This is a genomic window from Nostoc sp. PCC 7524, assembly GCF_000316645.1.
GTDB lineage: Bacteria > Cyanobacteriota > Cyanobacteriia > Cyanobacteriales > Nostocaceae > Trichormus.
Window position 1 is genome coordinate 2,425,858 of sequence record NC_019684.1, and the last position, 57,671, is coordinate 2,483,528.

General features: G+C 41.3%; 43 protein-coding genes and 4 pseudogenes (2 of these 47 only partly in view). 18 read left to right on the forward strand and 29 right to left on the reverse strand.

Features of this window, described 5'->3' with window-relative positions; genetic code table 11:
* Positions 1 to 136, forward strand: partial view of a TetR/AcrR family transcriptional regulator gene (locus tag NOS7524_RS30605; protein WP_015138285.1) — the end only. Its footprint begins 626 nt before the window's first position; 136 of the gene's 762 nt are visible here — the last part of the coding sequence; its start codon lies off the left edge, out of view; it ends in the stop codon at positions 134 to 136.
* A 1-nt stretch (position 137) separates the two neighbouring features.
* On the opposite strand, the gene NOS7524_RS09605 is transcribed toward NOS7524_RS30605, so the two are convergent.
* Both NOS7524_RS09605 and NOS7524_RS09610 read right to left on the reverse strand, forming a co-directional pair.
* The gene (locus NOS7524_RS09605; protein ID WP_015138286.1) at positions 138 to 350 is read right to left on the reverse strand and encodes a hypothetical protein; all 213 of its coding nucleotides are present in this window, start codon (positions 348 to 350) and stop codon (positions 138 to 140) included.
* 4 nt (positions 351 to 354) lie between these two features.
* Positions 355 to 1,056, reverse strand: coding sequence for a Coq4 family protein (locus NOS7524_RS09610; RefSeq protein WP_015138287.1), 702 nt, complete (start codon positions 1,054 to 1,056; stop codon positions 355 to 357).
* A gap of 93 nt (positions 1,057 to 1,149) precedes the next feature.
* Between NOS7524_RS09610 and NOS7524_RS09615 the strand changes: the two genes are divergently transcribed.
* A complete protein-coding gene (locus tag NOS7524_RS09615) occupies positions 1,150 to 1,797 on the forward strand; it encodes a TetR/AcrR family transcriptional regulator (RefSeq protein WP_015138288.1) in 648 nt (215 codons plus the stop codon).
* A 60-nt stretch (positions 1,798 to 1,857) separates the two neighbouring features.
* Here NOS7524_RS09615 and NOS7524_RS27780 read toward each other — a convergent pair whose 3' ends face one another.
* Complete coding sequence (locus NOS7524_RS27780) at positions 1,858 to 5,064, reverse strand: spondin domain-containing protein (RefSeq protein WP_015138289.1); 3,207 nt, start codon at positions 5,062 to 5,064, stop codon at positions 1,858 to 1,860.
* 472 nt (positions 5,065 to 5,536) lie between these two features.
* Here NOS7524_RS27780 and NOS7524_RS09640 point away from each other — a divergent pair, with 472 nt between their 5' ends.
* Complete coding sequence (locus NOS7524_RS09640) at positions 5,537 to 6,544, forward strand: hypothetical protein (protein WP_015138290.1); 1,008 nt, start codon at positions 5,537 to 5,539, stop codon at positions 6,542 to 6,544.
* Between the two features lie 252 nt (positions 6,545 to 6,796).
* Here NOS7524_RS09640 and bchH read toward each other — a convergent pair whose 3' ends face one another.
* Positions 6,797 to 10,516: a magnesium chelatase subunit H gene (gene bchH / locus NOS7524_RS09645; RefSeq protein ID WP_015138291.1), complete on the reverse strand. Its 3,720-nt coding sequence runs from the start codon at positions 10,514 to 10,516 to the stop codon at positions 6,797 to 6,799.
* Between the two features lie 1,244 nt (positions 10,517 to 11,760).
* On the opposite strand from bchH, the gene NOS7524_RS09650 reads away from it, so the two are divergent.
* From NOS7524_RS09650 to NOS7524_RS09660, 3 genes are all read left to right on the forward strand, one after another.
* Positions 11,761 to 12,471: a LabA-like NYN domain-containing protein gene (locus tag NOS7524_RS09650; protein WP_015138292.1), complete on the forward strand. Its 711-nt coding sequence runs from the start codon at positions 11,761 to 11,763 to the stop codon at positions 12,469 to 12,471.
* A gap of 235 nt (positions 12,472 to 12,706) precedes the next feature.
* Positions 12,707 to 13,417, forward strand: a complete 711-nt coding sequence (locus NOS7524_RS09655) for a response regulator transcription factor (protein ID WP_015138293.1) — start codon at positions 12,707 to 12,709, stop codon at positions 13,415 to 13,417.
* A 55-nt stretch (positions 13,418 to 13,472) separates the two neighbouring features.
* The gene (locus NOS7524_RS09660) at positions 13,473 to 14,588 is read left to right on the forward strand and encodes a sensor histidine kinase (RefSeq protein ID WP_015138294.1); all 1,116 of its coding nucleotides are present in this window, start codon (positions 13,473 to 13,475) and stop codon (positions 14,586 to 14,588) included.
* Positions 14,589 to 14,733: 145 nt separating this feature from the next.
* Here the strand turns inward: NOS7524_RS09660 and NOS7524_RS29930 are convergent, their stop codons facing one another.
* The 7 genes from NOS7524_RS29930 to NOS7524_RS09700 all read right to left on the reverse strand — a co-directional run bounded on the left by NOS7524_RS29930 (position 14,734) and on the right by NOS7524_RS09700 (position 23,825).
* Complete coding sequence (locus tag NOS7524_RS29930; protein WP_171815362.1) at positions 14,734 to 14,910, reverse strand: hypothetical protein; 177 nt, start codon at positions 14,908 to 14,910, stop codon at positions 14,734 to 14,736.
* A gap of 986 nt (positions 14,911 to 15,896) precedes the next feature.
* Entirely contained in the window at positions 15,897 to 16,358 is a 462-nt protein-coding gene (locus tag NOS7524_RS09670) for a hypothetical protein (RefSeq protein ID WP_015138296.1), read from the reverse strand.
* Positions 16,359 to 16,736: 378 nt separating this feature from the next.
* Positions 16,737 to 17,555, reverse strand: a complete 819-nt coding sequence (locus NOS7524_RS09680; RefSeq protein WP_015138297.1) for a DUF928 domain-containing protein — start codon at positions 17,553 to 17,555, stop codon at positions 16,737 to 16,739.
* Between the two features lie 27 nt (positions 17,556 to 17,582).
* Entirely contained in the window at positions 17,583 to 19,934 is a 2,352-nt protein-coding gene (locus NOS7524_RS09685) for a CHASE2 domain-containing protein (protein WP_041555661.1), read from the reverse strand.
* Positions 19,935 to 20,066: 132 nt separating this feature from the next.
* The gene (locus NOS7524_RS09690; RefSeq protein WP_015138299.1) at positions 20,067 to 22,265 is read right to left on the reverse strand and encodes a xanthine dehydrogenase family protein molybdopterin-binding subunit; all 2,199 of its coding nucleotides are present in this window, start codon (positions 22,263 to 22,265) and stop codon (positions 20,067 to 20,069) included.
* A 77-nt stretch (positions 22,266 to 22,342) separates the two neighbouring features.
* Positions 22,343 to 23,314 carry an FAD binding domain-containing protein gene (locus NOS7524_RS09695; RefSeq protein ID WP_015138300.1) on the reverse strand — a complete coding sequence of 324 codons (972 nt, stop codon included), beginning with the start codon at positions 23,312 to 23,314 and terminating at the stop codon, positions 22,343 to 22,345.
* On the reverse strand, positions 23,301 to 23,825 hold the full coding sequence (locus NOS7524_RS09700) for a (2Fe-2S)-binding protein (protein ID WP_015138301.1): 525 nt from the start codon (positions 23,823 to 23,825) through the stop codon (positions 23,301 to 23,303). Before NOS7524_RS09700 ends, NOS7524_RS09695 begins: the two co-directional genes overlap by 14 nt.
* Positions 23,826 to 23,952: 127 nt before the next feature.
* Between NOS7524_RS09700 and NOS7524_RS09705 the strand changes: the two genes are divergently transcribed.
* Complete coding sequence (locus NOS7524_RS09705) at positions 23,953 to 25,128, forward strand: FAD-dependent oxidoreductase (protein WP_015138302.1); 1,176 nt, start codon at positions 23,953 to 23,955, stop codon at positions 25,126 to 25,128.
* A 54-nt stretch (positions 25,129 to 25,182) separates the two neighbouring features.
* Here the strand turns inward: NOS7524_RS09705 and NOS7524_RS09710 are convergent, their stop codons facing one another.
* The 5 genes from NOS7524_RS09710 to NOS7524_RS09730 all read right to left on the reverse strand — a co-directional run bounded on the left by NOS7524_RS09710 (position 25,183) and on the right by NOS7524_RS09730 (position 28,936).
* Positions 25,183 to 25,617, reverse strand: coding sequence for a type II toxin-antitoxin system VapC family toxin (locus tag NOS7524_RS09710; RefSeq protein WP_015138303.1), 435 nt, complete (start codon positions 25,615 to 25,617; stop codon positions 25,183 to 25,185).
* Positions 25,601 to 25,855: a hypothetical protein gene (locus NOS7524_RS09715; RefSeq protein ID WP_015138304.1), complete on the reverse strand. Its 255-nt coding sequence runs from the start codon at positions 25,853 to 25,855 to the stop codon at positions 25,601 to 25,603. Before NOS7524_RS09715 ends, NOS7524_RS09710 begins: the two co-directional genes overlap by 17 nt.
* A gap of 83 nt (positions 25,856 to 25,938) precedes the next feature.
* The gene (leuD, locus tag NOS7524_RS09720; RefSeq protein ID WP_015138305.1) at positions 25,939 to 26,547 is read right to left on the reverse strand and encodes a 3-isopropylmalate dehydratase small subunit; all 609 of its coding nucleotides are present in this window, start codon (positions 26,545 to 26,547) and stop codon (positions 25,939 to 25,941) included.
* 229 nt (positions 26,548 to 26,776) lie between these two features.
* A complete protein-coding gene (gene leuC / locus NOS7524_RS09725) occupies positions 26,777 to 28,180 on the reverse strand; it encodes a 3-isopropylmalate dehydratase large subunit (RefSeq protein WP_015138306.1) in 1,404 nt (467 codons plus the stop codon).
* A 558-nt stretch (positions 28,181 to 28,738) separates the two neighbouring features.
* A complete protein-coding gene (locus NOS7524_RS09730) occupies positions 28,739 to 28,936 on the reverse strand; it encodes a DUF2795 domain-containing protein (RefSeq protein WP_015138307.1) in 198 nt (65 codons plus the stop codon).
* Positions 28,937 to 29,328: 392 nt separating this feature from the next.
* Between NOS7524_RS09730 and NOS7524_RS09735 the strand changes: the two genes are divergently transcribed.
* The 4 genes from NOS7524_RS09735 to NOS7524_RS27785 all read left to right on the forward strand — a co-directional run bounded on the left by NOS7524_RS09735 (position 29,329) and on the right by NOS7524_RS27785 (position 32,952).
* Positions 29,329 to 30,573 carry a GAF domain-containing protein gene (locus NOS7524_RS09735; RefSeq protein ID WP_015138308.1) on the forward strand — a complete coding sequence of 415 codons (1,245 nt, stop codon included), beginning with the start codon at positions 29,329 to 29,331 and terminating at the stop codon, positions 30,571 to 30,573.
* Positions 30,524 to 30,907 (forward strand): response regulator, encoded by a 384-nt coding sequence (locus NOS7524_RS09740; protein WP_015138309.1) that lies wholly within the window; start codon positions 30,524 to 30,526, stop codon positions 30,905 to 30,907. The genes NOS7524_RS09735 and NOS7524_RS09740 overlap by 50 nt, the downstream gene beginning before the upstream one ends.
* A gap of 116 nt (positions 30,908 to 31,023) precedes the next feature.
* A complete protein-coding gene (locus NOS7524_RS09745) occupies positions 31,024 to 31,281 on the forward strand; it encodes a hypothetical protein (RefSeq protein ID WP_015138310.1) in 258 nt (85 codons plus the stop codon).
* Between the two features lie 879 nt (positions 31,282 to 32,160).
* Positions 32,161 to 32,952: a PEP-CTERM sorting domain-containing protein gene (locus tag NOS7524_RS27785; RefSeq protein WP_015138311.1), complete on the forward strand. Its 792-nt coding sequence runs from the start codon at positions 32,161 to 32,163 to the stop codon at positions 32,950 to 32,952.
* 138 nt (positions 32,953 to 33,090) lie between these two features.
* On the opposite strand, the gene NOS7524_RS09755 is transcribed toward NOS7524_RS27785, so the two are convergent.
* The 3 genes from NOS7524_RS09755 to NOS7524_RS09765 all read right to left on the reverse strand — a co-directional run bounded on the left by NOS7524_RS09755 (position 33,091) and on the right by NOS7524_RS09765 (position 44,485).
* Positions 33,091 to 33,513 (reverse strand): type II toxin-antitoxin system VapC family toxin, encoded by a 423-nt coding sequence (locus NOS7524_RS09755; protein WP_015138312.1) that lies wholly within the window; start codon positions 33,511 to 33,513, stop codon positions 33,091 to 33,093.
* Positions 33,514 to 33,540: 27 nt separating this feature from the next.
* Positions 33,541 to 33,915, reverse strand: a complete 375-nt coding sequence (locus NOS7524_RS09760) for a hypothetical protein (RefSeq protein WP_015138313.1) — start codon at positions 33,913 to 33,915, stop codon at positions 33,541 to 33,543.
* 196 nt (positions 33,916 to 34,111) lie between these two features.
* On the reverse strand, positions 34,112 to 44,485 hold the full coding sequence (locus NOS7524_RS09765; protein ID WP_015138314.1) for an Ig-like domain-containing protein: 10,374 nt from the start codon (positions 44,483 to 44,485) through the stop codon (positions 34,112 to 34,114).
* A gap of 941 nt (positions 44,486 to 45,426) precedes the next feature.
* Between NOS7524_RS09765 and NOS7524_RS31180 the strand changes: the two are divergent.
* A pseudogene (locus tag NOS7524_RS31180) lies at positions 45,427 to 45,528 on the forward strand (transposase family protein); the annotation flags it as partial.
* Positions 45,518 to 45,610, forward strand: a pseudogene (locus NOS7524_RS29350) (transposase); the annotation flags it as partial. The pseudogenes NOS7524_RS31180 and NOS7524_RS29350, both read left to right, overlap by 11 nt.
* Positions 45,611 to 45,766: 156 nt before the next feature.
* Here NOS7524_RS29350 and NOS7524_RS09770 read toward each other — a convergent pair.
* From NOS7524_RS09770 to NOS7524_RS09780, 3 genes are all read right to left on the reverse strand, one after another.
* Positions 45,767 to 47,002 carry an IS110 family transposase gene (locus NOS7524_RS09770; protein WP_015136751.1) on the reverse strand — a complete coding sequence of 412 codons (1,236 nt, stop codon included), beginning with the start codon at positions 47,000 to 47,002 and terminating at the stop codon, positions 45,767 to 45,769.
* Positions 47,003 to 47,282: 280 nt separating this feature from the next.
* Positions 47,283 to 47,621, reverse strand: coding sequence for a hypothetical protein (locus NOS7524_RS09775; protein WP_015138316.1), 339 nt, complete (start codon positions 47,619 to 47,621; stop codon positions 47,283 to 47,285).
* A gap of 275 nt (positions 47,622 to 47,896) precedes the next feature.
* Positions 47,897 to 48,814 carry a LysR family transcriptional regulator gene (locus NOS7524_RS09780; protein ID WP_015138317.1) on the reverse strand — a complete coding sequence of 306 codons (918 nt, stop codon included), beginning with the start codon at positions 48,812 to 48,814 and terminating at the stop codon, positions 47,897 to 47,899.
* An 84-nt stretch (positions 48,815 to 48,898) separates the two neighbouring features.
* On the opposite strand from NOS7524_RS09780, the gene NOS7524_RS09785 reads away from it, so the two are divergent.
* Positions 48,899 to 49,498 (forward strand): SDR family NAD(P)-dependent oxidoreductase, encoded by a 600-nt coding sequence (locus NOS7524_RS09785; protein WP_235622414.1) that lies wholly within the window; start codon positions 48,899 to 48,901, stop codon positions 49,496 to 49,498.
* Here the strand turns inward: NOS7524_RS09785 and NOS7524_RS09790 are convergent.
* Positions 49,442 to 50,706, reverse strand: a pseudogene (locus tag NOS7524_RS09790) (IS701 family transposase). The gene NOS7524_RS09785 and the pseudogene NOS7524_RS09790 sit on opposite strands and share 57 nt — an antisense overlap.
* 75 nt (positions 50,707 to 50,781) lie before the next feature.
* Between NOS7524_RS09790 and NOS7524_RS29355 the strand changes: the two are divergent.
* The 3 genes and pseudogenes from NOS7524_RS29355 to NOS7524_RS09800 form a co-directional block, all read left to right on the forward strand.
* Positions 50,782 to 51,006 (forward strand): annotated as a pseudogene (locus NOS7524_RS29355) (short-chain dehydrogenase); the annotation flags it as partial.
* A gap of 6 nt (positions 51,007 to 51,012) precedes the next feature.
* On the forward strand, positions 51,013 to 51,930 hold the full coding sequence (locus NOS7524_RS09795; RefSeq protein WP_041555264.1) for an SMP-30/gluconolactonase/LRE family protein: 918 nt from the start codon (positions 51,013 to 51,015) through the stop codon (positions 51,928 to 51,930).
* 52 nt (positions 51,931 to 51,982) lie between these two features.
* The gene (locus NOS7524_RS09800) at positions 51,983 to 52,531 is read left to right on the forward strand and encodes a hypothetical protein (protein ID WP_015138319.1); all 549 of its coding nucleotides are present in this window, start codon (positions 51,983 to 51,985) and stop codon (positions 52,529 to 52,531) included.
* A 227-nt stretch (positions 52,532 to 52,758) separates the two neighbouring features.
* Here the strand turns inward: NOS7524_RS09800 and NOS7524_RS09805 are convergent, their stop codons facing one another.
* From NOS7524_RS09805 to NOS7524_RS09825, 5 genes are all read right to left on the reverse strand, one after another.
* Entirely contained in the window at positions 52,759 to 53,607 is an 849-nt protein-coding gene (locus NOS7524_RS09805; protein WP_015138320.1) for a DUF1206 domain-containing protein, read from the reverse strand.
* 71 nt (positions 53,608 to 53,678) lie between these two features.
* Positions 53,679 to 54,296: a DedA family protein gene (locus tag NOS7524_RS09810; RefSeq protein WP_015138321.1), complete on the reverse strand. Its 618-nt coding sequence runs from the start codon at positions 54,294 to 54,296 to the stop codon at positions 53,679 to 53,681.
* A gap of 442 nt (positions 54,297 to 54,738) precedes the next feature.
* On the reverse strand, positions 54,739 to 55,419 hold the full coding sequence (locus NOS7524_RS09815) for a cupin domain-containing protein (RefSeq protein WP_015138322.1): 681 nt from the start codon (positions 55,417 to 55,419) through the stop codon (positions 54,739 to 54,741).
* Positions 55,420 to 55,502: 83 nt separating this feature from the next.
* Positions 55,503 to 56,168: a pyridoxamine 5'-phosphate oxidase family protein gene (locus NOS7524_RS09820; RefSeq protein ID WP_235622415.1), complete on the reverse strand. Its 666-nt coding sequence runs from the start codon at positions 56,166 to 56,168 to the stop codon at positions 55,503 to 55,505.
* A gap of 6 nt (positions 56,169 to 56,174) precedes the next feature.
* Positions 56,175 to 56,792: a glutathione S-transferase family protein gene (locus NOS7524_RS09825; RefSeq protein ID WP_015138324.1), complete on the reverse strand. Its 618-nt coding sequence runs from the start codon at positions 56,790 to 56,792 to the stop codon at positions 56,175 to 56,177.
* Between the two features lie 248 nt (positions 56,793 to 57,040).
* Here NOS7524_RS09825 and NOS7524_RS09830 point away from each other — a divergent pair, with 248 nt between their 5' ends.
* A complete protein-coding gene (locus NOS7524_RS09830) occupies positions 57,041 to 57,589 on the forward strand; it encodes a TetR/AcrR family transcriptional regulator (protein WP_015138325.1) in 549 nt (182 codons plus the stop codon).
* A 25-nt stretch (positions 57,590 to 57,614) separates the two neighbouring features.
* On the opposite strand, the gene NOS7524_RS29935 is transcribed toward NOS7524_RS09830, so the two are convergent.
* A protein-coding gene (locus NOS7524_RS29935) for a hypothetical protein (RefSeq protein WP_171815363.1) crosses the window boundary here: on the reverse strand, positions 57,615 to 57,671 show its 3' end. The gene runs 99 nt beyond the window's last position; 57 of the gene's 156 nt are visible here — the last part of the coding sequence; the start codon falls outside the window, past its right edge; its stop codon occupies positions 57,615 to 57,617.

The window sequence follows — 57,671 nt, forward strand, 5'->3', positions numbered from 1 at the left end:
GGCGCATCAGGTAATGAAAGTAATGATATGTCCTTACTGTCATTCATCCCGATTATCTAAAAATGGGCATCGTCACGGGAAGCAACGCTATCTCTGCAAAGACTGCGGTAAACAGTTTTTAGAAAAATCTGGCTGAATTAAACCCAAAATTCTGGTTGAATTAAATCAATTGCGATCGCCAACAGATTAGCAAAGTCCAACTTGTAAAATAGCATCCAAAACTGAACTTGCTCCCGCATTCGCTCAACACCGCTAGCAAATATCACTCGTCTAGCCTGTATAACTAGAGATAACCAGGGGTAAGTCTTGCGAATCAGTCGAAACCATAGATAGCAAGATTTTTTCAACATAGAATTAGGCTTTAAACGGCTGAATATTCAATTCCGCTTGCCATTGGGATAAAGGTTTTTGCCAAGCTTCTTCCCACCTTTGAGCAAATAAGGGCTTGGCATTTAATCCCATCATCCAGCCTTGGGCAATAGTTTCGAGAAGTTGCGGTAAATCTTCGGGAGTCAGCAAAATCATACCTATCAAAGCATTAGCAATTAACATCCCCGCCAAAGGTAGACGAAACTGCGCTAAATAAAATGCCTGTAGTCCTATTTCCTCAATGCTGCTGGCACTAAACCCTGTAATCAGATGCCAAATATCATGAGTTTGTTGCCAACGATACTCAATGTAAGTTGTATCAGAATTGATGTCAATGTCTAAATCAATACGCTCAAAACCCAATTCTTTGAGTCTGGAAGCGTATAGATACCCCAAGGAATCAGGTGGAAGTTGCAATAGTTGCTCTAAATCATGGGCTGGGGGACTATACCGCTCTTGGATTAAACTTGCTACATCAGGATTAAGCTGCATATCTTCCGCAGCCAGTTCAAAAGCACGGCTATGAACTAAAATGCTACTCAGTTCATCAACTGCATCTAGACTGTCTTCTGTCGTGAGTAAGGTAAAAAAGCCTTTCATCGCTGTCAAAAACTGGAAATTCAACTGTCGTTGTACTTCCGAATCAAGTTTAAGGGGCTGAATAGTTGCAGGGTTGAGGGTTGGCATGACAAAAACTCCTGAAGAGGTCATAATTAATATGAACAACGTTCATGTTTATAGAATATGAACACTGTTCATGTTTTGTCAAGGGTGAGATGAATGACAGCGAAAAATCCTGCAAAAATGCGCCGTCAACCGCAGCAGATGCGGAGTCAGGAGCGAGTAGATAGTATTTTGAATGCAGCCGAAGAGTTATTTATTGAGGTGGGATATGAACAGACGACGACGCGAGCGATCGCCACTCGTGCTAAAGTTCCCGTAGGTTCGTTGTATCAGTTCTTTCCCGATAAAGAAGCGATTCTCAAAGCCTTAGCAACGCGATATTTTCAACGGGAGTATCAGTTGTTTGCTCAACTACACACACAACAAGCCGAGACTTTACCTGTAGATGTGTATGTTGATAAGGTGATTGATGCCTTTGATCATTTTATGAATAGCCATCCGGGATATCGTGCAGTTTATGAACAACTGCTGAACTTGATGACATATCCAGCAATTGCCGCAATAGATGACTACGAATACCGGATTATCGATGAACTCGCGGCTTTTTTTGGTAGACTAAACCCTAAGCTAGATACTGAAAAATCTCAGGCGATCGCTTTGGTAGTAGTGAAAGTAGTAGGCGATTTGCTCTGGCTAGCGACAAGTCAAAACCCTGAAATGCGTCAACAATTGTTAACAGAAACCAAAATATTAATGTTGGGTTATCTCAATAATTATCTGGGCAAAGATTCCCCACAAATATGAAAATGTAGGCAGAAATTATTTCCACCTACACCTATCTCTATCTTCTCTGGTAGTGAATATCTAAGCAAATAAAAATGCAGCTGTATTAGTAGCAGCAAGATTTGCACCGATATTATCTGCTGTAAACCCAGTTGTACCATTGAGTTCAACTAACAAATCACCAGCACCAAACCCAGAATTGCCTTGTATACCATCACTCAAACGAAACTCAGTAATATTACTAAAAGTTACCACATCAATAGCAACGATACCCTCAAAGCTGAGTACATCACCTCCTACACCTTGAGTAAATTGATACACAATATCCGTGCCATCACCACTGTTATAGACAACGGTATCAATATCACGGTCATTACCCAGGTAGAGTCTATCATCACCCCAGCCACCAACTAATGTATCTTCACCCCTACCGCCAAACAGAAAATCTTCACCTAAACCACCGCGTAGGATATCATCCCCACTCAAACCCCAGAGAGTATCATCACCACCTTGGCCATTAATTACGTCATCAGAGTTATTGAAACCGCGAACAACGTTATCAAACTCATTCAAGAATGTAACTGTATTGCGATTAAACACTCTATTGGGGTTAGCATTGGCATTGATGACATCAAAACTGTCTTGAATTTTGGTATCGCCATCAAACAAGATATTACCTAGGTCTACCCTAGCACCAGTGTTTCGTCGTAGATTATCTAAATCTTCCAGCGCCAAGTTTTGCAGAGTTACCTGAGTACCTGGGATACCTGCAAAGCTAACTTGTAAATTGTTACCATCTTGCAGCAGCAAGAGATTTTCAGCCGTTAAACCAGCACCCTCAAATTGTAAAGTATCAACTTCTGCAACAGTTTCATTTGCAGGATTCACCCCTCGACCAATACCACCAAAATCAGTGATAGTGACAGTATTACCAGGACGAATCACAAAGTTATTTTGACCACCCAAACCACTAGCAATTCCATCAATAATGGTGATTCCGGCGGAGATATTAGCTGGATTGAGGTTGTAATCTTCACCTGAGAGTAGATTCACAGATATTACTTCCTCTGGTTCTACCAAACCATCAGCAAAGGGAGTAACAACTAATCTGGCTTCTGTCGCACCTTCAGAAATAGTGACGCTAGAAACAAAACCAGGTATTGGTCTGATATTGAAGTCATCAATATTAGTTGTTCCTGCTCCGCCAATATTGACATCACGAGAATTGGGGTCTGGGTCATCATCACCAGCTTGGAAATTCACCACCAAACCACCTTCTGGTGCTGGCGCACTCAGTTTAAAGATGAAAGCACCTGGTTCTTGGTTGAGTTCAGAAATGGGACTGGCTGGTTCTGCAAAAACGCTGACTGTGGGTACGGCATAAATTCTTACTCGTGCTACCTGATAACCAGGAGTTGTAAAATCGGCATTAGCAAAAGCACCATTGCCTAAATCCAGGACACCACCGCTACCAGGGGGTAAAAATCCAGGGTGTGCAGTAATATTTCCATTTTCAGGAGTCCCTTGACCAACTTGAGCAGGTGAAAAGGGTAAACTTGGTAGAAGTTCATCATTCACTTCTGTACCTGCATCCCAAACTTGATCCCCAGTAATAATGAAGTCTGCACCGATGAAATTTCCTTCGCTGTCAAAAATTTCAATCGGGTCTTGGTCAGCAATGAAAGCATCGTTACTAGGAAAGTACATTGCTGCGTAACTAAAGAAGCGGTTACTAGCAGGGTTTTGGATGGTGAATGTCTGTGTACCTAATTCTCCTGGTGGAATACCCAAGGGGTTATCATCGGGGACGATGATACTTTGGAAACCATCGGAACTGTTAGCGAATAAACCTGCAATGGTTTGGGGAAGAATAGGAATATTGACTAAATCAAGATTCTCAAAGGAAGTACCTTCGTAGCTGGGATAGCCTGGGGTTAGTCCTTCCAAACCGATGAATCCTTCCTCAGCCACAATTTCTATTGCGGAAGAAGCTGGTTGACCAATATCGAAGGTGTTGAAGCTACCATCATGTAACCCAAACCAGAAAGGTGTGACAATACCGCCTTGTTGTGGCGCGAGATTCTCAACTACAACTCTAATTTGCAATGGCTCGCTGGGGGGAAGTTGTCCTGCTTGGAATTGTCCGCGAATTTCTCCACCAGGGAAGCGGTTAGTGTGAATATTCCAGTAAAGCCCGATATCTTCATTGGGTTGGGCGTTACGAATTTCACTCACAAAGTTACTCAAAGGAAGACTCGCGTTGTCGGTCTGTTCCCAAATACCGGAAAGGGTGACAGAACCATCGGCGTTTTTTACAATCTCTAAATCATCGGCATCTTGAGCGCCAGTTAAATTAAAAGCTAGGGGGCTGCTGTCTTCCCGTCCGCCATCGTGGATGTGAACCATTGTCACATCATCACCTGTATCTGGAGTTTGGGGGTCAGTACCTAATAAATTCCCAAAATCAAGACCAGAGATGGTGAGGCTATATTTGAGTGCATCACCAGTTTCGTTGAGGGTAAATTGGGATATACCGGTGGCTGTAGAACCTGTAAATAAAGGTCTTTCTTGTGTTCCCGTCAACAGAGATGATAAATACACAGGTTCAGCCACAGGAAAAACAGGATTTTCCGCAAAGACACGAATTCTGGCAACTTGATATCCAGGGGTAGTAAAATCTGCGTTGGTAAATCTAGAGTCACTTAAGATATTGCCACCAGGAATAAACCCTGATGCTAAAGTCACTACACCATTTTCTGGTGTGCCAGTGTCAGGGTTCTGCTGTCCAAAAAAGGCAGTATTTGCTGGAATTTCGTCATTAACTTCTGAGCCAGCATCGAGGACATTGTTACCCAAGACAATGAAATCTGTCCCAATGAAATTACCTTGGTCATCGAATATCTGGTGAGCGCGTTCATTCCCGTTAGCGATGAAGAAATCATTGCTGGGAATGATCATAGAAGCATAGTTAAAAAAGCGACTGGTGGGGTTTGTACCGTCCAGTTCCACGGTAAATGTTGCTGTTTCACCGGGGTCGATGGGGCCTGGTGTATCTTGTGAACCAGGTATTACCCCTTGTACTTTACCAAATCCAGATAGATCAAATTCCTGAGAAATTAAATTAACTAAACCATCTTCCGCTAATCTTTCCAACCCAGGAGAAACAGGTCTACCTCGGTCATAGGTATCAAAAGTACCATTATGAAAGCCAAACCAAAGAGGTGTCAGGAATGTGCCTTGCTCTGGGGCGAGGTTTTCAATCGATACAGTGACTCGATTAATTGCCATAAATCACCTACTATTTGATTAAATTAACTAATTTGTCTGATTTGAGTAGCATTGATAACTGGAAGACAAAAAAATAATTCAGCAGTTTTGCTGAATCTTAGTTAGCTATTGCAGTCTTGGATTACTTGGTTTATGTAGCTGACCAAAGTAATTTTGCGGCTATTAAGTATATAGGTCGATACATAAAAGTTAAGTATTTTGAGTTAAGTTGCAACACTTAACTTTTCAGTAACTCTCAAAGATATATTGCATCCGAAAGTTGTAATTTAAGACAACATAGCCACAATTCACTTCGATAATTTATCTTAATTATTCACGGATTCACAATTAATTATTTCCCTAACTTTACTTAGGTTATACCCATCGACACATTGAATTTTAACTAATAAATTAAATGTGTACTGAAAAACAAGTCAGTTCAAACCATTTATCTGAAACTCAAAAAACCTAGTCAATATAAAGGAGAATCAACATGGCATCTGTAATTATCGAAAGAAACAAGAATAACGTCCCTTCAGACCAAGATATCAAAACAGCAATGGCTCAAAGCGGAGGAACTGTTACTAATATTGAAGCAGATAAATCTACCAAAAAAGTAACTTTTGCTGGACAAGTCAATCACAATAAATTTCAAAATAATTTAGAAAAAGTTGCCAATGGCAGTAAACAGAGTTGGAACTTTTTTTGGGCAGATGCTGAATCCTCAATTGTTCAATTTCCTAAAATAACTCTAGAAACTGCTGTGGCTACCAATTACTCTGTCAGCATTAATATGGAGGATAAAACTGTTGAGGCACTGTCTAATAACGGCTACATTTTGTACGCCTTCAAAGCTGTAAAAACTACAGCAAAAGGTTCGCCAGTAGTTTGGTTTAAGACAACTAACTATGGCTTGAACACCCAAATATCGTGGTCGGAGGAATACGAGGCTTATACCTCCAAAACTGACATCAAGCCAAATGCCTTAATTATTGACAGTAACTCTTATCCTATTTCCCTCGACAATACCTTGAATATTACGAGTCCAACTGGAACTGGAAGTGTTGACACCAGTAAAGGTACACCCGGTGCTATTAACATTCACAATCAAACATCAACTCAATTTACCACTGGTATCTCACAAAAACTAGGAGACGGTACTGTTAATCCTCTATGCGCCTTTCCTCTGTTTGGCAATATGTTAGATATCATTGCTCCTCTTGAGAAAGTCGTGCTAATGTTCTCTACAACACCAGTAAATACAGGTAGCGTCATCGAGCAGTCTTTCAGTCCTGCCATCCTGATTGATTTAACAGGAGAAAATTCACGGACTGTATCTTTTGATATTAATAATGGTTGGTCTTGGGGTGGCGCGCCTTGGGGACGAAACATCCCAGCTAGTGGAGATCTCGTTCCGTTCCTGATTGAATCTGCTACCGCTAACTCTTCTATAGTCAATAATCACTTAATAGCACTTCACGAGCAAAGAAGATTGGCATAAGCCGAACAAAGATTAGAGTAAATCTCAAGTTTGAAGCCAAGACCACTCAACCGTCTTGGCTTCAGACTTGGAATAAATTAAGATAAGTTCCACAGCTTCCCGTAAACTTACTCTTGCTTCTGCCAAAGTTTTCTCTTAGACATTTGCTCCTGGTAATTCTTAGATATAGCCAATATACCAGTCGTCTATCTTCTCAAATACAGCAGTGAAAGAGTTTTCCATACTTGTTATTTCCACCTTGTAAATTATTTCCTAAACTGTCACTCCTTCTAATTGTTCATCTGTCAACTCATACAATTGACGCAACTTATCTAATTTATCTGTATCAGCTTGCCAAAAACCACGCCCGTGGGCTTCTAACATTCGGCTGACAATATTCCGAAAAGCTTCGGGGTTAGCTTGGCGTAATTTCTCCGCCATTTCGGGGTCTAAAGCATAGGTGTCTGCGGCTTGGTCGTATACCCAATCATCTTTAAAATCAGCCGTGCCACCCCAACCTATTAAAGCTGTCATACGTTGAGAAATTTCAAATGCACCGCCTGAACCTTGATTCGCCATCGCCTCGGCCCATTTGGGATTTAGCAGTTTGGTGCGGTATTCCATTCTGAGTAAATCATCTAGGTTGCGGGGTGTGGTGTCTTTGGAGAAACTTTCCACAAAGCTAGCAGTAACTTTCTTACCGCTTCGTTGTTCTGCGGCTTTTTTCAGTCCGCCTGTGTTGGCGTAATATTCCTGAATGTCGGTTAAACCATATTCTACCGAATCGATTTCTTGGACGATGCGATCGCTTGTCTGTAATAACTGGTTTAATACTTCTGGTCTAGCTTGGCCTTTATCTTGTCTTCCGTAGCTAAAGACGTTGCGACTTTGCCAAGTTTTACCTAATTCATCACCAGATTCCCAGTTACCATCAACCACTCTATCATTAACTAATGAACCAAAATCACCGGCTGGGTTAGAAAATAATCTGGCGGAGGTATTTTCTACACCTTGCGCCTTTAAAGCTAAGGCGTGTTTTTTAATAAAATTCTGGTCTTCAGGTTCGTCAGCTTCCGCCGCCCTTTGGAATAAATCATCTAACAATTCGATGATATTAACAAAACTATCTCGGAAGATTCCTGATAAATTACCTAACACATCAATGCGGGGATGTCCTACTTCAGATAAGGATTTCAATTCATAACGAACAATTCGCCCCGTCCCTTCTTTCACAGGTTCAGCACCTACTAATTCTAAAAGAATTCCTAACGATTCACCCTTGGTTTTAATGGCATCTAATCCCCACAATAAAACTGCGACTGTTTCGGGATATTTACCATGTTCTTGTAAATGCTGACTGATAATTTTTTGACCAATTTCTCGTCCCCGTTCATAGGCGGCGGGGGAAGGCATTCTATAGGGATCTAAAGCATGGATATTTCTGCCTGTGGGTAATACTCCTGCACCATCTCTTAATAAATCACCACCAGGTGCAGGGGGGATAAATTCACCGTTTAATCCTCGTAAAAGATTGGTAATTTCATCTGTGGTTTGCATCAACAAATCTTTGATTTGCTGTGCTTCTTCTGGATTTTTTGGTTGTTCTTGACCAAAATATGCTTCAAGATAAGATGCTAGTTCTTCTTCATTTGGAGGTTCACCTAATATATGTAACCCAGAAGAAAATAAGCGAGTTTCTAAAACTTGCAAATACTCATACAACTTCACCAGATAATCATCAAAGGCATGGGCGCTAAACATTTTGATATTTTCTGGAGTGAAGGGAATACCCAATTTTTTCGCGTCTTCAAATGGGCAATCGACATCTAAACCAGTATCGACAATCTTTTTACAAATGCCTTCCTTGAGGACATAATTCTTTTTCGGGTCTTCGCGATATTCTGAAATTAAATCGCGCAGGGCGACCAATTCTTTATACAAACCTGCCCGACCATAAGGCGGGACGTTGTGAGAAATTAACACCCCATAACCGCGCCGTTTAGCTAATATCGACTCGGACGGATTATTGGCAGCATATATATATAGGTTGGGTAAATCTCCTAATAAGATATCAGACCAAGAATAACCTGTATTTCCTAATGGTGAACCGGGCAACCATTCTACTGTTCCGTGCATTCCAAAGTGAATTACAGCATCGGCTTGCAGTTCATTTTGTAACCATTTATAAAAAGCGGCGTATTGGGGATGTGGTGTTAAGTCACGTTCAAACATTAACCGCATGGGGTCGCCTTGTATTCCCAAAGGTGGTTGTATACCTATCCAGACATTTCCTAACTGCACACCACCCACATGAAGTTCATCACCGTAAGTTTTAATTCCGCTTCCTGTTAAAGATTTCCATTGTTTTTCAATACGCGATGTGCGGAGATATCCCAACCATTTTTCTAATTTTCGAGCATTAACAGTAGTGGCTGAACTTGGGAAAGGTTTATTAATTTCCCATCTTTCCATTTCTTCGTCAATTTCTCTCACTTGGCGAATTAATTCTTCGCCGTCTTCGGGGATATCGCCGACGTTGTAACCCTGGTCTTTGAGGGCGTGAAGTAATTTAATTAAACTGCGGGGAACGTTTAATAATGCAGCCGTACCCACTGCACCATAACCAGGAGGAAAGCCATATAAAATAATGGCAATTTTGCGTTCTGCGGGGGGTGTTTGTCGCAGTTTCACCCAGTTTTTTACTCTCCCAATGAGACGCTGTACCCGTTCGGGAACTAAATATATGTCTTCACCCACTAAACCGCCGAGGGGAACGGTATCAATTGCGCCGTCTAATTCTGGTAAGGCGTACAATACCACACTTTGCAAACCACCCACGCCTTGACGTGTCCATGAGTGGATGTCTTGAATTAACAAAGGTGCGGCGACGATGTAAGGAACGTTTTTGGCGGTGAGGATGCGTTTGGCTACTTCTACTTGACGACCGGCTTCCATTGAACCGGCTGGGCCACCGACGAGGGGAAAGCCTATTGTAGAAACAATTGCATCTACTTTGACGGCTTCTTGGGAAAGTGAGGGGGTTTCTATTTTTCCTTGTTGGCGTTGTTGCAGTTCGTAGTCGGTTGTAATCCAATCTCGTACCGCTACGTGTCCTTCTACGCCGTTGATGAAGATGGGTAAGGGTATTAAACCGGCTTCCTCAAAGCGGCGAATGAGTTGGGGAATATATGGTTGTTTGGTGATGACGTGTTTACGGTAGAGGAGGATGGCGGTGATGGGAGGGCAGGGGGCAGGGGGCAGGGGGCAGGGGGTAGGAGGTAGAGGGCAGGGGGCAGGGGGCAGGGAGCAGGGGGAAGAACGCTTTTGATACCATTCTAGGTAGGCTTTGGGTGATGTGAAAAAGCCTTGATAGTCGGGGTGTAGTAAACCTATGTTGGGGGTTTCTATGGGTGGGGGGATTTCGCCGACTTTTAAGTCTAAATATTTTTCTGCTAGTGTCCAAAATAAGGCGGCGACGTTTTCTGTGCCGCCGGCGTTCCAGTAGCCGTAGATAATTAACCAGTTGCGTAAGTCTTGGACTTTCTGCACTGGGACAAATTTTAGGAGTTTAGGGCCAATTTTTAAGAAGCTAATATAACCGGCTAGTTTGTCTTCTTCGCGTCCGTTGCTGAATTTGTCGAGGATGAATTTAACGGGTTTGGGCATTCCTTTGGGTTTGTCGCCGATCGCAAATGCACCGATTTGAGTTAAACTCATCAGTTCTAAGGCTGACTCGAATACTAGGCGGATGGGAATTTGACTGATGCGATCGCGCAGCCACAAAACTTGGTCATAATCAAAGATGAGACTACCAAAAAACACATCCGCGCCTTGGAGTGCTGCTTCTACTTCTGGGCGAATGCTTGTAATATCGCGATCGCTAAATACTCTAATATCTAAGTCAGGACAGCGAGATTTGGCCACAATTGCGGCCTTTCTGTACAAGTCAGCGTTAAATGATTCAAACCCAGCAATCAAGACGATGCGTTTCATGCCTGTCAGTTAAGAAATATTTCTTTACTTTAAATTCTAAACTTGCTTGCGGGTTGATGGTTGAATATCTACCTAGGGAAGTGCTGAGTAAAAATCTCATTCCCCACTCCCCACTCTCCACTCCCCATTCTTAAGCTTTTGGCATTTTGGCACATTCTGTACTTTTCCGGTTGGTATTGTGAGATTCGCGAATGTCTTTGTGCGACAATACCGACTTGCAGAATCCCTCGGTTAACTACCGGGGGTCTTTTTTTCTTTTCCTGAGAATATATAGAAGTTTAGATAGTTTTTATTAGAAAAATTTACAAAAAATTACCTCCGGGTCGGACTCCTCAGAGGCAATTATCAAAGACATTGTAATTGTGAACTAATCTAAAACTAAATTTATCTTTTTAATCGCATTGATTCCCTCCATCTACAGAAACAATTAAGGTTAAGTTGGTTAGTATTAACCGTACAAATTATGAGTTATTACGGTTGTTTGGAACGTAATTTATATTTTTAATTTTCAGTAATTCTCACAGTTCACTAATAGCGATCGCTTCCATTACAAGAGTTGGCATTTTTATCAATCTCAGAATTTAGTAACTAATCTTTCAATCTACCTCAAGGCTATAGAATCGTAGTCCAAAAAATATTCTTAATGCCTATAAATACCTATTGATACTTATAGCAATCCATGAAAATAAAAATTAATATATATAAAAAAAATCTAAATATTATCTTTTGATGATTAAATCTTAACTCCTCGTTATTTTTTACTTGTCTTGTTAAGTCAAGATATAAATATTAGCTTAATGTCAGGCTTTTTCCAGTCAGAGGTACAATAAGAATAAGATGCCAATGGCTGTTGCCTAGGCTGACCATGACAGCAAGTTGTTTTCGCCCAATCGCTTGCCCCTTGGGTTAAGTTGATGTGCTGTAGTGGTAGAAAAAGGGCAGCATATCGGCAGAGGGGATATCTCGTAAAACTTGTTTTGACAAGAGTTACACCAATTTGAGATTTTGGGTTAACAGTGTTGATTAATTACCTGTGCCAGAAACTTCCCAAAATACTCACTATCTAATTTGGTGTGTTAATTACTCTGGGTCATTAAACTTTGGAATCTACGCAGTGAACACAATTTGAGTGTGTTTGTGTCAAGTAACTGCATATTATTTTTGGCCGTGCTGAACAATCAGTACGGATGATCTATTGTCAATTGTGCCAAAAGCCTTGCCCGATTTAAAATCCAGAGGAATCAATGACTAACACTGGTTTTACCAAAGTCAACAATACATATAGACCCCTTGCTGAAGAACCTCACCTACCAGGGAAAATTCAGATAAAAAATGGCAACAAACATGAACCCTCTAGACAGCGACAACCTAGAGTTGATGATTCTGTTGCTAATGACTTGAATCGTGGTCGAGTAGCTATTTTTATCGATGGTGCTAATCTATTTCATGCTGCTTTGCAACTTGGCATTGAAATTGACTATCTCAAATTACTCTGTCGTTTAACTTCAGGTTCACGGTTATTGCGTGCGTTTTTCTACACTGGTATTGATACATCTCGTCAGATTCCCACTCGTCCACGTACAAATGATAAGCAACAAGGCTTTTTATTTTGGATGCGTCGTAATGGCTATCGTGTAGTGACAAAAGACGTACAGCTAACAGATAGCACCAAAAAACCCAATTTGAATGTCGAAATTGCTGTAGATATGATCACCTTGGCTCCCTACTACGATACGGCTGTTTTAGTGAGTGGTGATGGAGATTTATCATATGCTGTCAATGCTGTCACCAGTACAGGTGTGCGAGTGGAAGTTGTGAGTCTGCGAACCATGACTAATGACTGTTTAATAGATGTTGCTGACTATTTTCTAGACCTCGATAGTATTAAACAGCAGATTCAAAAAGACTCCCATCTGGGGTATAGCTATCGAGCATTGTCTAATTCCAATCTGTAGTTCTTAAGGACTTACAGATCAAAAAATATCCAAAATGTAGGGTGCGTCAGTATGAATAATTTCTTGCTACAGCTAGTTTTTCTCGTACTGACGCACCCTACTAGCCATAAAACTTATTGCCAGAATATCGCCATTTGTCTCTCAATTGGGAATAAAGATACAATGCAAGCGAGGAAATACAGCTAACGCTTGCATTTTGCTGTCACTCTGCGTACCTTAGTCAATCCCGATCGCAATGGATATTTTAATTGTTGAGGATGAAACAGAAATTGCTCAATTAATCCAACATTCTTTAGAAAAAGAAGGATTTTCCTGTCGCATTAGCCGCGATGGTATTAATGCTTTACAAATGTTTCAAGAACAACCACCAGATTTAATCATCCTAGACTTGATGATTCCTGGGTTAGATGGTTTAGAAGTATGCGCGAGAATTCGGCAGAAACCAGGAACAAAAGACCCTTATATTCTCATGCTCACAGCTAAAGGGGAAGAAATAGATCGAGTGATAGGTTTATCTACTGGCGCTGATGATTACATGGTGAAACCCTTCAGCCCTAGAGAGTTGGTAGCGAGAGTGCGGGCGCTGTTGCGGCGGAGTTTGCGGCAAGGGGGACAAACTCAGGTGAATCGTACCCAACACTTTATAGTGAATGTAGATCAACGTACTGCTAGCCGCCAGATGAGTCCCCAAAATATAGAAACTTTAGACTTAACAACTCTAGAATTCAACTTATTAAGCACTTTTGTGAGCAATCCCGGTAGAGTTTGGAACCGTACCCAATTAATTGACAAACTTTGGGGAGATAACTTTTTTGGTGATGAGCGTGTAGTAGATACCCATGTGGCTCGATTACGGAAAAAAATTGAGCCTGATCCTGCTAATCCCACTTTTATTAAAACTGTGGTGGGGGTTGGTTATAAATTTGAAGACTCCTCTCTGATTTAAAAAATCAAAAATCAAAAGTAAAGATGAGTGCTATATTTCGTTTAAATTTTTCAATATGATTCCTATAGATTGGCGGTGGATGAAATCCTTACCTTTAGCATCGCGCCTGTTTTTCTCCCACTTGGTAGTGATGGTAGTGGGGTTAGTCAGTCTTGTGATTATTAGTAAAGTTTCTTCGCCGCGTTTTTTTGTGCTGCATTTGGAAAGATTAGAAAGTAGAGGATTAAATATCATTAATATCCGCACAGACTTAGTGCAAGGATTTGAAACTGCTTGGCGGCGCAGCACACTTTGGTCGGTGTTGGTGGGTACTACGGCGGCGGGAGGATTGAGTTACTGGGTGTCTCAACGCATCATGCAGCGAGTCACTGAGATGGAACAAGTTACCCAACAGTTTGCGGCTGGACATCTGGAGGCGCGATTACCTTTGTCTGATATTCCAGAACTAAATCGATTGGGTACAAGTTTTAACCGCATGGCAGATTGTTTAGAGGATGTAGAAACGCGGCGACGGGAATTAATTGGAGATATGACTCATGAACTACGGACACCGTTGACTGTGGTGCGTGGTTATTTGGAAGAATTAGCGGATGGTGCAGTTGCACCTTCATCGGAAGTTTATCGCTTGTTGGTAAAAGAAACTAGACGTTTAGAGCGTTTGGTTAATGATTTACAGGAACTATCTAAAGCAGAAGCGGGATATTTACCCATTAATATCAAGCCAGTAAATTTGTATCCTTTATTAGAATCGTTGGTAGAGAGATTTGCTGATCAGTTATTGGAAGATGGGCCAGTTCTGCATTTAGAGTTACCGATGCAATTACCACTGGTGTTAGCAGATATCGATCGCACAGAACAGGTGTTAGTTAATTTACTCGGTAATGCCGTGCGATATACTGTTACAGGCTCAATTACTCTTAGTGCTTGGACTGAAGCCTCTAAACTTTGGGTGGCAGTTATTGATACAGGAATTGGCATTGCTCCCCAGGATTTGCCTCATGTATTTGAGCGTTTTTGGCGAGCTGATCAATCACGCGATCGCCATTCTGGAGGAACGGGGATTGGTTTAACGATTACAAAGCGGTTGGTGGAGTTACAAGGTGGTGAAATCCAAGTAGAAAGCGAACTGGGAGTTGGGAGTACATTTCGCTTTTGTTTGGCTTTAGGGTAGACAAAAAATTGTCACAGCTTGGTTATGTGTGCGTCATAAGCAACTGCTAGCTTAAAAGCAGACAAGAGCTATTTGTTAGGGGCAAGAACTCAAGGAGTCTGCTGTTAAGATGTTTACCTTTGTTCTGGCTACATTTTTGGTAAGCTTACTCATTGTCACTGGTGGGGCGGCGATCGCCTACCTGTTTCCGCACAATCATTCCCAAGACTAAGAAATTTCCACATCCTCCCAAGCAAGCGTCATTTACAAACGCTTGCTTTTTTGCTGAAATCCATCCATTCCCGCCCACCGGAGGCGATCGCTTTCTTGCGTACCATGACAATTAGTTAACTGAATCGTCTGGAGATATAGCAGAAGGCAATAGGCAATAGGCAATAGGCAATAGTAAAATCCATGCCATGAATGAGTTTGAGCTTTTAGTCATGCCCTAATCGCCTTGTCTACAGCTATACATCCCCAGCAATAAATAATTTCATCTTTATAGAAAACACAAATATTTATCTTGAAATTTTACTGGTATAGATGATAAATTCTCTGAGACTCAAATCTTTTCTCAATTTACATAACAAGTCAACTATATTACATCAAATGTAGAAAACCATGACTATACTGACTCAGGTAAGTAAACCATGACACAAAAATCGCACTTTTTTAACGGTAATCTTGATAGCAAATTAAGTAAAATTACTGTTTGAAGGATTTGATAAATGCTCATAGGATTTACCTGATTGATCAATAGCATTTTTTATCAGTGTAAGTGTCTAGAAAAAACATCGAAATTGCTTTTAAATACTATCTGATTTTCTATTAATTACATTGTGTCATAAATTCATATTAGCTATTGTGGATCACATCAGAATGCTTCAGGAGTAATGGTAATGAATCAAATTCAATTAACTTTAATTATTAGTTATCTATTGATGAGTTGTTACTTTTTTAGTAACTGGCTGCGGTTTTCTATGCGTCACCCTAACTCTTCTCCAGAAGACAGGTTTTTAACTTTTATCATGTTTTTAATTACAACTATTTTCTGGCCGGTGATTGTTCCTATATCTTTGATAGAGGTATTCAAGACGCGAAAACTAGAAATAAACACTGTTATTCCAGTTCTCTTAGCAATATTTGCTTTTAGTATTTCTTACCTCATATCTGAATTTTCTGCATAGACATCACACTTCATTAGTAATCAAAAAATTTATTTTCATTAGACCCCCCTGTAGTCACCCTTGGCAAGGACGGCGCTAGCCAGGGGGTAAAATATATGACAGCTTCATCAAGAAATGGTATCGCTATTTCCTACCTTCATCATTACGCAGCGAACATTTGTTGCAAGTTTTCTGGATGTGTAGCTGCTAAATATTGATCTGCCATTTCTGGTGTTAGCAGTTCTATCATGATTCGGTTTTCTAACCAGAACTCAATGACATCAAAGAAGGAATCGCGGTTACAGCGTACAACTCTCCAACCTTCTCGGTATCCAATTTCTTCTATTTTATCCTGAGTAGTAGAGACAGAAATAGCTGCATGGGTAGCTGTATATCCAGAAACAGTAGGAGTCTCTACAAAAGTTACTTCGTTATCTCCTTCACCGGGTTTTAGCTCAGTGTTTAAGGGATAAACTTCAATACCTGTGCCATGTTCATCAAGGGGGAAAACCATATAACTACCTGGATGGGGGAAAAAGGGAACAGATTTGCCATCCAATACTTCCGCTAGCACTTGGGCAACGTGTTGGGGGTTTTCAGCAGCAATGGAAATGTGATGAATCATATATACCTCACCGCCCCATGTTTATGGGGTGAATCAATTTTTTATTTGGAGGATAAATACTCCAAAAGTGGTTTGAATACTTCTCATCAGTTGGGCGTGAATTTATGCAGACGAGGCTTAAAAAATTGATCAACAAGAAAGGCAGGAGGCAGAGGGCAGAAGGCTTTTATGTTTATCTTCTGTCTGATGCACAAGCCTTCTGGCGACCGGAAGGGAGCAAGGGTTTGAGTCCCCCACTGAAATCTTCTCTACGAGACGCTGCGCGAATGATTCAGTGGTACTTATTTGGTGGGGGTCTGAATCCCCCACCAAATTCTTTCCTTCTGCCTCCTGCCTCCTGCCTTCTGCCTTCTTTTCAAGGACTTCTAAATTCACAATTTAGTTAGTATTCTTCAAACGGGGTTGACAACAATTAATCAGTGGTTGATGAGCTATTTCCTCTAAGCCAACTGAATGGAGCAAAGTTGTCCACTTTGTTAGTAAAGTCTCATTTTTGGGATTGCTAAGGCGTAAGTCTGCCAAACTCATGAGCGCATCGTACCAAACACCATTTGCGGCGTACAGCGTCACCTTTTGTGGCAGTTCTGCTTGTTTGAGTTGTTGTGTTAATGTTGAATTTTGGTTAACCCTTTGTACCCAACCATCTGCATAATCCAGTTTCAGAGGTTGTTTTTGGTCACATTGCACCCGTACCTTCAAAAACCAGTGATACATTTTTCCTACCTGCAATGAGGCTTCATTCGGAGGTAAATGAACGCTAATAATTCCTGGTGATTCCGGTGGCGTTAGAGGAGTACGGTATAAAGTTTTACTTTTATTATTAGTTTGTTCTTGCAAAACAAACTCTATGTTGCTGATAGATGAGGCACTGTAGGGAACAAAAAAGAAAAAGTAAGGATGTTCAGCGTTTGTTAAACCCCAAACTTGAGTTATGGGAATAACCGCTTGCTTACCTTGGTTAAGAGTCTGCTGATAGGTTGGTACTAAAGCTGTTACGGTTTGATTCCCTGCGTTGCATCCACGGCTGGCAGCCCCACTTCTAGAACCTGCTGCACTTCGGTCTGGTGGTGGCGGTGGTGGGATAAATTTGACTGAGGCCAGATGATGATTAGCTGGTAGAGCCTGGAGTTGTAACGGGTAGGATATGTTACTAATGAATGCTACCCCCAAGGCTATGGTTAATTGCAGGATTTTCATAATTTGTCGTCAAGTAAAAATATATTTTTATGATTTTGGGATAGGCTTGATGACGGCTACTAAGGTGACAGCATTACCTCCTAAAGCGATCGCCGCAGGTATGAAGATAACCCAACAACTGTATAGTATTAATAATATCAGGCAGAAACCGTATAAACTCAGGAATGCTCCTCCAACTGCCAACCCTAAATAAGTGGGTTGTCGCAGATATACAGCAAGTAAACCCCCTGTGACAGCCCAACCCCAAACCCAAATCACTTCACCCCAGACATTCCAAGTCCATAATAAAGGTCGCCCATCCAAAGCCGCACTCAACAAATGACTCACCATCTGTGCTTGTAAACAAACTCCTGCGATTGCCTGTGATTTACCTTGAGAGGAAGCATAGGGAGTCAGTGAATAATCCCGAAAGCTTTCGGCTGTTGTGCCAATCAAAATTATTTTGTCTTTAACTGCATCGGCTGGTATTTTACCAGTTAATGCTTGTTGCAAGGTGATGCGGGGGGCGATCGCTTCTAAGTTAGGAAAGGAGCGATAATTGAGTAAAATTTGGTGTCCTAGAGCGTCAATACCTTGGTAGCCGCCAGTATGGGCTTCGATGGGTTGAAATTTTAGCTGACCTAGTTGCCATGCTCCATCAGGCGTAAATTGTAACTGAATACCTTCAGTATATAAATAACGTAGAGCCAACTGCACATTTAAAGCATAAGGTGCAGTACAGGGAGATGAGGGAGGGGGAGTTAAGGCCAAAAGATGACGGCGTACAACATGATCCGCATCAATGACAATATCACTAAAGCCGAGAGCATCAGGGGAAACTTCTGGCGGGGGTTTGATGCCTGGTTTGCCAGTTTGGGGGTTACTAACTTGACATACTGCCACAAAGCGATCGCTTTTTCTCATGCGTTCCGCCAACTTTGGATAAGCCGGCTGTACAGCATAATCTCGGTATATATCCAAACCTATCACCCGTGGCTGATACGCATCTAATTTTGCTAACAACTTATCCAAAGCCTCATCTGATAATGACCCCCGTCTATTGGGAGATTGGGCTTGTACATCTTCTTCCGTAATTTCAATTACCAGTATGCGAGAATCTGGTTTTTCTTGGGGACGCAGACGCAGCAGGTGGTCAAATGCCATTAACTCCCATGATTGTAGTAAACCAAAATACCGCACTCCCATTAACAATGCTGTTGTTACTATGCTAGTAAGCATGACCGCAGACAAAACTTGTCGGAGGTTGATACCTCCTCTATTTGGGGTTTTAGGTAAGGTTGTTATTTGCTGACTATTCTGGTTGACGTGTAATTCTCGCCATAATAAAGGCATTGTTGCTGGGTTTTGATAAATGACAGGCAACCAAGTAGCACAGGGAAATTGAGTTTCTAGTCCTTGCAAACGTTCCCGTGCTTCTCTAACTGCTATGTATAAAGATTCACCACTGGCAAAAGCTTCTAAAAAATATTTCAGAAATTCTTGTGCCACCCTATCAGGAACAGGTTCTCGCATGACGATGATTTGGGGTATATTTAAGTCTGCAAACTCCCTCGCCAAACCCAAACCATCACAGGAGTTAAAAATTGCCAAATGCAAACCCCGTTCTACTGCTTTCCGCAAGCCGTACTTTAATTGACTAATTGTCAAGCTTTCGGTTTGATTAATATAAATTTTCCCCGCATCACCGCTTCCATCAGTAGCACTATGTCCGGCGAAAAACAAAATCTGCCAGTCTTGTTCCCATAGCTGATCAGTCAGGTCTTTACCTGATGGCTCAACCAGGAAGGTAGTATTTGCATAAGGTAATTCTGCCAAAAGCTGACTGTCTGTTTGGATATCAATTCCCTGACTATTACCCAAAATTGCTAAAACTTTCACCTGCGATTGAGGTGGTGAGTTGCGGCTAACTTGTTCATAACTAGGCGCACTCAGAGCAATTTCGGCTTTGGGATAACGTTCTAATAAATCCCACAAATGCCAAGGGAGTTTTTGCAATCGCAGGTCATTTGTTTGTAGTAGTACGCGGATATGGTCTTCTGGTACAAGCTTTTCTAGCCATTTTTCGCGGATAGGGCGAAAAGTAGAGGATGATAGCCAGGTATTTAAGTGAAATATTAAAGTATCCGCCGCTTTTTCGCAATCTTGCAAGGAAGGGGTTTGTGTTAATTGCTTAGGAATACCGATAGGACGACCAGAAAATTTGAGTTGACAGTAAATAGACTGCCATTGATGGTAACAAAGGGGAATTTCTGTATCTGGTGGTAGTTCGCCAGTAATTTCTACAATTGGTCGGACATTTTCATCACCAATTTGCAGTGTAACAGGAAATCCCGCTTCAAAACTTCCTGTGCCTAACTTTAAAACTACTAACTTATCCAACGTCAGTACCCCAGATATGGCAATGTAACTTACTTTAGTACGAAAGGTTACACTACTATATGCAGTAAATGATTTGTCAAACACTGATGAAATCTAACAGTGCTTCACTCAAATCTTCGAGAACAGGCAAGCTTACAATAATTTGTCTGGTGTGATGGGCAGATGACGGATGCGCTTACCTGTGGCATGATAAACTGCATTAGCGATCGCAGCTGCTACGCCAACAATCGGTAATTCACCCAAGCTTTTAGTTCCCAGTGAATTTACATAAGGATCATGTTCCTCAATAAATTGCACTTCCATGCTGGGAATATCTGCATGAACGGGAATCAAGTAGTCGGAAAGGTTAGCACCAATGATTCTACCGCTATGATCATCGATGACTGTTTTCTCCATTAAAGCCATGCCAATTCCCCAGGTAATACCACCAATTACTTGACTGCGTGCTGTTTTCGTGTTAAGAATGCGTCCCGCACTGTAAACGCCTACGCAACGTCTAACTTTCACTTCGCCTAACAACTCGTCAACGGCTACTTCCACAAACACCGCACCAAAGGAATGTTTGGCATATTGTTTACTTTCTGGGTTGGGTGCGGTGGCTTCTGTCACTACTAAACTCTCTAACCCATGTCGCTGCAAAATCTCAGTGTAACTGTCTCGCCGGGATGGTTCTTGGTTTGAGAATATCTGTCCTGACTCAACGCTAATATCGGCTAATTGACACCCATAAAGCGGCGAGTTAGAGTCTGAGATTGCCATTTGTATCAGCCTTTCCCGTGCAGCAGTGGCGGCTTGATGCACAGCCGGGGAAACACTCGCTACAGTAATAGAGTTACCTGCAATGGGTGCTGTGGGAAGATTGCTATCACCTAAAGTAAAGTGTACTGGTTGGCTGGGTAAACCTAACGCCTCAGCCGCGACTTGAGTCATGACTGTGTAAGTACCTGTACCAATGTCTTGAGTCCCAGTTTCAACACTGACTTCTCCAGTGGCAAAAACTTCAACTTTGACGTTTGCAGACATGGAATTGGTGGGAAATGTCGCACTCGCCATCCCCCAACCAATTAGGAAGTTACCATCCTGCATGGCACGGGGTGTAGGGTGACGTTGTGACCAACCGAAAATCTCTGCCCCTTTTTGATAACATTGTTGGAGGGATTTACTTGACCAAGGTAAGCCTGTTTGGGGATCGATATCTGCATGATTGTGTAATCTGATGTCGATGGGATCAAGATTTAAAGCGTAGGCGAGTTCATCCATTGCTGATTCTAAGGCAAACATCCCCGGTGCTTCTCCCGGCGCACGCATAAAGGTGGGTGTACCTGTATTAGTTCGCCCTAGCCGATATTTTACTTCTAGGTTGGGACAGGCATACATCATGGTTGTAGCTGCACCTACAGGTTCTACAAAGTCCTCAAACATGGATGTTAAGGATGTACCAATGTGTTTAATGAGGGTGAGGTGTCCTTGTTTGGTTGCACCTAGAGTGAGTTCTTGGTAAGTTTGGGATCTATAACCGCAATTAGTATACATTTGCGATCGCGTTAGTACAAGTTTCACCGGACGCTGGACTTGACGCGAGGCGATCGCAGCTAGGATAGTATGAGAACGTAGTAAGGCTTTACAGCCAAAACCGCCACCTAAATATTTGGAGATGACGCGGACATTTTCTGGCGGCAGATTCAGCACCCTAGCAAGGCTTCTTTGTGTGCCGGAAATGCCTTGAGTGGTTTCATATACTGTTAAATTATCCCCATCCCAGATGGCAATGGTGGCAGATGTTTCTAAAGGATTGTGATGTTCCATTGGTGTGGTGTACACCTGTTCAATCAAGATATCTGCCTGTGCTTTGCCAGCATTAATATCGCCTCTGGTAATCTTGCCGGGCATAATGCCAAAAAAGATAGATTCTGGCTCAAATACCTCTGGTAATGCTTGCGCCATTGTCACTGTCGGCGGTGCTGCTTCGTAGGTGATGTTTACCAGGGATGCGGCGTATTCGGCTTGTTCTAAGGTTTCGGCGACTATAATTCCCAAGGGTTGGCCATTGTAGTAAATACTATCATCTTTTTCTGGTGTATTTGTTGGGGCGGAAAAGAAAGGGATGTTGATTAAGTTGGGGGTTTGATGATAGGTGATGATGTCTAATACACCAGGGGCGTTTAAGGCTGGAGTGGTGTCTATGCTGATAACTTTACCTTTGGCAATTGTGCTTTGCAATATTGCTCCATAGGTGATTTTTTTGATGGGTACATCGGCTGTGTATTGGGCTTTTCCTGTTACTTTTAAGTCGCCGTCTACGCGGTTTAGGGGTTTACCGATGATTTTCATGTTTTCGCTGGGTGATTAAGATAATTTTTTGTTTCGCGCAAAGGCGCAGAGCCGCAAAGGTTTAAAGAATGGTAAGTTTAATTGTTGTTGAGTGCGCGAAGTAAAATGCGTTTTACTAATTCAATTTTGAACTGATTGTGTTGTTGGGGTTTGGCTGTTTTGGTTGCTAGTTCTGCGGCGGTGGTGAATGTATTTTGATTTAGTGGTTTACTTTGCAAAAATTTTTCTACTTCCCACAACCGCCAGGGTTTTGTAGCTACTCCACCCAAGGCTATTTTTGCAGTTTTAATTGTGTTATCTTCTATATCTACAGCAATGGCTACAGATACTAAGGCAAATTCATATGCTGCTCTATCTCTGACTTTTAAATAATTTGATTTTCTAATACACTCCTCATTTGGTAGTTCTACAGCAACAATTAGTTCTCCAGGTTGTAATAGTGTTTCTTTATGGGGTGTGTCTCCTGGTAAAAGATAAAAGTCATGAATGGAAATGCGGCGTTCTTGTTCTATTCCTTGAATACAAATAACTGCATCTAATGCTGTTAAAGCCACTGCTAAATCGGAGGGATGAACGGCAATACAATGTTCGCTTGTACCCAAAATGGCGTGCATCCGGTTGTAACCATTAATGGCAGAACAACCTATACCTGGGGTGCGTTTATTGCAAGGAAAAGCCGCATCCCGATAATAGGGACAGCGCACTTTTTGCAGTAAGTTACCGCCAACTGTCGCCATGTTTCTGAGTTGGGGTGATGCGCTTTGGTTGATTGCTTGGCTAATGACTGGATAGTGTTTTTGAATATGTGGATGCAATGCTACATCAATCAGCCGACACACTGCACCAATCCTCACTCCTGTGGCAGAAATTTCAATATTATTTAAGGGTAAACTGTTAATATCAATTAATGTTTGGGCTGTCTGTACTTTATCCTTGATCAAGCCTAATAAATCTGTGCCACCAGCTATCAATGTTGCATTTTTATCTTGTGTTAATATAGTATTCACTTGTTCTTGTGTTCTCACTTTTGCATAACTAAATGACTGCATTTTTTGTATCCTTTACTACTTCTTGAATTGCAGCAACAATGTTAGGGTAAGCTCCACATCGGCAAAGATTACCACTCATCTTTTCGCGAATTTCTGCTTCTGATTGAGGTGTTTGTTCGGCTATCATCCCTACGGCTGAGACGATTTGACCAGATGTACAATAACCACATTGAAAGGCATCATGTTTAATAAAAGCTGTTTGCATGAGGTGGAGTTCAGCATCTTTAGCTAATCCCTCTATGGTAGTAATTTCGCTGTCTGTGTGCATGATTGCCAAGGTCATACAAGCGTTAATTCTACGTCCATTTAGCAACACAGTACAAGCGCCACATTCGCCGCGATCGCACGCTTTTTTAGTCCCCATTAAACCCAATTCTTCGCGCAGTGCATCTAGCAAAGTTACGCGAGGTTCTATTTTTAATAAGTAGGAGACATCATTAACTAGCAATGATATCTCTACTGCCTCTGGGCTGAATATTTTTAATTCTTCGTTGCTAGTTTTATTACTCATGATAGATGAATTTCCTTTGTTGAAAATTTATTAGATTACTAAATAATTATCTTCATTATCTCTCTTTTGAATCTGAATTTTTACGGTATTTTTAAATAAAGTTCCAAATATAGGATTTAGAAAAAAAATGCCAACAAAAGATATAAATCCCCACTTATTGATACAAAAAGTTGCAATTATCGGTGCTGGGCCTGGTGGTTTAGCGGCGGCGATCGCCCTTGCCAATCTGGGTTTAGATGTGCAAGTATACGAAAAAGCTCAAGACTTGCGTCCGGCTGGAACTGGTTTAGGACTAGCCCCCAATGGCTTGAATTGTTTAGAAGCCATATCACCAGGAATTATTGCCGCCCTCACAAAGTCTGGTTGTCTGGTTCATCAGACGGTTGTCAAAAGCATGACGGGAGAAACTATCAGAATTCACCCCACCACCTTCTTAGAGAAATACGGACAGCCATTATTAACTGTTTGGTGGTGGCGATTACAGCAAACCTTAGCATCAAGATTGCCATCAGAAATTATTCACCTCAATCATCGCTGTCTTGGCTTTGCACAAGATGAACAAGGTGTAGAAATCTATTTTGAAAATGGCAAAACAGTATACGCAGACTTATTAATTGGTGCTGATGGGGTACACTCCGCCGTCAGAGAAACTTTATTTGGCGAGGGTAAACCGAATTATGTCGGTAGTATGTGTTGGCGTTCCGTTCTGGAATATCACCATGAACTATTTAATGCCTATGACTTAGTATTTATCCAAGGCAATCAACAATTTATGTTTCTACTGAACGTGGGAGGAGGATACACCAGTTGGATTATGCGTAAATTCATGCCAGACTATACTCTTTCCCCAAGTCCAGAGGAAGTTAAGGTTCGCACTCTCCAGGAATTAACAGGCTGGGATGAATCCTTCCGCGCCGTGGTAGAAGCCACACCACCCACACAAATTTGGGAAGGGCCGATATGCGATCGCCCCCCTTTAACCCACTGGAGTCAAGGTAGAGTTACACTGTTAGGTGATGCCGCACACCCAATGGCCCCAGCAATGGCGCAGGGTGCAAATAGCACCTTTGAAGATGTCTGCGAACTACAAACCTGCTTATCCCAAGCCGCAAGTTTGACAGAGGCTATAACCAACTATGAACAAAGTCGCATCCAGCGTACCAGCCTGATTCAAACCCGTAGCGCCATAGGCGAGATGCGCTACTACGATATTGATGCTGTTAAACAAACACAAGAACAAGCAGCACCAAGTCAAGATAGTTTCCCAGATTGGCTTTATAGGTATAAGCCACCTGCAATATGATCAAGTTCAGTAAATTCCTTATCTAGTAGACGTTGTAACCATAAGCACAGATCCTTAAGAGGGTACTTGCACCCGTTGAGCTAAATCTGCCCCCAGTCGGGTAAAGTGGCTTGGATTCAGAGTAAGTAATATATCAACCTCGGCTTTGAGAGCAGCTTGGGCAATTAGTGCATCAAAAATTCCACCCCCTGGGAGATTAAGTGTAACCATAGAAGCGATCGCTTGTTGGTAATCATCAGCAGTGAGGGGAATTGCTGTAAAAAAATGCAGGTTCTCATTGATTAAGCGTTGGGCGATCGCTGGAGAGATTGGCGGTCTTACAGGTAGGCGAGTCAGAACAGAATAAAGTTCAGCAAAGGTGTGCGTTGAGAAACATCCGTCCATTTTCTTTTCTTGTGCCTGTTGCAACCACGGTAGACAAACATAATGCCGAGGATGACTAACTTCAAACGCTGCTACTAATACAGATGTGTCAAACAGGACTTTCATAATCTGCAATTAGGTCACTGAGTCTTTCTTGCCGCATTTGGTCAACAGAGGTTTCCAGGTTCCCAATTGGGGTAGATTGAATAACTAAGGCCGTTCCAACTCGATATAAATGGGGTTCAGTAGTTAGTAAATTTTCGATTGCGGCTTGCACAAAAGCTTGAGCCGTCATACCTTTCGCGGCGGCTTGAGCTATCAAACGAGCTTCTATTTCTGGAGTTAATTCAAGGGTGATTGCCATAGAATCATCCAATTTCGTTCATTATCTAAATTATAAAGGCTTTGTTGGGTTTTGCGGTTGCTCCACCCAACCTAATATTCGAGTTAACTTGCAGCTAATCTACCCCAGCTTACGTAAGGTAACTTAGCCGCCGTTGCCCGAATTTGCTCACTATTCGCCACTAACTGACCGCAAGCATCCCAAGCGCCGGAAACAAAGGCGGTTCTAGTTCCTTCACTCATGGTAACTGGGGCGGTAAAGTCACCAACTTGCACCTGCAAAGTTTCCAAATTCACTGTGACAGGAGCTTGGGGATTAGCTGCAACTAATTCTTGCAGTTGTTTCACTGTCACCGCGTCAGCTGTCAAACAAGGTACACCAATTGCTACACAATTGCCAAAGAAAATTTCTGCAAAGCTTTCACCAATCAGGGCTTGAATACCCCATTTAGATATTGCTTGAGGTGCGTGTTCCCGTGATGAACCACAGCCAAAGTTACGGTTAACGATTAATATATTTGAGCCTTGATATTGGGGTTGATCAAAGGGATGTTGACCATTTAAGGCAGTGCGATCGTCTATAAACGCCGCTTCACCCAAGCCATCAAAGGTAACAGCTTTCAAAAACCTCGCGGGAATGATGCGGTCTGTATCAATATCATTACCCACTAAAGGTATACCACGTCCAGAAACTTGTTTAACTTCACTTATCATCTGTTTAAGGGAGTAGGGAGTAGGGAGTAGGGAGTAGGGAGTAGGGATTGGGGATTGGGGATTGGGGACTGGGGATTGGGGATTGGGGATTGGGGATTGGGAAGACTCTCCCTTGTCTGCCTCATCTCCCACCCTACGGGTAGGCTTACGCCATCGTAAGAGAAGCAAGCTACATCTCCCTCATCTCCCTCATCCCCTCTGCTCCCCTGCTCCCCTACACCCCTTCCTCTTACAGCAATTCCCGCACGTCGGCGACTTCACCTTTAATCGCCGCAGTCGCTACCATTGCGGGACTCATCAGTAATGTCCGCCCGGAGGCTGAACCTTGTCTGCCTTTAAAGTTGCGGTTAGAGGAGGAGGCACTTATTTGTCTACCTTCCAACTTATCGGGGTTCATTGCCAAACACATGGAACAACCGGGTTCGCGCCACTCAAAGCCGGCTGCTTGGAAGATTTTGTCTAATCCTTCTGCCTCTGCTGCTTGTTTGACTCGTTCTGAACCGGGGACAACAAAAGCTTTAATTCCCTCCGCTACACGGCGACCTTTGGCGATTTTGGCGGCTTCTCTCAGGTCGCTAATTCTGCCGTTGGTGCAGCTACCAATGAAGCAGACATCAATTTTAGTTCCTTTAATTGGTTGACCGGGATATAAATCCATGTAGCGGTAAGCTTCTTCGGCTACAAAGCGGTCTTCTTCTGCTAATTCTTCTGGTTTGGGTATCAACTGATTTATACCAATACCTTGTCCGGGGGTAATTCCCCAAGTCACTGTGGGGGGAATATCCGCCGCGTTGAAGACTACAACATCATCATATTCGGCATCAGCATCACTCTTGATGGATTCCCACCAAGCCACAGCCTTATCCCAGTCTGCACCTTGGGGGGCAAAGTCTCTACTTTTAAGGTAATCATAGGTGACTTGATCAGGATTCACATAACCGCATCTGGCACCACCTTCAATGGCCATATTGCAGACTGTCATTCTCTCTTCCATGTTCATCTGCTCAAAGGTAGTACCTGCGTATTCGTAGGCGTAACCTACACCACCTTTCACACCGAGGGTACGAATGATATGTAAAATCACATCTTTGGCGTAAACACCAGGGTTAAGCTTGCCGTTAACTTCAATGCGGCGGACTTTGAGTTTAGATAATGACAGGGTTTGGGAAGCGAGAACATCCCGCACTTGGCTGGTTCCAATACCAAAAGCGATCGCACCAAATGCCCCATGACTAGAAGTGTGACTATCTCCACAGGCGATAGTCATTCCTGGCTGGGTGAGTCCCAATTCTGGGGCGATGACGTGGACTATCCCTTGGTTGCCAGAGCCAATATTATAGAAAGTGATGCCATTTTCCTGACAGTTGGTTTCCAGTGCCTGGATCATTTCTTCAGCCATGCGATCGCTAAAGGGACGCGCCTGATTATCCGTAGGTACAATGTGATCGACAGTGGCGACAGTCCGCCCTGGAAACAAAACCTTTAGACCTCTCTCCCGTAACATTGCAAAGGCCTGGGGACTGGTAACTTCATGAATTAGGTGTAGCCCAATAAATAGTTGTGTCAGCCCTGAAGGAAGTGTACCAACAGTATGTAAGTCCCAAACTTTATCAAACAGGGTTCCTTTGCTCATAGGTCAATCGTTAGGTAACGAGTCAGAGCTTTTATAGTATCAAAAAAAGTTCAGCTTTTTCTTTTTGGCATGGAGAGGTTGAGGAGGCGATCGCTATCAACTAATATAGGAATCCGGTTTGATTACTGTTCGTGTAACGTGGCGTAGCCAAATGATTTGCGTAGGTAGGCAATAGGCACTCTTGCAATAGGCAATAGGAAAGAAGGGAAGTAGGGGTGTACTGAGTTTTTATGCGCTAGCGCAGGCTACGCCAACAAAAATCAAATATGAGTCCCATAGCACAGGTACATTCTTAAAACTGTGCCTCTGTGGTAACAAATGATTAATTTAACCACAGAGACACAGAGAGAATGCGATCGCTTCCCTTGAGATAATTATTTGACACCACCCCAAGTGATGCAATTGTTACCGAAGAAGTGAGAACGGGAGATTGCAGGTAGAAAACGTCAGTTAGTCGGAAATTTAGCTCAAGGGGAGCCATTTGTGCATTAGCTGACAAGCTACCACAACAGTTATCTCTCTAGTGTTAGGATTTAAATTTTCCACCAGAGATATCATCTACTCTATCTCACCTATAGCTTTGTTGAGTTCGGTGGGAGTTTCATATTCCTCATCTTCTGGTAATTTCTCCAATAATGAAATTACGTTGCGATCTGCTCCCTGCTGTTGAGCGTGGTCAATCAACTCTTGTTTATTAGCAGGATAATCTACACCTTTTAAGTGTTTCTGGATTTGAACTGGGTTTGCTTTAGCCATTTTTGCCACCGCTAGAGGTTACTAATCATCTTCACTGGCTAATTTGTTATGTCCCTCTGTCAAAAAGGTGAATCACTGTTCATTTATCAGAATTTAAAAGTCACTCGCTTGGTTGATGAAATATTTTACTATCTGTTACTTTCGTTATTTAGCACTATTAAAATATTTTATTTATTATGATTTTTTAGATAAAATAAAAATAATTAGATTTATAGTGGTTTAAAAAATAACTTTTGCCTTCAAATAGCTTAGGCGTTTCTAGGTGATATATTACCTGATAAACTTGATTTTTAGTATTAGTAAAGGTTGGTGAGCTAGAACAATCAAATATTCAGTGAACATGATTACAAAAATAGTAAGATAAAATTGATCCAACCAAAAATCTGAAAGCCATGTCTCCTCTAGATATAGATGCACTAGAAGCAGGACGTGTGTATAAATCTACAGGTGCAATTCCTGTGAATATGCTGCGCTCAACAGTTTATCGTGCTTGGGAACGATCGCACCTGCAAGGAGCTAACCCCCGCGCTTTACAAGCAGAAATATTATCCAGCCTGGAGACAGAGCGTTTAGTAGAGCAACATAGTGATTTAATTGATGCAGTTCGTCCCTATTTCCGCATCCTCTCCCAAGCAGTAGGTAATCAGCGTCATGCAGTGATGTTAGGCGATCGCCAAGGTATTTTACTAGATGCGATCGGTGATGAGCAGACTATAAATGGCCCAGAACCTTTTCCTAAACCTGGTTCTTTGTTGTCGGAAGCTGTAGCCGGTGCTAATGGTATCGGTACAACCCTAGCAGAAGCAGATTATGTAGAAATTATCGCCGCAGAGCATTTTATCGAAGGGTTTCATCCTTTTACCTGTCAAGGAATTCCCATCCGCAATGAAAAACAAGAAATCGTTGGTGTGTTGAGTATATCGTCACGTCAACCAGATGCAGGAAAACGACTAAAAGAGATATTACTGTGCGCGTCTCGTGCCGTGGAAGCCGAATTTATCATTGCTAACTTAGAAAAAGATATACATCGTGTCCTCACATCCAATCCTGAAGATTATCAACGACTAGACGAACTACGTCAGGATCTCATCCAAGCCAATCAAGCCGGACGTTTAAAACTAGAGGTTAGCTCTCGAATGTTAGCCGCAAACCGCATAGAACACGCCAAAAAATTACTGCAACAAGCTGAACAATCAATTCAAATCTTTCGTCGTCGTGCTGATATTTGGCATACTTTGGCATCATTGGAAACAGGTACAGCCAAACCTCTGTCACTCACTGGTATTATCGAAGACATAGTTGATCTCCTATCGACGGAGGCTGCAATTCGTAAAATTGAGGTTATAACTGAGTGGCAAGAACCAATTACAGTCTTTACCGAACCTAGAAGTCTTTTACGCCATTTATTACGTTATTTTATACAATCTTTTGAAATTGCAGGTGAAGGGGGAATAGTAAAAGTAGCAGTGTATAGTATGCTGAATTCCGATCTGGTGCAAGTTAGTTTTACATCCATTCCGGGATTAAATACTTATCCATTAGCACCAAAACCATACATGATTTATTTAACAAAAACCAACATTAATAATGAGCAATCAAAATTTAACTATACGGAGAGTATTGATAGCAGACGATGACGATGATAGTCGAATTATGCTGTCTTTTTTACTAGAAGAAGAGGGTTGGCAGGTCGAGGAAGCGAGTAACGGCAAGGAAGCTCTAGAAAAAGTAATTGAGGAGCAACCAGATTTAGTAATTTTAGATAATCGAATGCCGGAATTAACAGGAGTAGAAGTTTATCAACAATTAAAATCTCAAGGTATTGAGATGCCAATTGTATTGACAACCGCACATGGTTATCTAGAGGAACTAGCTTTAAACTTTGGTATTCCTTATTTTGTCTCTAAACCATACGATATTCCCAAGTTACTGCAAACTATAGAGTCTGCCTATAGAGAATATCGACACTAACGGTTATCCAGTTGACTCAAATATGCGGCTCATGGCTCGGCTCGGTGGTGTTCTTGTTTAGCATCCCTAAACACCTTAAAATGATCAGGGTATGTTGAAATTTGTAATCAATATTTATGCCTCCTCGTTGGCCTCGCAAACCCGATCGCAATGATCCTGAATTCCGCAAGTTAGACGATCGCATGAACTTTGCTGTTCATGTTGCTGTTGCTGCTACGATTAACTCTGGCTTGTGGTTCTTCCATAATCTGACAGCAGCTAATTGGGAATGGTTGCCCCTAGTGACAGCTGGTTGGGTTTTAGTATTGTTGGTGCATCTCATTTATATTGCTGCGATCGCTAATTACTCATCTACACCCCCCAAATCCACCTGAAGATGGACTACAGAAGCTGGGGCAATTGTAACCTGTGGTTGTGATGCGTGCCTGATGAGAGTGGCTTATAGAGTAGCATATCAGTAGCCAAAAGCTATTGTCTATGGTTGCGGCTGGCTATGCGGTAACATCTGTTTCAATTCCGCCAAAAGTAATAATGCTTTATTTCATCTATTTCACCAAACTCATCCTCGATTGCGCGAACGGTAAGTAATTAGGTTATACCAATTCTTTATGAAGCTGCATATTATTCGATCCCCCCTAACCCCCCTTGAAAAACTATGCGTTACCCACATCTTTCTTTACAATCTTAAAACCCTTGCTCTATAAGCATCTTAAGGACTGAAACTTTAAGCATACTTGACAAATCATCATTTATTCTTCTCGCTAAAACAGTGTTTTTATTGAGAATGAAAAACGAACGAATCAGGGTTCTAGAGACGTGAGTTCATACTCTCGAAATGTTAAGAAAGATGTTTATAATGGATAGCTTGAAAAAGGGGGGAACTAGAATCAAAGTCCCCCTTTTTAAGGGGAGCCACTGCGTTGGGCGGGTTTCCCGACTTGTAGCAAGTGGCGTGGATTTAGGGGAATCTAAATATGTGCAACTTCACATGAAATTGGTATTAAATACATATTATAAATTTTAGTCCACGTAAAAAAGACAATATTAAAAATTCTCTGAATAAAGTTATTTATCTCGAATATATCAATACATATTCTTCATTAAAAATTTAGTTAAGTTTCTACGTAAATTTACTATTATCTAAGTAAATTACTTGAGTAATAGACTCTTGCTTTTCAGTTCATATTTATGAATGAAGCACTGGACTAAAGATACTTGAATCACAGTAATACATACAACGTAAAAAAGAAAAGATGAGAAACGCAATAAAGTTTATCGGTGTATTATCCTGGGGTGGCTTACTAATTTCTAGTCCAGCACAAGCAGCAGATTTGGATTTTAATAATGCTACTTCTCCTTGGAGTACATTTGGCGATGTATTCGTTGCTGACCCTAAAGAGGTACTTTTGTCAACTGATGCCATCCTAGATGATGATATCCAGTTGGGTGCAATCAGTGGACAATTTAATTTTTCTGGTCAGCCTGCTGGTGAGGTAGGGTTTGTTAGTCCAAACTTGGCTGAGTTTTTGGGAATAGATGTCGGTTTATTAGATATCAATGGGTTTGCTTATGAGGGTTCTGCTATCAAGCGAACCATTGATGTAAAAGCTGGAGATTCTTTGATTTTTCAAAGAAATTTTTTGACTAATGAAAATTCTGATTTAGTCAGTGGAACTTTACGCGGTTCATTGAATGATTATAGTTTTTTATTGGTAAATGACCAAATTAAAAAACTAGCAGATATTAATGATGCAACACAGTCCTTACCTAATTTTATAGTGGCGTTTGATAAGGAAACTGGAATTCAAACTGTCAAACACACTTTTAATAATGCTGGAACATATACAATAGCTTTTGGTGTACTTGATATAGATGATTACACTGTTTCATCTGCTCTTTCTATTCAGAATGTGACTTTAGAGAGTAGCCCAATTAGTGAAACTATACCTGAACCTACAACTATCTTGGGAGCTTTGGTGACTATGGGGTTTGGTGTTTTATCTAGAAAAAATCAGTGGATGAAAACAAATAAAAATCAAGTCTGATCACCTCTTGCTATCTTTGGCGATAGTTTCCGGACGACTGGAGGCTATCGCCTGATATTTTAAAATAAGTGAAGGGTGATGCCTGTGAAAAATAGCGATTTATATAATTATCTCACCAACCTAGTTAATTTACCAGCTTTAAGGAATTGACCAATCCACAATTTTTAAATTAGGAACTTTTTGAAAATCTTTAAAGTTGCGCGTCACAACTGTAGCATTTAAAGAAAGTGCAATGGCTGCAATTCTTAAATCTTGTGTACCAACACGAATTTTTTGTTTTAATAAATCGTTATACGTATCAAATGCTGCTTCATTAAAATCAAGAATATTAGCTTGACTTAACAGATTAAATGTTTCTTTTAATAAAGCATAAGCTGTAACTAATTCTTGTTTTGATTTGGTGCGGTTAATTACATCTAAACGACCATACATTTGCTCAACAATAGTTATTACTGTGACTGCAATTTCCGCAGGATTGACAGCACTTACTTTACTAACCACTACTGGATGACCTCGTTGTAGTAGTGAAACATGGTCAGTATCAAGTACCCATTTTGTCATCTGATTTTTACCTATGCAAGTATACTCTTACTCTTGCAGAAAAGTATCTTCTGTAGATTTATCTATTTCTTGTCGATAGTTTTCTATGGCTACAAGCATTTGCTCAAATTGTGGGTCATCTTTAAAAACTCCAGCCATTGCTAACCAGGGGTTTTTTTGTTCATGAGATGGCAATTTTACAGATAAAGAAACAATTTCTGCACCAGCTAGATGGCTTTCTAAGCGTTGCTGAATTTGAGTTAATGCTGTTGTGCGATCGCTTGCTTCTACTTGTAGTTCGGGTAATCCTGGTACAATAGCCACTGTTCTACCATCAGCTTCTTGTTTGACAATAACATTTACTAATACTTCGTTATTGTGTTGGCTTCTGTTTGGTGATGTTGCAGATGAAAAGGAATTCATAGCATTTTTTTCAGTTTATGCTCTTTCATTGTAAGTGAATCGGCAGAAGTACCGGGTTTAAAATGGCGATGCCTACGGCGGGGCATAGCCCAACGCTCTCATTCTCCATAAGCTGACCATGGCGTTAGCGGTAGCTTACCGTTAGGTATCGCCTACAGTAAGCTAACGCTAACACACCAGTAAAATCAAAACATGGTTATCTGCGTGGATTCAGTGACTCTAAATATATTCTTGCTTCTCGATAACCATCTTCAAAACCACCTCCTTTGAGGGGAATATCAATAGAAGTCGGGATACCAAGAGCAGCACCACCTCTTTCTAGCAAATCAATTTCACCAAAGAAAGGATCATCTTCAGACACAATTAAATCAGGAATTTTTAGTTGAATCTTAACCACATCTAGACCCGCACCGTCAACAAAACCAGATACCAATCCTTGTTTTATATCTACGGCGTTAAAACGGGATAGTTCATTTTGAATCTCTTCCATTTTTTCTATAGTTCTATCAATAGCAGTACCCCATTCAGCTATAACGTCACCTCCTGCATTAGCAATTTCTAGGATATTACCGATGAAAACAAGGTTTGTTGCACCAAATCCTTGTAGAAAACCAATCAATGCACCAATAAAAGAGCCTGGTTCTCCTAATACAAACAGATCAATAATTATCTTGTACTCAATAGCTGCGATTAATCCACTGGGATCTGTTGCATTAACAGGATTATTACCTACATAACGGTAAAGATTGACATCTTGTCCAGCAAATCCAATAGGATCTTGACTGATAAACCTGCCTAAATTCGCATCATAGTAACGAGCGCGGTAGTAGTACAGTGCTATTTCTTCGTCGTATTCTCGCCCTGTAAATGTAAATCTATCTCCAGCACTGGGATTAGTTTGAGCAAGAATCTGTCCAAAACTATTGTAGTCAATACTATTAATCAATTCACCAACAGTATTGGCTACATCTCGTACTGTACCAAGACGGTCAGTTAAATACCAACTTGTTCTTTCATTGGGACTATAACGAGCAATTAATTCATCTACCTTCGCACCGTGTAAGTAGCGATTAATCACTTCTCCAACTTCATTTAGTTCAGACCAGAGATTATTACCTTCATTGATGAAATAAGTTGTTTCACCATTGACTGTTTTAGAAATTCGACGACCAAAGCCATCATATTTAAACTCTACAAATTGAGTTGTATTGCCATCAGCATTTTTATTTACAACTTCTATTAACCGATTACGAAAATCATAAACATAGTTTGTTACATTACCTGTGGCAATATTAGTCTTAGTAACTAAACTACCTTCAGCATCATAACTGTAGTTAAATGTGCCATCGGATAATATTTGATTATTAGCACCAACAACAAAACCGTTGCCTATGGGGTTGCCATTTTCATCATAGTTATAATTTCCATCCGGCAGTATAGACCTGTCAGCATTAGTGAGTTGGTTTACACTATCATAAGTGTAATTTGTGGTTTGTCCTTTGTAGATTTCACTATTAATCAAACTAGCTGCATTATAGTTGTAGTTGTAACTTGCCAGAGTAGAACCAGCACCATCGAAGTGGGTTATCTCTGTTAAACGTTGCAGTGCATCATAGTTGAATGTGCTACTACCAATAAGTTGTGTTCCTGTTAAATCTGAGAAGCGTTGAATTTGAGTGCGATCGCCTCTGCTATTGTAAGCATAGTCAATACGTACGGGATCAATCCCTGTTCCCTGCCAAGTTTGGCTAGTTAATAAGTTACGGGGGTCATAAGTCGAGTTAACACTGACTCCCAAGTTATCACTAGCAGATATTCTGTTACCTGTGCGATCGTAAGTGTAGGTTAACACTACAGGTGATAATCCCGATATTTCTGTACTAGCTTGGATGACTCTATCTCGACTATCGTAGACAAATGTATTGGTAATATCGGGGTTTGTTACTGAAATTAAATTACCTACAGCGTCATAAGTGAAATTAATTATCTGAACTGGGGTATCGTCAACTAACCAGTTTTCCTGCAACAAACGATTAACTGCATCATAAGTAAAGGTGCGTTGACGGTTATTACGGTCAATGATTGCAATTAAATTATTCACCGCGTCGTAATTGTATGTAGTGACGTTACCCAAGGGATCAGTTTGCATAATTTGCCGTCCCAGAGCATCATAAGTAAATGCTGTCCGGTTTCCTAACGGGTCAATTACAGCAGTTTGATTCCCCGCTAAATCATATTCAAAATAAGTTGTGTTACCAGCAGCGTCAGTAATTGCTGTAATTAAACCATCACCCCGGTAAGTCGTGGTTGTTGTATTTCCTAATGGGTCGGTTTCACTAATGCGTCTTCCCAAAGCATCATAACTCAACTGTGTAACCCCATTGAATGGGTCTATGCGGCGAATTAACTGACCTGCATTATCGTATTCATAACTTTCAGCATTACCTAATGAGTCAGTGACGCTGGTGATTAGTTGAGCATCATAGGTGTAAGTGATTTCATTACCCAAGGGGTCACGTTGAGCTATTAACCTGCCGATGGAATCGGTGATATAAGTTGTTGCATGACCATTTTCATCAACAAGGCGAGTAATTTGACCAAATTGGTTATATTCTATTTGCTGGGTACTACCATCAGAGAAAGTTATTTGAGTTGGTTTACCTAATGTTGTATTGGCGTAACTAAAAGTTATTGCATTGCCATTTGCATCTATAAAGCTGTTGACTCTACCTAAATTGTCATAAGTAAAGCGGTTGCTCTGGTTTGTGGCATTAATTACTTGAACTAAATTACCATTGGCATCGTAAATAAATTGAGTTATATGTCCTAATGAATTAGTGTCTGTTATGACATTGTTGAACTGGTCGTAAGTAAAAGTACGACTATTTCCTAAAGCATTGGTAATACTAGTAAGATTTCCTCTGGTATCAAATGTCCGAGTTGTTGTGAAGCCTCTGGGGTCAGTGACAGTAATAGGATTATTGTTGGCATCGTAGGTAAATGTTGTGATTGCACCAACTTGGTCTCGAATCGAGATTACATTGCCTCGGTCATCCCATACGGTTGTTGTAGTGTTACCTAATGGGTCAATCTGCGTTTTGCTGGAACCAGTGGCATTGACATCATAAGAGTTGGAAATAATATTGCCTAATGCGTCCGTAACACCAATAACTCGCCCTTGAGGATCATACTCGGTTTTAATAACTATGTTGCCCCTTGGGTCTACGATTTGCTCTAAGTAATGAGGACGACTATCAGAGTAAGTATGAGTAGCAGATAATCCTGCTTGGTCAGTCACACTTACTAAGTTACCCTGAGCATCATAATTGTAGATAATCCCTTGACCAGCCGGATCGATAATCTCGGTTATCCGCCCTTGGGCATCTCGGTTAAAATTGACGGATTGACCAGTAGAACTGAAAATTCCCGCATCAGTGTAAGTTAGCTTATTACCGTTACGGTCAGTAATATCTAGTAGTCCTTTGTACTGGTCATAACGGTAGGTAGTTCCGTCCTTAGTGATGAGGCGATACTGTGAGGGGTTGTAGGTAAAGCCAAACAGATATAGTCCCACAGAACCATCACTACGAATACTCAAAGGTGTGTAGTCTACCTCCAACCTGTCATAAACACCAGCATCTGGTGTAAATGTGGGTTTGTAACGCACACCCAGCAATCCGGCTAAGTCAGGGACAGGATTAAAGGTAAAACCAACACGACGACCATCTGGTGTAGTTAAAGTAACGCGAGTACCAACTGTAAAGGAGTTACCGCCAAAGAAATTATCACGGCTTAAATCTACACCTGTAGGTGCAGCTTCCTGAATTTGAGCATCTTGTAAGCCTAAACTCCAACCGTAACCAAAGTCACCAGAGAATTTCGCATCCAGACTATCGTAACGACGTTGTATTTCAATGGGGATTCCTGTTAACGGAATAGATAAATCGGTAAATTCTAAGGCGAAACGTCCTGGTTTATTTTGGGAATTGATACCCAACACCACACCTTGAACGTTGGCATTACCGCTATAGTCTTGAGTATAAACCCTGATGTAATAGCTATCGTTACGATACAAATTGGGATCTATCTGAGCCAATACGCCATTATCAACATTAGCCCTTCCTTCCGCAATGGTGATGTAATCCGGGTCGTTAGCTGCGGGATTACTCAGGTTAATCAAGCTAACAGGTGCAAGTTCAACCCGGTAAAATTCCAAATCTGGATCATTAATTGTTCCCACAATATCAGTAAGTTCACTAATCACGGGATTGAGGGGGTCAAATCCACTCAAATCGAGTTCCGTGATTGGTGCTTGTGTATCATTGGGGTTAATTACTCGTATAGAGATAGTTTCTGTATCCGTATTACCCGAAAAATCAGTAGCTGTTGCTACTACTTCAAATACCCCAGTTTTGTTGAGGGTGATAGAAGCAGTATTAATTAAGCCATTAGTAACAGTATCAGGGGTAAGAACTAGGGAATTACCGTTAAAAGAAAGGTCTAAATCAGCCAAGCCAATGTTATCAAAACCCTGGATTTGTAAGTTTAGTGTTTCTCCCAGTTTTAATACCGTACTGTTGAAGCTGAGATTGACTTGAGGAGCTTCGGTGTCTTCAGCTAAGTCTCTAACTACTTCTATTCTATAAATCTGAGTATCAGCTCCACCTCTGCCATCACTGACTGCAATTTCTAACGTAAATTCCCCAATTTCTGTAGGAATCCAAGTAATTTTTCCAAATTCGTCAATTTCCATCCCATCAGGGAAATTGATTAAGCTGTAGGTAAGAGAGTCTGCATTAGGATCTGTTGCTTCTATCTGATATTCGTAAGTTTCTCCTAGCGCAATACTGATTGTTGGGGTAGAAGTAATAACAGGCGGTTGGTTATCGGAACTTTCAACAATACTTAAGGTATAGTTCTGGACTGCTTCACCACCTTTACCATCATTGACAAGGATTTCAACTGTTTCCTTATTCTCGGTTTCCAATACCAGTCGCTGAATTCCTGCATTACCGCTAAAGGCGAAAAGATATTCGGCTGCTTGTGTTGTGTTATTGGGGTTAGCACTCAAAAGAGCAAGTCCGATAGAGAAGAAATCACCACTAGCTGCATTAATAGCGGCGATCGCTGCTTCATTGAGTTCAAATTCTAGGATTTCGCTGGGATTTCCCCCTGTTGCCACATCAAAAGTACCATAGCTTGTACCAGTGCCTAAATCCTCGAAAATCTCTGGTGATACAAGACCGATTCTATTTGTATAAAGCTGATTGATCTCAGTAGTAACCTCAAATAATCCTAAAGTTTCAATCGGGTCTCCACTGGTACGATTCTTGAGCAATTGCAACTTAGCAGAAGTAACTTGGCTACTCAAAGAACTCAAATCGAAACTAACAGCACTGCGGAATACAGGTCCTACTGGTAGGTTAGTAAAAACATTAAATCCTTCACCTATAGCATAGTCACTGATTGCGTCTGTAAAGTTAAATTGACTGATATTAGTAAAAGTTGCTTGATTATCTGCACCAGGCCTAATTTGACTATCAGAGGTGTCAAAATTAGACGTAATAGCTGTTATTGTTGGTGTATAAGAAATGCGACCCGTTTGAGGATCAATAACCATTCCCTCTGGGGCTTGGTTAAGGCTAAAAGTAAGCGGATCTCCATCAGGATCGTTTGCCCGTACAAGATATTCATAAGGTTGACCCACAACTGCTTCTATGATGGGCGTTGAAGTAATAATTGGGTCTTGATTTATGGCAATTTGAACATTACCAAAGTCAATATTCTCAACAATTTCTCCTGCTTCTAGTTGAACAGTATAGAAATCAGGGCTAGCAATACTTCCCGGTAATACTTCTACACTAATCAAATCAAATCCCGGAGAAGTTCCTCTATTATCTAAACCTTGTACCCTAACAGCTATTACTGGTTTGGTAAAATTAATATTTGCTAAATCTAGAGAAACCAGTCCTCGTTGGTTGATTGTACCAAGAAGTTCAAAATCTATCCCATTACTACTAACAAAAACATCAGCAAATTCATTCGCTGAATCTATAGGATCGAAACTGCGAATGAAAATATCATCCCCTGGCCCGTCAATTATAACTTCATCCGTAAAACCAACAGTGACGTAAGAACCTAGCGGTAAAGCTAACCAGTCTACTTCGGGATTACGACCAATAATAGGGCTTGGTGGTGGCGCACCTAAAATCACCTCTGGGTTGACTGGTTCAACTGTGTATCTTCCATTACCATTAAAAGGAGAACCAGATGGTAAGCCGCCTGTAGAACCATAAGGTTCTATTAAAGGAGAAGGAGCATTACCGCCAGATACAAATTCTAAAATAATATCGGCATAACCATCACCAGGCCGAGTTACATTCCTCAGAGGAAATGTTTGTTCAAATCCATCTGGTATTATTTCACGAACAATGTAAGTTCCAGGTGCAAGGTTGTTAAATTCATACTGCCCTGTCTCATCAATATCAAGGGTGTTGGGGTCATCTTGTGCCGTGACTTGGACGGGTTCTCCAGAGTCAAGTATGCCATTATTATTAATATCTAAATAAATACTAACCCCTGCTAAACCAGGTTCTAAAACACTTCTACTGCCTTCCCCAATACCACCAAACGCATCTAATATGTCATCAATAGAAGTAAATTTTGTGCCATCAGGGTCAATCGTTTGAATCACACTCAAAGACGCATCATTACCTACCCCAAAGGCAGACAAATTAAATCCTTGTGCCTTTAGACGTTCTACCTCATCAACAATTGATCCACCCCGGTTCTGTTCTCCATCGGTTAAGAAGATTACGTTACCATTACCTGTCTGTGTTCCAATAGAAGCAAAAGTTTCTTCCACTTTGCGTAGTGCCACTTCTGGGTTAGTTCCAGTGTTGTTGCCCACACCAAATGCTCCAGAGCGAATGGAGCGTAATATTTCCTCTACATCGGTTGTCCCATCACTATTGCTGTCTGTGCCTAGTGTGGTGGTTAACTGTAAACCATTTGTGCCTAAGTTCATGTCTGCATGAGCTGCAAACCCACTATACACAACAATGGCCACCTGCGCCCTATCTCCCAGTCCTTGACTATTCAATTGTTGGTTAAGAGCAATAAAGGCAGCAATTTCTGCATCTAACCTCGTATTTTCTAAACCATCGCCATTAAAGTCACCAATGGGAGAACCGACAAAACCAAAATCTGCACTCCCTGATACATCTAAAACGTAGACAACATCAGGATTGGCTCCTTGTACCAGTTCATTATCTCTAACCCCATTCCCGTTTAAATCATTCCATTTAATACCTCTAATTGTTCCGAAATTAGCAAAAGCCGGAACTTCTACCGTAAAAGTTTGGATATCTGTTCCACCACGACCATCGTTGACTTCTACGGTAAATTCATAAAACGGCTTTAAATCTGCTGATGGGGTAAAGCTTAAAACTCGATTCTCATCAATCTCTGTTCCCAAAGGCGCATTCAGCAGCGTATAGGTCAGATCATCCCCATCAGGATCGGTGGCTGTAATTTGGTAAGTATAGGTTGATTGAGTTTGGGTATCAAAGATACTTTCAGGCGTGCTGGTAATTTCGGGTGCGCCGTTAATTCCTTCTCTGGTCAAAAACTGTTGCGATCGCCCTTGATTTCCGGCTGTATCTACTGCCACTATCGTAAAAGGTGCTTGGCCTGCTACTGGCATGGGAACATCAATAAAGCTAAAATTCCCTTGACTATCTGCCGTGAGCATTTGTTGGGTTTCTAGCAACGCCACTGTTAACCCTGGCTCGGTTTGTCCCTCCAGAGTAACGAAGCGATCGCTTGTAATTCCATCCCCTAATATTCCTGTATCACTTTCGGGAGCTAACCCAAATGTTAGGGGTGGAGGTGTCAGATCAAGGATGAAGCTTATCGTTACTATCTCAGATTCTTGCCCAGTGATATTTTTGGCTTTTAATTCCAGGGTATAATCTCCATCTGGCAAAGCACCATTACTTAAGACATCGTACTGTTCCAAAGAGATGGTAAAACTGCCGTCTTCATTCAACGCATCGCTAATATCAACAAAGCCGTTACCGTTAAGATTACCTTGTAAAGTGGTGGCATCTGTGATCTGTCCGTTAACAGTGGGATCTTGGGTGAGGCGATCGCTGTTACTTACTCCCGTATCATTAGCAAGAGCTGCGCTAATCGTTGGCAGTTGAACGTTTTCATTGACATCAGTGACATTTATAGTAAAGTTCTTGCTGTAGGTTAGGGAACTATCGCTGACATCAGTAGCTGTAAGGGTGAGGGGAACTGTGGTTTCAACTTCATAGTCTATGTTACGCTCATCCTTGAGCTTCAATTGGAGTGTACCATTATTGTTAACCACTTCAAAGCGGTCATCATTGACAGTAACGGTGTTGTTGAGGAAATCTGCTACCAGATCGGGGTCAGTTACTGAGATTGTCCCCACCACTGCTCCGACTGCATTCTCCTCTACCTTATCCCCGTCCAACAGAATATCGGTTGGTGCTTCGTTAACGTTAGTAATGCTGATATTAAAGACTTGTTCGTAACTCAATCCCCCAGCATCTGTGGTACGGACACGAATACTATAACTTGACTTAGTTTCAAAATTCGGTGAATCATTGATACGCAGTTCATTGCCAACAATGGTGAATGCTGTATTATCTGTATCACCCTCACCAGCAACTAGACTGTAAGTATGGGTATCGCCAACATCAGGGTCAGTTGTGGTGAATGTACCAATGGTGGTATTATCTGGCACATTCTCTGCACTACTAGCAGGAATCAGACTCAGATTTGTCGGTGCTGCGTTGACTGGTTGAACTAAGCGTTGGAATGTTTGACTAAACTCCCCTTGATTCCCTGCTAAGTCTTTTGCAACTACAGTAAACAGATTATTTCCTTGAGTGAGTGAGATATCTGCAAAGCTAAACTGTCCTAGATTATTGCTTGTATTGCTAACTCCTGTTTGTTGCAAGGACACAATTAAATTAGCTTCTGTTGTCCCTACTAAGTTGACTGTCTCAAAGTTAGTTTGCAAATCTCCCACTGGCGCAGAATCAAAGTCTGGGTCAAGTTGTAGGTTTAAATTTGGTGCGGTTGTGTCTAGAACAAAATTGAAGCTGTAGACACTGGAGATATTGCCTTTATTATCGATAGCTTGGAGTTTTAATGTGTACGCACCATCATTGAGACTACCACCGTTAATTTGTCTTAACCGTGCCGAAGTCAAACTAAAAGTGCCATCCGGCTGTAGTGTATCAAAAATATCTACCGTAACTGGTTGATTATTTAAACCAGCTTTGAGACTGACGAGATTGCTGGTTGCAGTTACTTTACCGTTAATTGTTGGGTCAAAGGTGAGGCGATCGCTGTCACTGACTCCTGTATCATTGACTAAGTTTGCTTCTATCTGTGGCGGTTCCCCAGGATTGGGTATAAAGTGACTAGAATAGCTACTTAAGTCATTTGGCGTAACGTTTTCTACATATATATAAGGTCTAGCTGACAGTGACCCTGTACCATCACTGTCTATGAGAATAATTGTGCCACCTGTATAAGTGCTGAATTTGATGTAACCATCCGCAATGGGATTGAGTCCTTGATAGCCAAAACTACTCAATACTTGGCTTACGTCAATCACATCCTGACGCAGTTCAAAGTCCTTGATGGTGTCGCCTGCATCCCTAATGCTTTGGTAAACAAATACATCAGCACCTAACCCACCTGTAATGATGTCTGCACCAGTACCTCCAATGATGCGATCGCTCAATGGTGTACCTGTTAAAACATCACGTCCACCTGTGCCAACAATTTCGTTAACTGATTGTTCTACCAGCAAAGTTTGACCATTGATTGTGACTATCTTGTGGTCATCTTCTACTTTGATGGCTTGCAGTTGTCCTGGTGTTAACTCAACCCCATCAACAATTGCAGCAAATAACTCTCCTTCATCTCCAGGAGTATCAACCGGATTTAATTGTGAATCTATATAATGTCCGAGTTCTTCAGTGAGAACTGTGGCGATCGCATTTGTAGGATTCTGTTGGACAAATTCTTGTGCCAGATAAATTGTATTTGTCTGCTGACTAAAAGCACCTTGGGCTTCGAGTTCCTGACCTGTAACAACTTCTATTGCTAGTAAGTTTTGACCCTGAGCTAAATCTTTAATCAGGGCTGTGGCTGTTTCTTGTTGCCATCCTGAGCCAAAGGCTACTTGTAAGCTGTCAATATAATTTGGTTTTTGCAGAAAATCCTCAAAGGATTGACCCACCTGTGAAAGTGCGAGGTTGATGGCTTCCCTATTAACTACTGGTGATGTTCCCACCAGAGGATCTACTAGCGAATGTAACCCAGAAAAATTAGAGTGAATAGCGAAATTCGGTGCTAGGGTTGTAGGCGTAAGTGACGGAATCTCTATATTGTCAACCCTCATCAGACCAGAAGGCCGTTCTCTCAATCGTTCAGGCGACGGAAATAAAGATTGATCCAAAAGTGGATACTGAAAATCGAGGGAGGAGTTACCTTGGTCAAAAACGTTAAATTCGTTATACATTTGGGATTTCCACCCTAGTATCTGGTTACGTCACTATGAGATCGCGTTTACACTTTTTTTGGGTACTGTTTGATTGATGGTGTAAATGCCCTCAATCCTGATTATTTGTCAATTTGTGGATGAACCAGAGACGTTGCTAGGATGCCACCTCACAAAGTTTTCTGTTTGATTACACATGACAAACAACCATGTAAATCCGAAAAATTGACGTAATCAGTTTTCCGTATTTATTTATAGGTGTACAAATAAAAATAAGTGCGATTTGGCGCGAAACAATAAAGATTATACTGAGTTAGTCACGAAGCCAATGCTAATTTTTCATAAAGAATACGTAAATAATTTGGTAAATATACTTAAGTTTTTTTGAAGAAAGTAATTATGGTAAGTGATTTGCTATACTATGCGAACTGTATCTAATGTATTGAATCAGCAAAATTACTAAACGCCTTGGTGAGACTTTAACTCTCAAAAATTAGAGTTTAATGGAATTTCAGTTTAAGGTTAAAAAGTATGGTTCTTCAGTACCTAATATGCTAAAAACACAATAAATAAAATTAAAAAGTGTAAAAATCCTTATAAAAATATTGCGGTGAGACCTATTCTACTTGAGAGGTTGTTTAAAAAGTTTTTGGCTGTGACTTTAAGTACATTCAGATCCCCCCTAACCCCCCTTAAAAAAGCTATCCATTATAAACATCTTTCTTAACATTTCGAGAGTATGAACTCACGTCTCTAGAACCCTGATTCGTTCGTTTTTCATTCTCAATAAAAACACTGTTTTAGCGAGAAGAATAAATGATGATTTGTCAAGTATGCTTAAAGTTTCAGTCCTTAAGATGCTTATAGAGCAAGGGTTTTAAGATTGTAAAGAAAGATGTGGGTAACGCATAGCTTTTGAAGGGGGGCTAGGGGGGATCAAAACCTTAACTGAACCGTATTGACATATAATCAAAGACTTGTCCTGGGGTGAACAACAAGTATTTTTAGAAATAAATAGACGGCAGTTTAAATGCGAAGTATGCAAGAAACCTTTTAGTGAAGATAGAAGAAGTCAGTATAGATTTATGGCAAGGCTATAAAAATTTAATTATAGAATTGATGCCAGAGGCACAAGTAGTGGCAGATGTATCAGAAGCGATCGCACTATCCACGTAGGAGCCTAAATTCATTTATGGGGATTCCTTCTGACTTGAAAATCAAACTTTGGTAAAAAACTAAAGAAAGTATGTGGCTATTGTCGTTGAATGGCGACACAGCCGAAACAAAATATTGATTACAGGTTTAAATTGCGACCGGAACAGGTTCAACACTAACTTGATAACCAAGTTTTTCTAGGCGTTTAATCAAACGTTTCTTGACACTTACATGTCGATGTTTGTCGAAATAATCAGCTCCTAAATCTTTATAAGGTTCTTGACGTGATATGAGATGGTAAGCGATCGTTAAAATAGAATGTGCAACAGCAACCGCAGCGCGTTTTTTTCCGCGTCGTGCCGACAGACGACGAAACTGTGCAGCAAGGTAAGTTTTAGTTCGAGCCAAAGCATGGGCAGCTTGAACCAAAATAGTTCGTAAAACTCGATTACCTTTGCGAGTGCCGTCACAAAGCTTCTTACCGCCACTTTCATAGTTTCCAGGGGCAACCCCAGCCCAAGCAGCCAAATGTTCGGCACTTGGGAAGCGACTCATATCCGTGCCAATTTCCGAGACAATGATCTCAGCAGTTCGACGAGCAACACCAGGTATGGTGTCAACTAACTCAACCGCTTGGTCGAAAGGGCGGCAATATTCCTCAATTTGTTGGTCAAAACATTTAATTGTTTCGTCTATGCTATCAATTTGACACAGTAGCTGTGCAAGAATGAATCGTTGATGAGGACGAACTCTACCCTCAAGTGCTTGAATCAGTAAATCGTGCTTTTTTCGCATGGTTCCTTTTGCCAAGTCCGCCATCAGTTCAGGACTAGCGCTACCTTCAACAATCGCAGCTAGCATTGCTCGTCCTGACACACCCATTACGTCACTGGCAACTGAGGCAAGTTTGATATTAGCAGCTTCCAGCACTTTTTGGACTCGATTCACTAAGTTAACTCTTTCGCGAATAAAATTGCTACGATGACGAGTTAAATCGCGCAAATCTCTTTGCTCCACAGGGGGAATAAAACTCGCACGTAACAACCCATGTTGTAGTAGTTCGGCAATCCACTGCGAATCTTTGATGTCTGTTTTGCGTCCTGGCACCGCTTTTATATGACGGGCATTAACTAACATAACTTCAAAGTTTCCTTCTAGGATATTAAATACAGGTCGCCAGTACTCTCCAGTACTCTCCATTGCTACATGAGTACAATTGTGACTTGTTAACCAGTCAGAAAGTTTTAACAAGTCCTGAGTCATTGTAGTGAATGTGCGTATTTCCTTGTGCCATCCGGACGAAGACTTCGGGGTAATTACACAAGCTACCACCGTCTTTTTGTGTACATCTAGTCCTGCACAACGATTGTAGACTACCTGCATATCTCTTGAGCTACTACAACTTTCAAAATTGATAGGGGGCTAATACGTGGATATCTAAATAGTAGATTCTGACTTGCGTGCTCACTAAAACCAAAAAATTGCTCAGTGGCGACAATTGGTAATTCCTCTCGATATCCAGGTTAGACTGCCCTTCAGGCTCTGATGCTCTAATAAGGAAACAACCTCGCTTGTATCAGCCTTATCTTGGAAGTTACCACATTTTCATTCATGGTGATGAAATTTTTTCATTGGGACTGCCCTCTGACTTCTTAAATAAAAACTATATCTCTTCCTGATTAAATAGTTCTAACAACCCAATTGTGCCTACAAAAAAAGTATAAATACCATATTGTAGTGGTATCCTGTTTTTCGCTGGTGCATAAATAGTTGCTATTACGGCTTCTAAAAAATGGATGGTGATAACAATTCGCTCTATCCAAAAAATTATAGTTAAATTATTTAAAATTGGCTTGTTATTTACCAACGTATAACCATTCCATAATTCTAAGATAATTGCTCCAGTCATAAGCACGACAGATATTATTTTTATAAAAACAACTATTTTGGGGTTGACCTTTTGAAAAAGCATATTATGAAGAAATAGTTTGATATTAACCATATTGAATTGGTATGTCATTTTCTTAGAGGAAACTTTAGCCAAAATAGCGAATACTTAAAGTTCTCAGTATTCGCATACTCGCACTAAAGGTGATGGCGTTCGTCTTATACATCTTACTTTCAAGTCTGCCCACAGCAATGATGAGCAAAGTTCAATCGGTTCATCCGCTTCCGCAGATGGTTGTTCTGGTGGCGTTGAGGTTTGCAGCTCATTCTCTGGTGTTTCTGGTGATGTGGGAGAATCTGCTACTACTTCTGTAGGTGTGAAGACTAAAATTAAATTTCCTCACAAACGCTTTTGAGCATCTGTCGTAACCAACAAATTGCCTGATCCTGATCTGTAAGTTTGCTCCACAACATTGAAATCATCCACGGTTGTGTTTGTACAGGAAGTTGAAAAATTTCTAATGAGCCAAGATAAGCCTTGGGTGCTACCAATCGTGATGGAACAGTAGCAACCAAGTCACTGGATGAAATAATTGCTGGTAGTAGTAGTAAATGAGGAGTCGTCAAAACAATGCGACGCTGGAGATTGTATTGAGACAGCACTTTGTCGATTTCACCCACTTCATCTTGTCTGATAGTGAAAAGAGCATGGAGAAGATTAGCGAAAATTTCTGGTGTAATCACATTTTGAGTAATCACGGGATGCCCACGACGACAAATGCCGACAAAGCGTTCTGAAAATAAGGGCATCTGCATTGTTTGTCTGGGTGGATTTTGGAAAACACCCAAGGCTAGATCAATTTCTCTTTGCTCTAGTAGTTCTCCTACACAGTCTTTGGCAAAACCAATCAAACGAAAATCAATGTTTGGTGCAATTTTATGACAGATTTCCAAAAGTTTGGGCATCACGACATAGCTGGTGTAATCTGAACTGCCAATTGTAAAAGTGCCTTTAGAAGTAGTTGAGTCAAAAGTTTGATTAGCTTCTAATGTCTGCCGAATTTGTTGTAAGGCGGCTTTGATATTAGGAGCAATTAAGAGTGCTTTTGCAGTGGGGTGCATTTCTCTGCCAATTCGGATAAACAAATCATCTTGGAATAGTGCGCGTAACCTTCCTAGTGCCGCACTCATAGCTGGTTGCCCTAAATACAATCGTGTTGCTGCTGCTGTCACACTCTTTTCTTCAAAAAGCACTTCAAAGGCAACAAGCAGGTTCAGATCAATGCCAGATAAATCTATTAATCCCATCGATTAAATATATTATTTCAATCAATTTGATTAATTTATAACATCTCAGTAAAGTAAAAATAAAAGTTGTTGAAAGTTATCAAAATGACACATCAAACAAAGATTGCTGTAGTCACAGGCAGTAATCGCGGATTAGGATATGCTATTTCCCGGAAATTATCTCAAATTGGCATTCACGTTGTTTTGACGAGTCGAAATGAAACAGACGGTGTTGCTGCCAAGCAGCAGTTATCTAGTGAAGGGCTTGATGTGAACTATCATTTGCTAGATGTAACTAGTAATACTAGCGTGACAGAGTTTACGCAATGGCTACGGCAAACCTATGGTAAGTTAGATATTTTGGTGAACAATGCAGGCATTAATCCCACAGCCAAGCCGGAAGAATCTAGCTTATTAACTGTTCAGTTAGAAACGATGCAAGCTACATTTAACACCAATGTTCTGGCGGTACTGAGAATTTCTCAAGCTTTAATACCATTAATGAAAGCTAACCACTACGGTCGCATCGTCAATGTTTCCACCGAAATGGCATCTCTCAGTAATATCACTAGCGACTATTACCCCCTAGCTCCTTCCTATAGACTTTCCAAAATCGGGGTAAACGGGCTAACGGGACTTAGACAAAAATCAAGCCCAAATGTAACCCAAACTAGCTTTGTAAGCAGCAAACACGTCACGATTTAAGTTCAACCAATCAATAAATCGAAAAGACATGGCTGTTCTGAAAGCTTCTAAAGCTTCAGTAAAAGTATTTAAAGGTTTGTTTGCCCACCGTCGTCTTAATCCTCCAGTTAACTGATGCCAAAGAATAAAAGTATAGGCACAGAAAACCAAAATAAAATGGCGCAGTAAACTCCTTTTATCACGAACTTGATATTCTTTAAGTCCTAACCATCCTTTAGCTTCCCTGTAAAAAACTTCTACCCAATTCCTTTGAGAATATGTATCAACTATCCATTGTGGTGTAACAATTGATGAAGATATATTAGTGATGAAGTAGTCAATATCGGTGGCTGCTGAGAAAGTAGAAGCATTCATGACGATAGCAATATTTCGCTTTCCAGTTAAACTTGATATTTCCACTTCACAAGTTACTACCCATAATGTTTTGGGTTTATCCAAATCTGTTTGAATTTCTGTGAAAGCCTCTTTGGGTAAGCTCTGGGCTAATTCATCTAACCGAATTGTTTGTTGAATATTATCTGTTTGATTAACTGTTACTTTTCGATTTTTAGCTAATCCTCCTAAATATTTTAATTGCCGTTTTTCCAACTCTAATAAAAATGATGTATTGTTGCCATATCCAGCATCTACAATTACTATCCCAGGTTGATATTTTCTGTTTAGGGCTTGATCTATTAACTTGATTGCTAGTTCTGGTTTTTCTCAAATAGAGGATCTTGTTTTCCTTGAGCTAAAGAATCAGCGTGTTGATATAACTCTATATCTAACGGTAAGCTTTTTCTGCCATCATATAAATGCGTTGTTACTACTACGATTCCATTATCTGTTTTGCCAATTTCTCCAATATACTGTCTCCCCACACCAGCAGTAAAATTACCACTTTTTCTATGACCAGAATCATCAATTATTAAGCTAAAACCTCTACTAATTCTCGTTTGACTGCACTTATTCATGATTTCCAATCGACGCTCATTCACCTGCCCACTAGACCAAGGTGCTTCGGTCAAAAAGTGATGTAATCGGTGGTAAGTTACACCTACAGCATTATCCGCCATTTGAAACAGGTTTTTTCTCTCACTTTCCCCCAGTAATCCCCCTATATAGTGTCTAAACTCTCTTTTTTGAGCTTTATGAGTAAACACATCATCAAATCTTTGACACCATCTTTCAAAGCACGGGGGCATCGCTGTGGGAGTGGTTTCTTTCATGAGCTTTTTCTAACGTGAAAGCTATGTTAGTTAAGCATTATACTCTTTTTGGGCTTAATTTTTGTTTAAGTCCCGCTAACGGTACTTCTAGCGAGGGAACTCCAAGGTGATAATATTCTTGTTAATGCTTATTCTCCTGGTTGGATGAAAACCGACATGGGAGGCGAAAATGCACCGTTTACGGCAGAAGAAGGAGCCGAAACAGCTGTTTATTTAGCAACGCTACCAGATGGAGGAGCGCAAGGACAATTTTTTGCAGAAATGCGGCAGTTTGGCGGGCCGATTCAATTACAGTGGTAGGTTTTTATGGGAAATTCAGCGATGTTACCCCCTATTTATGCAGATACACCAATAGAATTGGCTCCTGCCAAAATCATTACCTCGTTTCCAGTTAATACTTTTTTAGAAAATTTGGCGATCGCACCAGATGGCACAATATTTGTGACTAATCATGAGGTTGGCCAAATTGTTCGCATAACCCCAGATGGCAATCAGCAAATTCATACCAACATTGCAGGTAAAGTCAGTGGTTTGGCTTTCACCAGCGACGGTGGTTTAGTAGTGACTGGATGGAATGCTGATTCCATACCTGTAGTTTCTCTTGTTGCCGCAGATGGCACGGTAGAAACTTTGCTAACATTGCCAGATGCGATATTTCTCAATGGTATTACCCCTCTTTCTGACACTCAGTATTTAACGGCAGATTCTTACCGGGGTGCAATTTGGTTAATTGATATTGCCCAACGCCTTAGCACCATCTGGCTCGCACACTCTTTACTGGCTCGTAGCAGTTCAGAAAATGTCATTCCGGCAGCTAATGGGTTGAAGCGTTTTGGTAATTTTCTCTACGTTTCCAATACGGAAAAAATGTTGCTGTTACGAATTCCTCTTGGTACTGCCAATGAACCTGGTGAGCCAGAAATATTTGTAGAGCAGACTAATATTGATGACTTTGCCTTTGATGTGGAAGGCAACCTGTACGGAGCAACACATATTTACAATAGCGTAGTCAAGATTACACAATATGGCAGTACAACTATCATTGCTCAAGCCGAACAAGGTGTAATTGGCAGTACAGCAGTTGCTTTTGGTCAAACAGAGAGTGACCGCACTGCCATCTATGTAGTGATGAATGGAGGAATGTTTTTACCACCACCTACAGGCGTAGTTCCTGCTAACGTTGTCCGCATTGAGGTGGGTAAAGCTGGATATCCTTTAGTTTAAGAATTACTCAACCATTCATTCCATCAAAAAAGTGCTGAGGAGTCACTTAGACATGGAACAAGAGGAGCAATCTGTAACTGTAGTCATCTCACAAATTGTTAAACCAGGATGCGAAAGTGCTTATGAAGCTTGGTTGAAAGATATTACTGGTGTTTCTAGAACTTATCTTGGTCACTTAGGAACCAATGTAATTCGACCACAACCAGGTGCGCGTTCAGAATATGTGATTATCTTTCGGTTTGATAGCTATGACAATTTAAAGGTATGGATGGAGTCAAATGAGCGCAAATATTGGCTCACTCAAGCTCAACATTTGGTTCAATCTGAACCTCATATTCAACAGCTTAGTGGATTAGAAGCTTGGTTTTCCCTTCCTGGTAAACCATTAAAGACTCCACCACGCTATAAAACAGCATTACTAACTTGGGCTGTTGTATATGTATTGATTAACTTGTTGAATAGGCTTCTAGCACCTCTGCTTACTAATTTACCCCCTTTAATTATTTCATTAATCATTTCCGCTATCATGGTTGTACTGTTGACCTATGTTGTCATGCCAAGGGTGACTCATCTGTTTAGCTCCTGGCTATATGGGAAATAATAAGAAGTTTCAAAGTTAAACCAGTTGAAACTAAACTAATTTGCTACATAAGTGGTCGCTGAGATGGGCGAAAAAAGGCGACGGCATTCCACTGTTGGTCTAGAACGTGGAATGAGACAGGTTGTTTCAAAGCAGATTCTCTGGTTGCATTAACCAATGCTAGTGGGTATAAAAATAACGAATATACAAGCGTACAAAAAGCCTGTTTTGGAACAATGACCCCCTAGTTATTGATGATTAATTCTGCGATAGCGGGCTTCTACGAACGAATAGATACCATAAGCAATCAGTCCCAAAGCAACTAAACCCAGAATCCAGGGTCCTTTAGGTTGCTGTGCTAGAGTTGCTAGTGCCTCACCGAAACCTTTAGCCTGACTAGCATCAGACTGACGTGCTGCTTGAATTAAGAAAATGCCAATCACAGCAAAAACTATGCCACGAGCTGCAATACCAAACCTACCTGCGTTTATTGTCCAGGTTCGCTCACTGGCAGACATTTCCTGCAATTTAAAATGCCCACGAAACTTACACTTGTATGCTTCGTAAAAGTGATAAAAACCAACGCCTATGACAATTACCCCGGCCAATCCCACCAGCCATTGACCGAAAGGTTGAGCCAATAAACGTGCTGTCCAATCCTGGGTGGAATTGCCACCACCACCGCTCGAACCGATAATGAGTTTTATGGCTGTCCAAGCTAAACCTCCATAAACCACAGCACTAAAGGCGTAACCTAAGCGTTTGACCGCTTGCTTAGTATCCATTGCTTGGCCATAGTTTTCAGGGTCGAGTATAGCTTCTGCCAACCGCCAGAGTGCGTAACCAATCAATCCCACAGTCAGGATAGTCAGCAGAAATTTCCCAAAAGGCTGGGAGACTATGGCTTCTAAAGCACCTCTGCTATCAGTAGTTCTGCCACCTGTGCCGAAAGCTGCTTGTGCAGCTAGGAAGCCAATCACAAAATAGACTACTCCCTTTGTAGCGTAACCCAACCTTGCCAAGCGTTCAAAAGTGGGGTGGGAGACTGCTTGTTTTGCTGGTTTTTGAATTTTGCTAGGTAAATTAGGCCGTGTCATATTTTTATATATTCCTAATAGTGATTTGATGAATAAAAAAGATTGGTTGATTTTTCAAATCTTTCCCTCCCCTAACTTTCAGTTTTTTTCTTTGCTTTGCGCTGCCGACGGAAAAACCAAATTCCTAAGCTAACCACAAGTATCACCAATACCACTACAGAAATCGGACTCAGATATTGTTTTACTAATTGATAATTTTGTCCTAGTACATAGCCGGCATAGCTTAACAAACCTACCCACAACAATGTTCCGGCTGTTGAGTACAGCAAGAATGGCAATACTGGCATCTCCTCAAAGCCAGCAGGTATAGATATATAAGTGCGAATACCTGGGATGAGACGACCAAAAAACATCACAGCAGCACCGTATTTGTTGAACCACCGCTTAGACTTGTTAATTTCGTCACCAGATAGAGTTAACCATTTACCATGTTTGTTTACCCATTTTCTCAACCGTCTTTCGCCGACAAGTTTGCCAAGATAGTACCAAGGCAATGCACCCAAAAGTGAACCTACGGTTCCTGCCAAAATGACAACAGGCAAGCTTAATTCACCTTTGTGAACAGTAAATCCAGCCAAAGGCATAATCACTTCTGAAGGGATAGGCGGAAATATATTTTCTAGCAGCATTAGTAGCGAGATACCGAGGTAACCCATTGAAGAAATGATCTGAATAACCCAATCAAGCATGATATTGTTCTGGTGCAAATTAAAAAATTAGCTACAGGTTTTGCTTATAACTGCAATTCTTCAGAATTGGCCTACTTGAATTGCGATTGAAGCTGTGTAGCCGCTCGTCTGAGAATAATTAGAGCTGATTAAATATGTTTCAGCCTTAAACACCCATGACAGAATTTTCACCCCACCTCTTAATTAGTTTTAGTTTGCCTTGATTTGTGACTGACTATCACCTTACTCTTGGTGGAAATCATTGAGGCTAAAGTATGAAATTTTGTAAGAAATGCTGATAAACGTTTCTGTGAAAAAACATCAAAAGCGACTCGGAGATTTATAGCTGTAGCCAATTAGATGAGGACATAAACTATGAAGTATTCCTAGTATTGCAATTCAAACTCAGATGGCTAAACCCTATAGTGATGATTTCCGGCAAAAGGTGATGGTCAAACGAATTTCATTTACTATCTCTTGATTTTTCAGTAACTTGTAAATGCCCAGTTTTGACATAAATAAGACATCCTTCACGGCTAAACGGGGTGTGTACGCTGCTAGAAGGATTGCGAATCCAGGCTCCTTGGGGATAAGTGCCGAACTCATCCTCAAATACGCCATCTAGGACAAAGATTTCTTCTCCACCCCAATGGCGATGCTGCTGAAAGTGCGTTCCGGGTTGCCATTTCACTAATGCCACGTTCTCAGTACCATAGGCATATAGCGGCATCACCTGTAAGCCAGCGATTAGGCCAGGTAACCAGTCTGCCTGATTTGTATCCACGACAACCCGTTGCTGGTCATCAGAACTCATCTGCCAGAGCTTTACTAGAATGATGCAACCATCGTGACTGGATGGTGTGTGGATAGATCCCACCGGATTTCGGACATAAGTTCCCGCAGGATAGTCCCCGTATTCATCAGAAAATACACCTTCCAGTACCAGGAATTCTTCACCACCGCCGTGAGTGTGGGGTGAGAAATAACTACCGGGAGCATAACGCACAATCGAAGTTGCTCGCGCTACTTCTTCACCATCCCGCTCTAGCATTCGGCGTTGTACACCAGGCATGGGAGAATCAACCCAGGGTAAGTCATTGCTAAAGGCGATCGCCCGTTTGTTCAAGTCTGCGTTAAGTTTCATTGTTTTATTTATTTTATTTCCCAGATGAGAGATTAATCTGATTTCTTTCCAGTCCTAGATTTTCAGTCTCTATTGCTATGGTTTTAATGAAACTTGCGGTCTGACTCTGGAATTGGTACATCGTTGATGCTGGCTTCCCAGATAGAAGAATTTTGCTCGCTTAACTGCTGTTCCAATTCGGCAATTCGATTTTGTAAAGGAGCTATCATGGCTGCAACTTCTCTTTCGGAATAGCGGATGGGAATGTGTTGAGGACAGTTCTCGCTGGTTGCTTCGACATGAAATAAAATAGCCCGTTCCACCTGTGCCGGATCATCGGGAACTCGCACCTGCTCTAATAAACTTGATTCGCCTTCAACGTATTCGGCTCTACCCCAAATCTTGATACGTCGGCGATGGCGATAATCCATCAAGAACAGAAACGCTTTGTCATTACCAGATAGATTGCCAACAGTAATGTACTGCACATTACCCGAAAAGTCAGCAAAACCTAGAGTCTTTTCATCCAGCACCTTGAGGAAACCGGGTGGCCCTCCCCGAAATTGGATGTAGGGATAGCCATTGGAACTGACTGTTCCCAGATAAAATCCTTCCAGTTGAGCAATGAATTCTGCAATCTGGGGAGTGACGGTATCATTAGCAGGGCCATTGGCGATATAGCGATCATAGGTCTGTCGTGAGCCTCGCTGTTCCTGGGCTGCTTTTACTTCTGTTGTGAAGGCAATTTCACCAAATTTACGTGGCATCATGCCCTCCTAGACTGCAATTGGTGCTTCAATGCCAATCATCCCCACGAAACCAGGGAGATGTTTGATGCGATCTATCCAAGCCAACACGTTGGTATAAGGAGTGAGGTCGATTTTGCCATCGCCAGCCAAGGCCACATAGGGGAAGACTGCCACATCGGCGATTGTCGGATGCCCTAACTCTAGCCATTGTTGATTCGCTAAATGGTCATTCAATTGGGTCAAAATGAACTCTGATTTTTGAATTGCCCGTTCTAGATTAATGCTAGTAGCTTTAAATAAGTGGTATAAACGCGCTGATTCCGGTCCTTGCCGTATCTCTCCTGCGGTTGTAGAAAGCCAACGCACCACCCGGCTCATTGCTTGTGGCTCTAACGGCAACCATGATTCACCACCGTACTGCCGTGCCAGATACACCAGAATTGCTTGAGCATCGGCCAGCACTGTATTGCCGTCTACTAACAGTGGTACTTGTCCAAAAGGATTCAATGCCAAGAATTCCGGTTGCTTGTGCGCTCTTGCCATCAAATCGACTTTGATCCACTCGTAGTCTATACCCAACACAGACAGCATCAGTTTGATTTTGTAGCTATTACCAGACAATTCGTGACCATAGAGCTGAATCATGAGTTAATCCTCCAGATGAGATAAATACAAATTGGTAAATAACGAACAGTCAGTTGGGAAGGATTCACGCTCTAGAGATGCTAGAGGGGCGAGGGTACATAAGGCATCCCAACTGGGAAATGTCAGCTTGATAGATGAAAAATCGGGGAATAGGCGATTCATGGGTTTTTGTACCGTTCGTTCGGTATAAATATACTGTACCGAACGTTTGGTATAATGTCAACAGGTAATCTTTTTATATTCACAAAATGCCTAAAGAAACTTATATTCCCTGCCTTTTGCGTTTGTTTCGCCAGTATGGCTATGACGGTGCTACCTTATCCAAAATTTCTGAAGCCACGGGCTTGGGTAAAGCCAGTCTTTACCATCATTTTCCCGGTGGTAAAGATGAGATGGTGGAGACGGTGCTGGATTATATTCAGCAGTGGTTAGGTCAAAATATTTTGTCGGCACTTCAGAGTGAAGGGGATGCTCTAACAAAGTTGCGACGTATGTGCGATCGCCTGGATGAACTCTATGAAGGAGGAGAGCAACCCTGTCTATTTGCGATTTTGTTGCTGGGTTCGGCTCGTGATGTGTTTCATGATCAAGTCAAAGCACTCCTGCACAGATGGATTGATGCGATCGCTGATGTTTTAATCGCAGCCGGGATGAATCAAAAACTTGCCCATGACCGAGGGGAAGATGCGGTAATTATGATTCAAGGGGCATTAATTCTGTCTCAAGGGTTAGATGATCCATCTGTTTTTCAACGGGTAATTCAGCGATTACCAGAAGACCTTTGTCAAGCCGAGTAAGTGATCATCTTCATCCATTGTTTGATTAATCAGCACGTAGCGATCGCAGTGCTTGTCCTATCTGATAATGATGCTCAGGACT

Bases quoted from the DNA above. Each gene is read 5' to 3' on its own strand.
- NOS7524_RS09730 (WP_015138307.1), bottom strand. From the start codon at position 28,936: ATGGCTAAAGCAAACCCAGTTCAAATCCAGAAACACTTAAAAGGTGTA.
- NOS7524_RS09715 (WP_015138304.1), bottom strand. From the start codon at position 25,855: ATGGCAATCACCCTTGAATTAACTCCAGAAATAGAAGCTCGTTTGATA.
- leuC (WP_015138306.1), bottom strand. From the start codon at position 28,180: ATGAGCAAAGGAACCCTGTTTGATAAAGTTTGGGACTTACATACTGTT.
- NOS7524_RS09740 (WP_015138309.1), top strand. From the start codon at position 30,524: ATGAGCAATCAAAATTTAACTATACGGAGAGTATTGATAGCAGACGAT.
- NOS7524_RS27785 (WP_015138311.1), top strand. From the start codon at position 32,161: ATGAGAAACGCAATAAAGTTTATCGGTGTATTATCCTGGGGTGGCTTA.
- NOS7524_RS09680 (WP_015138297.1), bottom strand. From the start codon at position 17,555: ATGAAAATCCTGCAATTAACCATAGCCTTGGGGGTAGCATTCATTAGT.
- NOS7524_RS09700 (WP_015138301.1), bottom strand. From the start codon at position 23,825: ATGAGTAATAAAACTAGCAACGAAGAATTAAAAATATTCAGCCCAGAG.
- NOS7524_RS09690 (WP_015138299.1), bottom strand. From the start codon at position 22,265: ATGAAAATCATCGGTAAACCCCTAAACCGCGTAGACGGCGACTTAAAA.
- NOS7524_RS27780 (WP_015138289.1), bottom strand. From the start codon at position 5,064: ATGGCAATTAATCGAGTCACTGTATCGATTGAAAACCTCGCCCCAGAG.
- NOS7524_RS09815 (WP_015138322.1), bottom strand. From the start codon at position 55,419: ATGAAACTTAACGCAGACTTGAACAAACGGGCGATCGCCTTTAGCAAT.
- NOS7524_RS09640 (WP_015138290.1), top strand. From the start codon at position 5,537: ATGGCATCTGTAATTATCGAAAGAAACAAGAATAACGTCCCTTCAGAC.
- NOS7524_RS09660 (WP_015138294.1), top strand. From the start codon at position 13,473: ATGATTCCTATAGATTGGCGGTGGATGAAATCCTTACCTTTAGCATCG.
- NOS7524_RS09705 (WP_015138302.1), top strand. From the start codon at position 23,953: ATGCCAACAAAAGATATAAATCCCCACTTATTGATACAAAAAGTTGCA.
- NOS7524_RS09605 (WP_015138286.1), bottom strand. From the start codon at position 350: ATGTTGAAAAAATCTTGCTATCTATGGTTTCGACTGATTCGCAAGACT.
- NOS7524_RS09775 (WP_015138316.1), bottom strand. From the start codon at position 47,621: ATGGTTAATATCAAACTATTTCTTCATAATATGCTTTTTCAAAAGGTC.
- leuD (WP_015138305.1), bottom strand. From the start codon at position 26,547: ATGATAAGTGAAGTTAAACAAGTTTCTGGACGTGGTATACCTTTAGTG.
- NOS7524_RS09655 (WP_015138293.1), top strand. From the start codon at position 12,707: ATGGATATTTTAATTGTTGAGGATGAAACAGAAATTGCTCAATTAATC.
- NOS7524_RS09670 (WP_015138296.1), bottom strand. From the start codon at position 16,358: ATGATTCATCACATTTCCATTGCTGCTGAAAACCCCCAACACGTTGCC.
- NOS7524_RS09755 (WP_015138312.1), bottom strand. From the start codon at position 33,513: ATGACAAAATGGGTACTTGATACTGACCATGTTTCACTACTACAACGA.
- NOS7524_RS09800 (WP_015138319.1), top strand. From the start codon at position 51,983: ATGGAACAAGAGGAGCAATCTGTAACTGTAGTCATCTCACAAATTGTT.
- NOS7524_RS09760 (WP_015138313.1), bottom strand. From the start codon at position 33,915: ATGAATTCCTTTTCATCTGCAACATCACCAAACAGAAGCCAACACAAT.
- NOS7524_RS09785 (WP_235622414.1), top strand. From the start codon at position 48,899: ATGACACATCAAACAAAGATTGCTGTAGTCACAGGCAGTAATCGCGGA.
- NOS7524_RS09820 (WP_235622415.1), bottom strand. From the start codon at position 56,168: ATGATGCCACGTAAATTTGGTGAAATTGCCTTCACAACAGAAGTAAAA.
- NOS7524_RS09695 (WP_015138300.1), bottom strand. From the start codon at position 23,314: ATGCAGTCATTTAGTTATGCAAAAGTGAGAACACAAGAACAAGTGAAT.
- NOS7524_RS09745 (WP_015138310.1), top strand. From the start codon at position 31,024: ATGCCTCCTCGTTGGCCTCGCAAACCCGATCGCAATGATCCTGAATTC.
- NOS7524_RS09770 (WP_015136751.1), bottom strand. From the start codon at position 47,002: ATGCAGGTAGTCTACAATCGTTGTGCAGGACTAGATGTACACAAAAAG.
- bchH (WP_015138291.1), bottom strand. From the start codon at position 10,516: ATGAAACGCATCGTCTTGATTGCTGGGTTTGAATCATTTAACGCTGAC.
- NOS7524_RS09735 (WP_015138308.1), top strand. From the start codon at position 29,329: ATGTCTCCTCTAGATATAGATGCACTAGAAGCAGGACGTGTGTATAAA.
- NOS7524_RS09810 (WP_015138321.1), bottom strand. From the start codon at position 54,296: ATGCTTGATTGGGTTATTCAGATCATTTCTTCAATGGGTTACCTCGGT.
- NOS7524_RS09650 (WP_015138292.1), top strand. From the start codon at position 11,761: ATGACTAACACTGGTTTTACCAAAGTCAACAATACATATAGACCCCTT.
- NOS7524_RS09780 (WP_015138317.1), bottom strand. From the start codon at position 48,814: ATGGGATTAATAGATTTATCTGGCATTGATCTGAACCTGCTTGTTGCC.
- NOS7524_RS09615 (WP_015138288.1), top strand. From the start codon at position 1,150: ATGACAGCGAAAAATCCTGCAAAAATGCGCCGTCAACCGCAGCAGATG.
- NOS7524_RS09825 (WP_015138324.1), bottom strand. From the start codon at position 56,792: ATGATTCAGCTCTATGGTCACGAATTGTCTGGTAATAGCTACAAAATC.
- NOS7524_RS09765 (WP_015138314.1), bottom strand. From the start codon at position 44,485: ATGTATAACGAATTTAACGTTTTTGACCAAGGTAACTCCTCCCTCGAT.
- NOS7524_RS09610 (WP_015138287.1), bottom strand. From the start codon at position 1,056: ATGCCAACCCTCAACCCTGCAACTATTCAGCCCCTTAAACTTGATTCG.
- NOS7524_RS09710 (WP_015138303.1), bottom strand. From the start codon at position 25,617: ATGAAAGTCCTGTTTGACACATCTGTATTAGTAGCAGCGTTTGAAGTT.
- NOS7524_RS09805 (WP_015138320.1), bottom strand. From the start codon at position 53,607: ATGACACGGCCTAATTTACCTAGCAAAATTCAAAAACCAGCAAAACAA.
- NOS7524_RS09830 (WP_015138325.1), top strand. From the start codon at position 57,041: ATGCCTAAAGAAACTTATATTCCCTGCCTTTTGCGTTTGTTTCGCCAG.
- NOS7524_RS09795 (WP_041555264.1), top strand. From the start codon at position 51,013: ATGGGAAATTCAGCGATGTTACCCCCTATTTATGCAGATACACCAATA.